Source organism: Scytonema sp. UIC 10036 (assembly GCF_009725235.1).
The window spans coordinates 1-57,671 of the sequence record NZ_WJFC01000039.1; the positions used below are offsets into that span (position 1 = coordinate 1).

Sequence of the window (57,671 nt, forward strand, 5' to 3'; positions counted from 1 at the left end):
TCCAAACAAGGGAGACAAGGAAGACAAGGAGGACAAGGAAGACAAGGAAGAGGTGTTTGTAAATCATTTAGGACTGCTATAGTTGAATGAGAGAAAATAAATCTATATAAGGCTTTTTCAATCCAAAATTCAAAATCTAAAATCCAAAATTTTGTTCAATTTTTCTTCTTTGCTTTCCAGGTTCCTCCATAGACGTAAAAAGGGTTATTTTGACTCACTTGTTCCCAACAATTAGAGCAAACAAAAACCCATTGTCCATCTTCTTCGTACTTGATTCGATAAAGAACCGATGCGGTTAACCCACATCGGCTGCAAAATTTAACCCTAATTCTTGTCATGCGATCGCAGAAGCTTGTGGTTTGGCAAAAATCATCCTTCCTGCAGAAGTTTGCAAAGCACTTGTAACGACGACTCGGATTTCGCCTCCTACATAACCACTCCCTTCTTCAACCACAACCATTGTGCCATCATCAAGATAGCCAATGCCTTGACTTGGTTCTTTCCCCTCTTTCAGTACCTTTATGTCAATATTGTCACCTGGCAAGTAAGTAGGACGAACTGCGTTTACCAAGTCATTAACATTCAGCACCGGAACTTTCTGTACGCTAGCCACTTTTGATAAGTTATAATCATTTGTTAGTAACGTACCGTTAATTTCTTGAGCAAATCGGACTAACTTAGCATCAACAGTTGTAATATCCTCATAGTCAGTGAGGTTAATGACGATCCGCTCTGGGTAAGTTGCTTTGATTCTGTTAAGAATTTCTAGCCCGCGTCTTCCCCTGACTCGCTTTTGGTCTTTACTTGCATCGGCAACTTGCTGCAATTCTTGTAAGACAAACTGGGGTACAAGCAGTTGCCCTTCTAAAAACCCAGTTTCCAGTAGTGATTCAATACGACCGTCTATAATACAGCTAGTATCTAAAACTTTGGTACTGGCAGGTTTGAGAGTCCCTTCCGCGATCATTGTCTCTACGGTATTGGGACTAATCAGGCGCAACAGCCCCCGTCCGTGGGAATCAGCTAAATTCATGCCCGTATATGACAGAACAATACTACCCACAACAGCCACCAAAGGTTTAATAAAGCTAAAATCTGCTGGAATTGGTAGCAAAAACAACGGAGCAAGCATTAAGTTAGCTATCAGTAGCCCAACAACCAAGCCTATAGCACGAGTTAGAATCACATCAAATGGTAATTCCCGGACTTGTGCTTCCAAGCGTCGGTATCCTGTCTGGAACCTTAATCCAACTGCACCGCCAATGATAGCAGTGAAAGCAGCAAAGACCAAGCGTAAAGCTTCTTGGTTGCTAACGTTGGCCAGAGATCCGCTTGGTAAGAGGTCTATACTGTAGTAACCTATGCCCGTTGCTGCCAGGACGAATGAGAAAATAATAATTGCATCAACCATGATTGTGTTGTTTTCCAGAAATTGTGTTAACCAAGCAAATAAGGTATTTTTTATTTCCTCGGTAAGATAGATTTAGACATAAGGATAAACTATGAAGTATAAAGTGAAATCCCTTTATGAATTTATCCAGGAGATTGTCCCCCTTCTGGAATGTGTATAAATTTTTTTCATCCTTTGTCCCTCATTCTTCGTACTTTCTAGGAGTTTTGTCTGACAAGATATGCACTTATTATAACCAAAGAGTTTTATGCTTTATCTTTTTCATCTTTTTGTTGTAAAACGATAAAAAAATCTAACATGACACAGTAATTTTCATTATTTGTAACTCTTCGATTAATAATTTAAATATTTATCAAAATGGTTCATCCAGTCAATATTGTCGGCACTCCTTCCTCCGCTTATGTTCACATCCCCTTCTGCAGGCGACGATGCTTTTACTGCGATTTTCCTGTATCAGTTGTCGGAGATCGCTTGCGGGGTGAAACATCAGGCACTATTTCTCAATACGTTAGCGCCTTGTGTCAAGAAATCACCATGACACCGAATCTCGGTCAACCATTGCAAACAATTTTTTTTGGTGGCGGTACTCCCTCCCTTCTTTCTGTAGAACAGTTACAAACCATATTGACAGCGTTAGATAGGCAGTTTGGCATATCGTCTGAAGCAGAAATTTCCATGGAAATGGACCCAGGCACTTTTGACTTAGCCCATATACAAGGCTACCGTGCAGCAGGCACAAACCGGATCAGTTTGGGCGTGCAAGCTTTTCAGGATGATTTGTTAAAAGTGAGTGGGCGATCGCACACTGTCTCAGACATTTTCGCAGCTGTGGATTTAATTCGACTAGTCGCAGTTCCCGAATTCAGCATAGATTTAATATCGGGATTACCGCATCAAACTTTAGATAGGTGGGAAGAATCTTTAGAAAAAGCGATCTCCCTATCACCTACGCATATATCTATTTATGACTTGACAATTGAGCCACAAACTCCTTTTGGGCGGTATTACAAACCTGGGGATCGCCCTTTACCAACAGATGAAACCACAGTTGAAATGTATAGCTTGGCACAGAAATTTTTAAAAAATGCAGGTTACGAACATTATGAAATTTCTAACTACGCCCAACCGGGACATCAATGCCGCCACAATCGAGTTTACTGGGAGAACCGCCCCTACTACGGCTTTGGCATGGGAGCGGCAAGTTATGTAGGAGGAAAACGCTTCAACCGCCCGCGTACCACTAAGGAATATTACCGATGGGTGGAAAATGGAGCGCTCGTCGATTGTGATGTGACACCAGCAGATGAAGTTTTACTAGAAACTTTAATGTTAGGGCTGCGGTTGGCAGAAGGAGTCAGCTTAGCGGTTTTGGCAGAACAGTTTGGAGAAGACAAGGTAAAAGCGATCGAGCAGTGTTGTGCAACATATTTAAGAAAGGCTGGGTAGAAGTTGTAGGTGGAAGGTTGCGACTAACCGATCCCGAAGGTTTTTTGTTCTCTAATGTGGTGCTAGCAGAGTTGTTAGGGGGTAGGGAGTCGGGGGTAGGGGTAGGGTACCTCGTTCCCAGGCTCCGCCTGGGAATGCCTTCGGTGAGGCTCCGCCTCCTGTTGCTGTATAGCTTGGCTCCGCCTCGCACCCTGTATTCCCAAGCCTTGTCACCGGATCGAGAGACAAGAGCTATGTCACAATGAAAGTGAAACAGTCAAGTCGGAAGGATTGACTCCAAGCAATGGCAGAAGAAACAAATCACAATCAAGCAGGAGAAGTTACTCCCAGCACTGTCGATAAGCAAGCCCCCAGTGTCGCTGAAGAAAACGCTCCCAGCACAGATTCACCTGAAGCGACAAGCATTCCAACTGCCAACGCTCCAGACCCCACAACGGCAAACCCAGAAACTAATCCCAATGCGGCACAAGCCAAAACTGCACCCCCTAAACGGGAAAAGCCAGCAGGTAAAGCCACAGGGGATGGGGACGAAAAACCAGCCGCCGCTGCTAAAGCAGGGTCAAAAAAAGAGAAAGCACCTGGTGTTGAGGATAAGCCATTTGTAGAGTTTATACAGCAAGACTACTTGCCAGCTTTACAAAAAGCGATCGCAAAAGAAGGGGTACAAGATTTACAATTATCTTTTGCCAAGCAGAAGCTTCCCATCGTTGGTTATGAAAAAGCTGAAGACTGTTGGCAAATAGCGGGTAGTTGGCAAAACGGGCTGCGCCAGTTTAACCTGTATTTTCCTGAAGAAGACATTCAAGGGAAAAAAGCATTTTCCTGTAATGAAGGGAAAAAGCCCAGCACTCTTGAGTCATTCCTTATAGATGAGCGCAAAATCACACTAGATCTTTTGGTGTTTGGTATTGTGCAGCGTTTAAACGGTCAAAAGTGGTTGGGAAGAAACTAGCCAAGCTCGTGGAAATGGTAGGTAACGGCTCCTGTAACAGGATCGTTATCTATCGTTACATAACCAGATTTCAGCATTTGCTTGAGTGTTGCTTCCACTTCCGTAAAACTAGCCCCAGTTTCCATGACTCCTTGAGTCACAGTGATTGTGCCACTTCTTTTTTCTGCCACTTTCAGCAGTTGTATCATCAGTTTTTCTTGAGGCGATTTGTAAACCTCAGTTGCTGCAGGAGTTTGATTTAAAGGTACGCCAAAGGGAGACACACCAGCTTTGAGCTTGAGCCTCATTTCTTGTTCATCAACCATATTAGGGATCAAGAATAAATCGACAAACTGCCCAATCCCCAGCAACCCAAAAGTAAACATCCATAGCAAACCCGTCCCTATCTTGCCATTGTACAAGCGGTGCAGCCCACCCGTTACTCCTAAAAAACCAACTATATTTAAAATGTAAGAGACAAGAAGACGATCTTGATGTTCTCTATTAGTATTATTATTCTCTGCATTCATCACGTTCAAACCCCTCTTATTCTCTCTGCACCCTCTGCGCCCTCTGCGCCTCTGCGGTTCATTAAAATTTTTATCATTATCATAAAATTTCCATAAATAATACAAATACGCTTGACACCCTACCTCTAGCATACTTCGGGAAAATAAAATTGTACTTCACCCGATAGGGTTGTTAATTGAAGTATTGTTGCAAGTCTTAACGTTTTAGGCGTCTGTTATTACCCCTAGCCTTGGTAGACTGAACTATACAAATAAAATACTGTCATCTGTCAAAGTTCGTGAACACATACCACATAACTTTGGCAGAAACCACGGAATAATAAGACATTCATGGCAATCAGGACATGGTAGATTCCCTAAAAAAACCAGGCTTTGAAGAAATACGGCCAGGGATTAAAGTCCCAGCCAAGGAAACTCTGCTGACACCCCGATTCTACACAACTGACTTCGATGAGATGGCACTGATGGACATTTCCGTCAACGAAGATGAGTTGCGAGCTATCTTAGAAGAGTTTCGTGCGGACTACAACCGCCATCATTTTGTTCGGGATTCCGAGTTTGAACAATCCTGGGATCGTATTGATGGGGAAACTCGTCGGTTGTTCGTTGAATTTTTGGAGCGTTCCTGTACAGCAGAATTTTCTGGATTTTTGCTTTACAAAGAACTCGGACGTCGTTTAAAGGATAAAAGCCCCGTTTTGGCAGAGTGCTTTAATCTTATGTCGCGGGATGAAGCACGTCACGCAGGCTTCCTCAACAAAGCACTGTCAGATTTTAATCTGTCCCTAGATTTAGGATTTTTAACAAAGAGCCGCAAGTACACTTTCTTTAAACCAAAATTTATCTTCTACGCTACCTATCTTTCAGAAAAGATTGGTTACTGGCGGTACATCACAATTTACCGTCACCTAGAAGCACACCCAGAAGATCGAATTTATCCAATTTTCCGTTGGTTTGAGAACTGGTGTCAGGATGAAAATCGCCACGGTGATTTCTTTGATGCCATTATGAAGTCTCAGCCACAAATGCTGAACGATTGGAAAGCGCGGTTGTGGTGTCGGTTCTTCCTGCTGTCAGTGTTTGCCACTATGTATCTCAATGACGTACAGCGCAAAGATTTTTATGCGTCAATTGGTTTAGATGCACGGGAATATGATAAGTACGTCATTGAAAAAACCAATGAAACAGCAGGGCGTGTCTTCCCCGTCATGCTAGACGTTGAGAAGCCGGAATTCTACGAGCGTTTGGAAGTGTGTGTCAAGAACAACGAGAAGTTGACTGCGATCGCTAACTCCAAAACTGCCAAATTCCTGCAATTCTTCCAGAAGCTACCCTATTACATCTCCAACGCTTGGCAAGTCTTGCGGTTGTACTTCATCAAACCAATTGATGCTGAAGCAACTCGATACGTTGTGCGGTAGATGTAGTCAATAAAATAGAGAGACGTTGTAGTAACGTCTCTCTATTTTATGTGATGCTATCCAATGATTATAGAGAGTTTTTCTGTTTAATTTGAAAACGGAGTCCTATTTTTCTGGTGACGATGCATTTTTCTGGCTTCTGATTTTTCTCTTGCCTTGCTCAAACCAACCGCCACAATATAGGTCATTTCTGCTGCTATTTGATACGCTGAGTGAATATTAGCTTTTTCTTGCTCGCTCATCAGAACCTCGCAAAGAGTACGGAAATCCGGGACGACTAGTCCAGAAACAACGATGACACTTAAAATTTGCAGTCCGAATTCCTTATTAGTCGTTCGTTTGGGTTACAAAATAAGAATATAGTGAAGAGCTAGCGATCGACTTCATCCAATTGGCTCACCCGATCGGGTGATATTGAACACTTATCAAGTATCGGTTACTACTGTAATTCTGTAAGTAGGTAGGGCTAAAGCCCTTAAGGGAAATAGTAGGTTGGGTAAACCCGTGTGCGAAACCCAACAAATGCTGATAAATGTTGGGTTTTGTTCCTCAAACGCCAGTAAAGGTGCGGAGGGAAACCCTCCTATGGCGCATTCGCGCCACGCACACGGTTCAGGGCTGGCTCCCCAACCTACGTAATTTCGTATTTTTATGCAAAACTTACGCAGTATTGGAATCTCGTGATGTTTTTACTTTAAATCATTCGTTAGGCTTTGACAGTAGGATCGTTTTCCTCAGTATTTTTCATTAATTATTAGTGAGTAAGTCGGTTTAAATAATAATTTCTGGTTTGTAGTAGAAACGCATGCGCTAAAGCGCTACTACGAACAAAATACAAACGTATTATATATATAACTCTTGTATTTAAGTCAGTTTTTTAATCAAAAATTGTTTTATTGTTAAGTTTTGTAAAAAAAAAGCGGATTTTACTGAAAATATATGCAACCTACTAAGAGGATTTGTTAAAAGTAACTTTAACTACCAGTAATTAATAAACGTGTAGCAAAATTATTATTCAGTCACTGCTGTTTCTTTGACAAACACAATGTTCAAACAAAGTAAGCATCAACTGTATTTGAGCTTGGTCGCAAAAGTGGGAACAATTGGCTTGTGTACGTACTTATTAGGTACAAATTGTGCTCCTGCTCAAGAACTCAAGCCTGCTCCAGATAACACGTTAGGTGCTGAAAGTTCTACAGTTAGGCAAATCGACTCTCAAACCTATAGAATTGAAGGGGGCGCAACTCGCGGAGCTAATCTATTTCACAGCTTTTCACAATTTCATGTTGGTGAAGGACAACAAGTCTACTTTGCTAACCCATCCGGTATTGAGAACATTTTGAGTCGAGTGACGGGAATTGACCCTTCCAAAATTTTTGGGAAGCTTGGTGTTGAGGGTAATGCTAACTTGTTTCTCATGAACCCCAACGGAATTATTTTTGGTCAAAATGCCAGTTTGGATGTTAGAGGTTCATTTGTAGCAACCACTGCAAATGCCATTAAGTTTGGCGATCGCGGTTTTTGGAGCGCTTCAAATCCCGATACTCCCCCGTTACTCACAGTCAATCCATCAGCTTTTTTATTCAATCAAATAAATCCCGCACCAATAGTCGTCGAGCGCTCGGTCGGACCGACACCAGTCACAAACCTCACTCAACAGGCTTCTGAAGTAAGCCTACCATTTGCAATTCTACCACTATCACCAACAGATCCATTAGATTTTGCTCTAGTAACAATACCATCTGTACTGAAAGAACTCTCACCTGATACAACACCACCCGTTATACCACCAGCTATCGCACCTCCTGTCGCACCACCACCAACCATACCTGAATCGGATTCAACTGGTTTGCGTGTTGGAGATGGTAAGAGTTTGTTATTCGTTGGTGGAAATATCATTCTAGACGGTGGCTCTCTCAGTGCTCCTGGGGGCAGAGTGGAGTTGGGAGGATTGGCAGAAGCAGGGACGGTGGGGTTAAATATGAACGGCGATCTGCTGAGCTTAAGTTTTCCAAAAGGTGTAGCACAAGCTAATGTATTCCTCAGCAATCTCTCTAGTATAGATGTACGTGCCTCCAATGGAGGTAGTATCGCTATCAATGCTCGATCGCTGAAAATATCTGACAGCCGTCTTAATGCTGGTATTGGACAAGGATTGGGGACAAACAACAGCCATGCAGGAGATGTTGTACTCAATGCTACAGATGATATTGAGATATCTAGAAGTTCTATCTCCAATGCGGTGGAATCTGAAGCAGTGGGCAATAGTGGTGGTATTTTTATCAAAGCGAGATCTTTAACTCTGAGCAATGGTACTGAAGTCGTTGCCAGTACATTTGGACAAGGAAATGCAGGAAATATATCTATTTGGGTAGATGACTTTATATCAATTGTTAATCAAACCCCAGAATGGGTCGAGATATTTTCTTCCTATCCTGAAGACGAGACTTCACCATCGACTGAAGCCGCGATCGCAAGACTTGGGGATAGTACAGGTATCTTCAGTACAGTAGAAAAGACCGGTGTTGGTCATGCAGGCGATATTGAAATTTATTCGCGCACTCTTTCTTTGTCTGATGGAGCGGAGATTCAATCCTTAACACGTGGAAATGGGAAAGCAGGAAACATTCGCGTCAATTCTACAGAGTCTGTAAATCTTTTAGGCGTTTCTACAAAAGGGTTCTCCAGTGGGTTCATCAGTTCCACAGAACTTGGTGCAACAGGACTTGGAGGTGATATTACTGTCACGACTGGTGACTTACGCATCTCTAATGGAGCAGTTCTCAGTGCTAGAACGAGGAGTGGCAAAAATGGCGGTAATATCACTGTTAACACCGATACCCTTAAGTTAACAGACGGCGGACAAATTTTAACCAGTAGTTTTAGTAGTGGCAGTGCAGGCAACATAACTCTTAATGCCACCGATAGCGTTTATATTTCTGGAAGCGATCGCACTTTCAAAGCGCGACGCCAAGAATTTGGTGGTGAGACAGTTGATAACGATGGTTCTAACAGTGGTTTGTTTGCCCGTGTTCGAGGTGATGCAACTGCCAATGCAGGCAAAATTGCGGTGAACGCTCGCTTTATCCATCTTGACAATCAAGGCACTATCTCGACAGAAACAACCTCAGGTGAAGGTGGAAATATCATTCTCACAGCCAGAGATATTTTATTACGCAACAGCAGCATAACTGCTACTGCAGGAACTGCTCAAGCTGATGGGAATGGGGGCAACATAGATATTGACACGGAGACATTAGTTTCTTTAGAGAACAGTTATATTACTGCTAATGCAGCTAAAGGAAGGGGAGGTAATATAACAATCGATACTCAGGGACTCTTGCTATCTCCTGGGAGTCACATTACTGCCAGTTCTGAATTTGGTATAGATGGTGTTGTTGAAATTAACACTCCTGAAATTGACCCCAATCGTGGGTTAACCAAATTACCACAAGCACCACCACCGGATACTCAAGTAGCCCAAGCTTGTTTGGATGATGTCGATACGCAGCAGAGTGAATTTATTATGACCGGACGTGGAGGAATTGCACCTAGCCCTTATCAGATGTTGGCATCTGATGATGTGCAGGTAGGGTGGGTGTCACTTTCCAACCAAGAGATAAATGTAGTTTCTAATCAAAAACCAAGAAATACTCATCAATTTAAAATTCAAAGTTCAAAATTCAAAGGTGAAAATGTTTCCCCATCATCCAATCAGATTGTTGAAGCCCAAGGATGGGTTGTGGATAAGAATGGTGAAGTCACTCTCATTGCTCAACCACCCAAGGTAAATCCTCATAGTTCATGGCAAAACACTGCTTTTTGTCACTCTTAGGAGCAGTTTCTTTGCTTCTGTCTTCAGCCCCCACCTTTTTCCGGCGAGGTGGGAATTACCATCTTAAATAGTGTGGGTGTAACAACTCATCTAACCAATTTTCAACTTGTAAGCGCAAGCGGAAGCTTGGTTCTCCCTTATTGGAACCATAAGAAGGTAAGTAAGTTAAAGCACGACGGTAATCAGCGATCGCGCAATTCCAGTCGCCCCAGAGATGATACGTTCTGCCTCTCTCTGCTATGATGTGTCCCTCTAATTCACCAAAAAGTAGAGCCGCCTCAAAATCTTCTACTGCTTCTTCATATTGCCCCAAGTCACGGAAAGTAATACCTCGATTAATCCATGCTCTCACATGACCCGGATTTAAATCCAAAGCGCGATCGTAGTCTTCCAGAGCTTCTTCTAATTTACCACAAGCCGCATAATAATTGGCTCGGTTATTGTAAGCACTTGCCAATTTAGGATTGAGTTCTAGGGCTGTATTGTAATCACAAAGAGCTTTTTCTGTTTCACCACTTTGAAAATAAATTAGTCCTCGGTTGTTGTAATCAACAGCATTGAGGGGATGGCGAGCAATCAATTGATTCAACAACTCAATTGCTGCAATATACTGTCCTTGTTGAGCCATTGTTAGAGCACGAGAGCGCAAATAACCATCTCCTACAGAGGATTCGTCTCTACCGTTAGCCTCTTGCTCTCGTGATGCATTTATATTCAGCGCAAATGGGTGGAGGTGATTTTGCTGGTCACCAGAAGCTAAAAATGAGTGACTGTTCATAGTTTCCTGCCTGAGCCGCTTGCTCTTGTGAGATCAACTTATAGGTTTCATCGTGCTTGTGGTTTTACCCCTGTGTCACTTGTTAAGGTGTCTGTGAGTACTTGGGCGCAAGCACCCAAGCTGGACTTGAGCTGTCCTAACAAGTAAGAATTTATGCTTAGAGGAGCCATATGGCTCTTGGGGTTCTGCACCAAATTGAGGCACCTTACATAATTGATGCTTCAATCTAATAATGGATACTTCATCCCCAAGTTCAATTCCAGATACAGCAGTTATCAATCCCTCAGATTATTCAAGTAGAGGTAGCTGCAACTTGATAAAATGACCAATGGAGTTAGGGGTTAGGGATTAGGGGTTAGTGGTTAGTGGTTAGAAATTATCTACTCCCTACTCCCCACTCCCTACTCCCTAGTTCAGTGCTTTGATAGTACAGAGGTCTGACTTATAAAGAATGAGTAGGATTGCGGAAATTACTAAGACTCATTACTCAGAACTCCGGACTTTCACAGAAATTTGGGTAGTTCCGCACCTAAAAAGCTTGAATTAAACCCTCTTGTAGACTTTGTAAAGTTTTGACAAAATTTGTTATGACAACAGTAATTTCTTATTCCAACGCACCCGACTTAACAGCAGATGACTACATCGTTATCGGTTTAGCAACCTGTTTTGTAAAAGAAGACGGAGAAGTTCATCAAGTCGATATTGTAGAACCAATTCCCTCGGCTTCTCTAGAAACGCTCTTTAAAGGTACTAATACCTCATATAAGCTTGCTTATGCTACCACTTTAGGCAGCTTGGTGGACAGGGACAAGCTCAAAATTCCTTCTGAATTTCCTGAATCTGCCCAACTTGGTCATGATTTTATGGAACGGGCGATCGCAGCTGCTCGTACCTATAAGCGTCGCGAAGTAGCAAAATCTCTGATTCCTCTAGGTACAACCTATACCGATTTCAAATATTCTACTGAACGAAAGAGAGTATTAAATGTGACAAGAAATGTAACTAAAGAAGACAACATCAAACAGCATCCCAACACCCACAAAGTTCTCTAACAGAAGATAGAAATAAGAGGGCAGATGGGACTTATGCACTGTAAAAATTGACCATTATATGGTTTAAAGGATAATGGTCGCCCTAGATTGGTAGTTATCAGTTATCATTATTCACTGTCAACTGATAACTGGTAACTGATAAATGTTAAAACTATATGGTGGCGCAATGAGCCGTGCATCCATTGTTCAGTGGTATCTAGAGGAACTTGAAATCCCCTACGAGTTTGTTAAGCTCGATTTGCAAGCAGGGGAACAACGCAAACCGGAATACTTAACAATTAACCCAGTAGGAAAAGTCCCTGCCATAGTAGATGGTGACTTCACACTATGGGAATCGGGAGCCATTTTGCTTTACCTGCAAGAGAAGTATGGAAAAGTTACACTTTCACTAGAAGAAAACGCCAAAATAGCACAATGGGTATTATTTTCCAATGCCACTTTAGCAACAGGCATTTTTACAGAAGCCAGTCGGGAAAAAGAAACGCCCCGCCTATTAACTCCTCTCAATGAAGTATTTGAACGGCAGCCCTATTTGCTTGGTGATGAATTTACAGTTGCTGATGTTGCCGTAGGCTCGATTCTAGCCTACATTTCCGTTATGTTGAAGCTAGATTTCAGTCCATATCCAGCAGTATTAAATTACATCAAAAAAATCTCTGAGCGTCCAGCATTTCAAAAGAGTATTGGAGCGAGAGGTTAGTTGTTGGTGGTTAGTGGTTAGTTGTTAGTTGTTAGTTGTTGGTTGTTGGTTGTTGGTGTTAGTGCTAATGACTAATGACTAATGACCAATGACCAATGACCAATGACAACTAACAACCAACAACCAACCTACCGATAATTTGTAAATTGCAAAGCAACAGGGAAATCTTCTTGCCGCAACCTTTGGATTACGGCTTGCAAATCATCTTTACTTTTAGCGGTAACACGTACAGCATCTCCTTGAATTGATGCTTGTATTTTTTTGAATTCATCGCGAATAAGCTTGGAAATTTGCTTGGCATTTTCCTGACTGATACCCTTTTTTAGGGTAATTTCTTGACGCACGCGATTACCACTAGCAGAGTCAACTTTGCCAAAATCAAATATTTTTTGCGAGAGATTGCGTTTAGCAACTTTATCCCTCAGTATTCCCTGTACTGCTTCCAATGTAAACTCGCTATCAGTATTAACGGTAATCCTGTCTTCTCCTAATTCAACAGTTGTTTGAGTATCTTTAAGGTCGTAACGACCTTTAATCTCGCGCACAGTTTGATCGACTGCATTGACCAACTCTTGTCGGTCAAAGTCGCTAACAATATCAAAGGAAAAGGTAGAAGCCATAGAAAATTCTTAAATTGCTACTAGTTAATGGTTAGTGTTTAGTCGTTAGTGGTTGGTCGTTAGTTACTCTAATAACAACTAACCACTAACCTACTGACCACTAACCATTATTTGTTAGTTACTTCAATTATACTGAGGGCAATGAGAGTGGCAGAACCAAGAAAGCCAACAGCAAACATCAGGGATCTCAAAATCGGAACATTAAAAATATAAAAAGCTGAGTATAGCAATCTAGCTACAACAAAGGTGACTGCAGCACCTGTAGCTGCGGGAGAATTCACACCTGTTACGTATGCCATTAATGCTGCTGCCGTAAAAATCATAAACGCTTCAAACGAGTTTTGGTGCGCCCAAGTTGCTCGTTGAGCGTAGGGTGGTAGTTTATCAAACATGGCGCGAGGAGCGGATATATCATATCCAACTTGCACGCGACCATAACTTACCACTAAAAATGGCACGTAAATCAGAACGGCAGCAGCCGCAATAGAGTACAAAAAAATAGTCATTTAGTTATCGGTCATGAGTCATTGGTCATTAGCTATGAGTCATGAGTCATTAGTCCAACATAAAGGACAAAAGACAAATGACTCATAACTAATCAAAGTAGAATAGCGTCACCAGTTTTCTTTGCTCTTCTGCTTCCTTACAAGTTTGCAGCAGAGTTCTACTGTCGTGAAATGCAAAGCAGATAAGTTGCTGACAACGGGAGACAATCTCCTTGTTACACAAGTAACTCGCTTCTGCAAGAGACAGATGATTGTTGGTAGGATTTTCAACCAGATGCATCACCTGTTCTAGCTGCTGACGCGATTCTAAGGGTTGGCGTTCTAAGCTTTGAGGTAGAATCACCGTTAGCAAATTGGGGTCAGCCCGCATTGCTCCCTTAATAGCAGCTGAATTAGTACCAGTAGCGCCGGAAGTTATGATCCGATTCCCCGTTAAAACTAAGGCATAGCTCATCATCTCAATAAGATTCTGATGGGTAATCGGGACATGACGAGACCCCAGCAACGCGATTCTTTTGGAACCTGTTTGCTGGATTGTCGCCAGTTCTAGCGCTAATGTATCGACGTTAATAAGGTCTATTGACTGGCTCAAAGATGAACAAATAGTAGATTAAACGACCAAGAATTTTAGCAGACAAGGGATGTTTTCGGATGAATTTCTGGGATAGGGATAGGGTAGGGGTAGGGTTAGGGTTAGGGATTGGGCATAAGTGTGGTACTTCTTGTCTCCCTTGTCCCCCTTGTCTCCAATCCCTACTCCCTACCCCCCTACTGTAGTGCTGCTGCTGGATTGAAATCTAGTAGAGAAAGCAAACGGTCAATGTCAAAATGCTCTGCCATAAAATGGCGAATACACTGAACTTTAATTGGTTCGTGAAGGCGCACATTTCCAAAGGCGCGATTAATAATTTCCACGGTGGTGAGGGTATCCAAGTCAACGGATAAAATTGGGATTTCTAATTCTTCAGCGCGGCTGAGAATGAAGGAGGGAGGTGGTAGCTGCCCGGTGAGAATAAGACAATGGGTGGAAGTTTCTAAAGCAGCTTGTTGAATTTCCACTCGATCGCCTCCTGTAACGACTGCCATATTCCGGCGCATATTAAAATACTTTACGGCGGCATTGACATTCATCGCGCCGATAGCAAGGCTTTCTACCATTAAATCAAGGCGATCGCTACGACACAAAACTTCTGCGTTTAACTGGTTTGCCAGTTCGCCTACACTCACACTGCGTAACAAATCGCTTTTCGGCAACAAACCCAGTACGGGAATCGCTTGTTGTTCTAGAAAAGAGCGCATAGTCGTGTTAGCGGCTGGCAGTTGTTCTGTGGGAATATCGTTAATGACAACACCAATCAAGCGATCGCCCATAAGCTGCTTGGCAGCGATTAATGGCTCAACGGAAAGTAGCGACTTATAACGAGCTACTAACAGGACAGATGCATTTACAACTTCTGCTACTTGTAGCAAGGACAAATTAAACAGAGTCCCTTCTTCCAAATTTCCCGGTCCTTCGAGTAACACCAAGTCGCCGAGTTGCATTTGCGAATATTGCTGTGCCAAAGTTTTTTGATAATCATTTTTATCTAACCCTTGCAGGTACTTTTGCACGGTAATTTCATCTAAGCTCAGCATGGTTGGTGCAATCCGGTTTTCCGGTAAATTAAGGCTAGTTGTAATGAATTGAACATCTTCCTCAACCAAACTGTCCGGGGATTTGTTCCAACAAGTCCCTAATGGTTTACCGTAAGCAATATCAAGCCCTTTTTGCTGAAGTTGATAAGATAAACCGAGAATTGTTGCAGATTTACCGCAGTAAGGCTCTGTAGATCCAATCAACAAATATTTAGTGGACTTTGGCACGTATGCACTCCTAGTTTCAAACGTTAATTAGCTTTCAGCACTCTTGCATATGCGAGTAGCGGGAACTCTACGCAAACAGCAGTCAGCTTAATTTTTGCTAAAAGCAGATGGCTAATTGCTGATGGCTTTTCACAACTTAGCTAGGTCTTTCTAATTTTAGGTCTAAGTTTGCTATCTTTGATAAGTGACACTTTGCTAAAAACCTCGAAAAAAGAAGTGACGGGCTAAAAGTACTTTTTTATATTCTGGCACATTCCCGGAGGAACTGCTTTGAATATAGGGAGCGCAGGTAAGGCTTTCAATCTTCTATACGCAGCAACTTCCGGTAGAAGGTTTGGGAAAAATCTGTCGTGCGGTGGCGTTTATAGTTTTCTAAAAGCTCGATTAAAAAAACAATAAACTCGAAGCTTGCCATCATCACTTCGTAGCTAAGTTCAGCATTACCGTCAAACTGGACTCGACAGCGAGTTAAGTCTGAAGGCAAGGTAGCAACATTCCAAGTTGCAACAAAGGGAATATTGTCACTGCCTTCTATCTTGCGGTAACCTTCCAAAACTCCCTTTTGGTAGAGACCAATCGCAAAAGGCAAGAAATTACGCTTGTTATTACCTTGAATGTAAGGCAGGTACACACTTGCTTGTTGCTGAGCGGCGGGCTGGAGTTGATCGATAGACATACTCTAAATATTCCTAATGTTAAATTGACAATTGGATACATTAACTGCTCTCAATAGTATTCCCAAAAATTAGTGACCAGTCATCACCTAACCAGTGACCGACGTTCTCTCGTTCCCAGGCGGAGCCTGGGAACGAGAGAACGTCGGTGGACAATGCCCAATGCCCATTTTTTGCTAAGAAATGTGACAATGTCAGGTACAATAGGTCTGCACTGGCTTTTATTGAAGCTGGGATACACTCAGGCTTATAAGCTTGTTGTGCGAACCCTATAGCTGTTGAAAAATACCACCAATCTCAAGGTAAGCTCAAAGTACGTAGAGGTTGCACATTCTGGATTTACCTGATTCCCAACTTCTATATGGGTGTAAATAAATACTGTTGCTTAAACTAAGTTACCTATGCCAGCGAATTCCTGGCCCGAAAACGATCCCTATAACGAACTCGATCCGCTTAACTCCTCTGATGATTTGAGCGGAGATTTGAGCTATTCAAACTTCTCCTTACTTACTGACCTATCAGTATCAGAAGAGTCGGCAGAAGAGACATCGCCTTCTATGTCTCTTCCATCAAGGTTTCGAGGTCGCAGACGCAAAGCTGCTCTGGTTTTGACGATAGTCTGGAGTGGTACGATCGCCCTGCATTTAGTTTCTTGGGGTACTTTGTTTGTCTTGGGATTGACGACCATCCTAAGCATTCATACCCTAGTAGCAGTATTTGCTAGACCCAAAAAACGTTTGGAAGAAATGCAAGGGGATTGGCCTGTAGTATCTGTTTTAGTAGCAGCTAAAAATGAAGAAGCGGTCATAGACCGATTAGTCAAAAACCTGTGTAGTTTAGAATACCCAGAAGAACGTTACGAAGTTTGGATTATTGACGATAACAGTACTGACAAAACACCTGACGTACTGGCAGCTTTAGCTCAAGAGTACGACCAACTTAAGGTTCTGCGGCGAGAACCAGATGCAGGTGGAGGTAAATCAGGAGCATTAAATCAGGTTTTACCTCTGACTAAGGGAGAAATTGTGGCGGTGTTTGATGCGGATGCCCAAGTGTCGTCAGACTTACTGGTGCGCGTCATACCTTTATTTGAAAAAGAAAATTTAGGTGCCGTACAGGTCAGAAAAGTTATTGCCAATGCCACAGAGAATTTCTGGACAAAAGGTCAAGCAGCAGAAATGGCACTTGATGCTCACATGCAACAGCAAAGAATTGCTACAGGTGGTATTGGCGAACTGCGCGGAAACGGTCAATTTGTAAGGCGAGAAGCCCTACTGCGTTGTGGTGGTTGGAATGAGGAAACAATCACCGATGATTTAGATTTGACGTTTCGCTTGCATCTTGATGACTGGGATATTGAATGTGTTTTTAACCCAACGGTAGAAGAAGAAGGTGTCACAAATGCGGTCGCACTTTGGCATCAGCGCAATCGGTGGGCAGAAGGTGGATACCAACGGTATTTGGATTACTGGGATCTCATTCTCAGAAACCGTATGGGAACACGTAAAACCTGGGATTTACTGATGTATATGATACTACAGTACATATTACCTACAGCAGCAGTACCAGATATATTGATGGCAATAGTACGTCATCGACCACCAATTTTAAGTCCTGTAACTGGCTTAACAGTAACGATGTCAATAACAGGGATGTTCGTGGGTTTAAGGCGCATACGTAAAGACAAGGAATTTAAAATTTCTACAACTCTTCTACTAATGCTTGAGACCCTACGCGGCACACTGTATATGTTCCATTGGATAGTGGTCATGAGTAGTGCCACTGCCCGCATGTCAGTACGGCCAAAGCGTTTGAAATGGGTGAAAACGGTACATCAAGGGAAGAGTTAGTGGTTAGTTGTTGGTTGTTAGTAGTTAGTAGTTAGTTGCAACCACCAACCACTAACCACCAACCACCAACCACTAACCACTAACCACTAACCACCAACCACCAACCACTCACTAAAAAATGAAAATAACAGACTTAATAGATTGGTTTGAAGAATGGGCAAATCCAGCTTGGCAAGAAAGTTGGGATAATTGTGGTTGGCAAGTTGAGCCTGGGGTGTTGCAGGAAAGCGCACGCGTTCTTGTGTGTTTAACGCCTACTTTAGCAGTCATGCAAGAAGCACTAGCGTTACGCAATGCGGGTATCCCTGTGAATCTGATTTTTTCTCACCATCCCTTGATTTTTAATCCACCTAAGTCCCTACGCACTGGCGATGCTGTCAGTGAAATGATACGGTTAGCATTTACTCATAATATCGGTATCTATAGCGCTCACACCAACTTCGACCAGGTTGAGGATGGGACGGCTGATGTTTTGGCTCAAATTTTAGACCTTCAGCAAGTCTCTCCTGTAGTTCCCACCCAATCCAGTTTGGGATATGGACGCGCAGGCAATCTTAACCCATCCCTCACTTTAAAGAATTTATTGACAACAATCCAATCTAAACTCACACCACCTCATCTATTAATCTCACCCACAGAAGATCTAGAGCAGGAGATTTCAAGAGTCGCTGTTTTAGGTGGTTCGGGTGCTAGTTTTATTTCAGCAGTTCTTAAAACAGGTGCTCAAGCTTACTTAACTTCTGATTGTAAGTTTCATCAATTCCAAGAAAGTCGCGATCGCAATCTCATTTTAATTGATGCTGGACATTACGCAACAGAACGCCCCGCGTGCGATCGCTTAGTCCAAAAGTTACAATTCTTAAACTTAGACTGGGTGCAGTTAAGCCATAAAGATGAGGATTTCCGATTATTTCTGTGATACATACCATATACCAATTTAATATGAAGTTGCACATTATTTTTACCCCTCCTAACCTCCCCTTATAAAGGGGAGGAAAATAAATTTCCTGTTTCCCCCCTGCGCCAGAGCAGCCTCAACCTAACGTTTTAAGGTGGATGTGGTAGTAGGTTGGGTAAACCCGTGTGGAAACCCGATATTTACAGACATTTGTTGTGGCACTCTAGTGACATAAAAACAGCTTTTAACAGTAAAAGCTCATATGGAGTAGTATAAATAAATAATTAAAAAAACAGAAATATTACGGTGTACAAGGGTAGGGTTGGTATTGTTTGTTTATAGCAATCGCAATAAAATGTGGTATTATGAGTATAAAGAAAATATGAAGTTAGTGTGACTAAAGTCACAAAAAAAACTTATAAAAAATCACCAAGATATGTAGATCTGCATCAAACCGAAGGAAATTGAAAAAAGCCACACTGGAGGCAAGAACTCACCAACATCTACTCCAAATCACATGATCCGCACACTCGTTGAATCTGCTTTCCAGACCGGATGCCTCAGCGTTGAATCTGAAGGTCTTCTTTACCAGGTGCTAACAACAAGAAGTTATCAATCAAAAGATTTGATAGCCCTATCAGCCTTGTATGACGCAATTCGCGTTGGTCGGATTAAACGAGAATCATCTTCAAACAAAGCTATGCCGTTAGAGTTTCTCTTGTATAATGCAATCGGCTAACATTGCCTGAAAGATGAGTTGGTGCAGAATTGTTGAGAATAGGAAACATAATTAGATTGGGAAGCAAGTAAAAAAAAAGAACTCTTCAAGGTGTTGTTTCTAAAAAGGCGTGAAGGTCACGAGAGAATAAGCTAAGATCAAGTGTATAGGGGTAAAAGTAAAGCAAAGTCCCTAGAGTTACTAAGGATGCCAATGACTACAAGTAGGCAACTAAAGCAACCGCAATTACCTTTTGTTGTGGAGTATATTTTATTACATAATGGTAAACAGGGCTCGCCGGAGTCTTTTAACCTGTTCGAGGTATATCCGGAATTATGCGACTTCACTTGAAGTAAGCATTCTTTGAATCACCCCGACCAGGATTGAGTTTAGCTGGTACAGTCACAGCAAACTTTATGACCCAGAAAGCCCACATAGCTAAAAAACTACAAATCATTCTTTGGCTGGGGTCAGGACAGGCACCTCAATTGGGAACGTTGTACGAACCTAAACAAGGTGTCACATACTCGGGAAAACCCAAATGTTGACAGATTTAACTAGATTTAAAAAGGCAGAAGCAATAGATGCTACACCGCAAGATTTATCAGCTTTGTTGCGATGGGCGGGAGGTATGCGTGTTCTTGCGGGACCAGCAACGCTGGATTGAACGCGCCCGTATCATCGATATTGAGGGAGATTTAGTCACTCTTCGTTACGAAACAGAAGAAGAAGACGAGATCTGCTCTTGGGAAGAAATGGTTCGCCTTGAAAGCATTGGTGCTGTAACTCAAAAACTAGCATCAGTTCCCCGTGGCAATGTCGAACCTCTTCTAACAGAAGATTGTCCAGAAGCAGAACGCATCCGCAATCGCTTTACTGATTCAAATCCAGAATAGCTAATGGCTAATAGCTAATGGCTAATGGTTAATGGGTTCTTAACAATTAGCAATTAGCAATTAGCAATTAGCAATTAACTATCATTATTTCTTTCAAAGGCAGGGCAGTAACCTTCAAGAGTTACCTTGAAGTTGTATAACGGGGACGAGGGGTTCCAACACCTCTGTCCCCTTTGATGTCGGCACGTACCGCAGCAGTTTACATCAGACCATGCAGGACGATCGCTGTTTTGATTGAGAAGTTCTCTTTGTGTTAGCCCTCGCAACACAAGTTCTTCTCCTTGCCAACGGGCTTCGATTAAACCCGTATCGGCAAATTGTCGCCAACGGGGATCGGCGGCGATCGCATCGGGAAGGGTTATGGTAACTACAGATGCTAATTCGGATAGTTCGCCTTCATAATTGGTTTCTGGCGGTGCTGGCTGTAAAAAAGTTTCGCCAATCGGTAGTTCTACTAAAATCCTGGCGTTCGGCGAATGGAGATGGTATCGATTTTGCAACTCTTCTAAACTGGTCAAATCGGCTAGGTATGCTGAGGAACCGTGGATAAAAATAACGTGCTGGGGTCGCAAATTGTGAATGAGTTGGGTAGTTCCCGGACCGTCACTGTGTTGGGCAAGGAGGTAAGTTTCTATATTGGTGATTTCGGCGAATCTGTTATCGATTTTTATATTTGTTTTTTCAGGAAATAAAGTTAACCAAGGACCAGTTCCAGGAAGGCAGTATTCATTTAAATCGGCATCAGCGTCAGTCAGGATAATACAGGGCGAGTGACTGATATGAGAACGCTGTTCTAAGTGCAAGCGCCGCACGCGAGGACGTATTCGTTCATCCCAAAAGAGGGGTTGATGGCGAGCAAAGTTTTGGACTGAGGTGGGAAAATGGGGTAGAAGTTCCAGGTAAGCATCACATCCAAGCGCAACAGTTCCATCAACCCAAATATCTAAATCCCGTCCTGTAAAATGGTGATGGCTCCGTAAAAGCATGAGTAATTCTTGACCTAAGCCCAAAGTAGATGTAGGTAAAATCACGGAATGACGATCTGCGATCGCTCGATTGATTCTTTCCGCTAGCTGGTTCTCTTGACTGCGGCGGTGAGGATGGCGGGAGGTACCGTAACTTCCCTCAACAATCAGAACATCCAATTCTAAGCCCCGCAATTCCTCCAAACGCAAACCTTCCACCAATCGGGAGTTAGATAGGAAAAAATCTCCCGTGTACAGTAGTTTGTAGGAGCGCTCTGCACTCGTGTACGTAAGCAAAATTGCTACAGCCCCAGGAAGATGACCGGCGGGAAACAATTCTGCGACCAAACCATCTTTAAATTCCACTGGTGAGCGTAGGGGTAATGCCTGACAAAAAGATGGGGTATCCTCAAAATCTTGATCTAGCCAACTTAGGGGTAGTAATTTACTGGTGACTTCGCTAGCGTATATCGGTAAAAGTGGAAATGCTTTATGAAGTGCCAACAACCCTCTAGTATGATCTGGATGGGCGTGACTGACGAGAACTAAATCTGCTGGTAGAGGCGTACTACCCCGACGTGCTGACTTTTTCAACGATTTTGCTAGGGGAGAGATATCCGTCAAGCCACAATCTAGCAGAATGCGGTGGGGTCCCATTCGCACCAACAAGCAAACCCCTTCATTATCATGATGGACGCCATAAGATAAACATTCTAACTCACTAGCAGTACCCTTTGTATCAACCCCAGAGGATAGTGATAGGCGATCGCTCATTTTTGCCTCCCCTCTAATTTCATGTTTTTAGCCAATCGCCAAAAGCCAACTTTGTAGGGGAAGACACTTGCATACTTTAATAACCAGAGTTTGGTAGAGTATTCGTCCGAGACAGAAACTGTGGAAGGTAAACCCATCCACAGAGAGTCCCTTGCAAGCTCAGTTAGACATCCCCATTCCATTGAAATCATGGCTTTTACTCGCCTATAGAGTCTATACCAAACTTGCCCTGGGTTCAAAAAAAGTCGGTAATGAAACTTAATCAAATTTTAAGCTTATGACGGTGGGCGATAAGCTGCGCTTAACGGCTTAAGCCGTATCGCATCAAGACGATTCAAGGATTAATGAGCAGAACCATTGCCATGATAGTTATCTGAGTCATAGAATCCGTTCTTCGTGCCAAAAATCAAGCACGAAATTGTGAAAACGACTGTTAAAGCAACTAAAATCAGCTTGACATCCATATGTTTGTTAACCTCTACTCTAAAGACTTTCTGATTTTAATAGTAGCGATTCCCGCTTTTAGAGAAATCCCCTGAAAGTCTTTACTATGTTAGGGAAAATTCAGCAATAAGTAAATCTACTCCCCAGCTTGTTCCCAGGCTCTGTCTGGGAATGCCTGACACGAGGTTCCGCCTCCCGTACACAATATACCATGCAAAGCCATCGCACTCATTTGGAAGCCAGACCCCTTGCATCTGACAACTGGGTTAAATTTGGTAATACATCAGGTTACAGTTGATATTACTAATGTAGTTGAAATTACTCACAATACAAATTTTCATAAGCAAGATAATCTTGAATGCTTTGCATCATACTATCTACTTTTTTTTCTCCGTACCAATAGATTAGTAAAGATAGTCCAAATGCAACAGTGATAATAAGTGCTGTCTTACTCGTTTGACTTTCGGCTTTTTCTAGAACTGCTGCTAAAACAAGTAAGACAAAAGATAAAAAGAATATCAAGCTAAAGATTGTAGCCATATGCTCACCCTGTAAGCTTCAAAACTATGGGAAAATTATTCTAAGGTAAGCTACTAAAGCTATTTTTAGGTAAATAGACTAATTCCACAGACATAATTGTGATGGAGGTGTCATGCGAGGAGCGCTGTAGCGATAGAAACCACTCACATTTAATGAGGCTTTGGGGAACAAAACCCAATGAATAGTACCGTCTATACCTTCTTCAGTACGAATAATGTTTCCTTTGCCAAGTGTTAAGCGCTCCTCGGAGTCCCATTCAATTTTGGACTTTGATATGTTGGAAGCGGGATTAACAGCCCATAATATTTCTAAAGCTTCGCCTTGAATTAAGCTGTCGTTAACTTCACCCCTAATGCAAACAAAACGATCTGAGTGGGGATAACCATAGTATCCACTAACGCGATCGCCAGCTTTACTAAAGTTAAAACACACTCCTGCTCCATCTTGCCAATCTCTAGGAGCGGGTTGGCTGCAAAACTGGTATTTGCCGTTTGCTAGAGTGGCAATTCTGGTTTTATCTGGAGCATTTTTGTGGATTGATAAAATTGCTGATGGGGCTGTAACATCTATCAACGTAGCTATGAACAGGGCTGCAATCACCACACTCAACCTCAAAAGATTCTGTTTTCGCACCCTCTGATTTTTCGTATTTTTATTCTCCCTCAAAACTGGGAGTGCAAGATATTCGGTACAGTAAAGGTAATGTTTTTTAGAATTTTTCTTATACGAATAGTTAACTATGTCAGGAGAAAAATCCGCGTCACAGGGGAGAACAACACGACTGCAACCCGGTATGTTATGGAAACGTGTCAAAGAACAGACTGAGGACGCTCTTGCAAAGCAATCGTTGCTATCAATTCCTACAGAGTTTGAATTTGTTGAACAGGATGGCGTTCGCTTCCTAGTTCGGGTCTTATCTAATCTAGCTCGTAAGGATGCAGCTAAAAAAGAGCAACTCAAACAAATAACTCGTCCTGGGAAAGAATTTAATCCTTTTCTTCCTTATGAAGAGGATTTGTTTGTAGCCAATCTTTCAGAAACTCATGTATGTATTTTGAACAAATATAATGTAGTTGATTATCACTTACTGATTATTACTCGTGCTTTTGAAGAACAAGAAAGTTTACTGACACTGGAAGATTTTGCTGCCGTGCAGGCTTGCTTGGATGAAATTGATGGTTTGGTATTTTACAACGGTGGTAAAGTTGCTGGCGCGAGTCAGAGACACAAGCACTTGCAATTAGTTCCACTTCCATTTATCCCAAGTGGTTCTCAGATACCAATAGAACCTCTATTAGCATCTGCTCAGTTTCATAGCTCCATAGCGACCATACCGCAACTGCCTTTTATAAATGCATATGCACGGTTAGATGTCAAGGATATACAGTCACCATTAGCAACTGCCGCAGTAACCTTCGAGTGCTACCGTACCCTTCTCAAAAATCTAGGTATAGAAAACGCTCCAGGAAGCCAAAACAAGCAATCTGCTCCTTACAATCTGCTAGCTACGCGACAATGGATGTTAATTGTGCCGCGATCGCAAGAGAGTTTTGAGTCTATCTCCGTCAACTCTTTAGGATTTGCCGGTTCTTTGTTTGTGAAAAACGAGCAACAGATGCAACTTCTCAAAGACATTGGACCAATGACTCTTCTGAAGAATGTTGCTCTAAACCAGTAACAACTAACAACTAACCACTAACCACTAACCACTAACAACTAACAACTAACAACTAACCACTAACCTTCCCCCGTTTAACTTTTGACTTTGTTTGGTGATTGGCGGCTTGAGTTAACAAAGATTCTGCAAAAGCGATCGCTTCTTGTGCGGACTTCCCACCTGCAAGTTGTGCGAGTTCTTCTCGCCGCTTGCTCAAGTTGTCCAATGCGGTGACTCGTACAACAGTGCGCTGTTCTGAGTGTCCGTTGGTTGCTTTTTGACCTTTATCTGTATTAATCACTTGTTTGGCTACTCGAAAATGCCGATCTGCCATTGCGGCTACAAGAGGCTGGTGTGTGACACACAAAACTTGATGGAATTGACCGAGTTGGTGTAACTTTTCCGCAATAGCTTGGGCTACCCTTCCGGAAACTCCAACATCAATTTCATCAAACACTAATGTTGCTACCGCATCAGCCTGGGAAAAACAAGCTTTCAGTGCTAGCAAAAAGCGACTCATTTCACCACCAGAGGCAATTTCTGTTAAAGGTTGTAGCGGTTCTCCTGGGTTGGGGCTAAATAAAAAGGTAATTTTATCTGCTCCTGCTACTGTTGGCGGAACCGGAACAATTTCCACTTGGAACTTTACCTTATCCATTGCCAAAGGCTTTAATTCCCTTATAAGTTCTGCTTGTAGCGCATCTGCCACAGTCCGCCTCAATTGAGTTAATTCCTGACAAGCTTCAGTGAGTTTTGACAGGCATTCTGTTTCTTGCTTTTCAAGACTTTCTATAGATTGTTCGCTATTATTAAGCTGAGATAATTCTTCATGAATGCGTTGGTAAAAAGCGATGGCTTCTGCTAGCGTGGGACCGTACTTTCGGCAAACTTGCTTTAACTCTCGAATTCGCTCTTCTACTTCTTCCAAGCGTTGGGGGTCGGCTTCTAATCCTTCCCCATAGGCATTTACTTGCCGTGCAACTTCTGCTAAAGTCGCTTGAGCATCTCTAACCATGTCTAAGAGTGGTTGCAGTTGAGTATCATATTCAACCATGTTGGTTAATATCATCTCACTGTCTCCCAAAAGGTCTCCTGCTGCCGGGGCTTCATTATCATTTTGGTACAAAGCTTGATAGACTTTGTAACTCATTTGCTGCAGTTCAACTACATGGCTGAGGCGTTCCCGCTCTTGTAAAAGCTTATCGAATTCGTCAGGATCGCTTAAGTTTGCTGCTTTTAATTCTTGTATTTGATACGTTAACAAGTCTAACTGTTGTAACCGTTCTCGTTCTGATGTCCGGCGTTTTTCCAGTATTAGGTGCGCTTGTTGATATGCACCGAAAGCAGCTGCAACAACTTGGCGCTGCTGTATTAAGGAGTTACCGCCATAAACATCCAACCAATCCCGAACTTGAGCAGATTGTCCTACTTGTACAGTTTGACCTTGAGCCGTGATTTCCACAAGGCGAGCGCGCAGCCCTGTCATGACTTGCCGATTCACCAACACTCCATTAACCCGCGAACGACTGCGGATATTACTGGTGGTTTCAGTAATTTCTCGACTAAGAATGATGGAGTGTTCGTCAATTAAATCTATTTCCTGTTCGCTCAGCCAAGCGGCTAATGCAGAGTTAGCGGTAAAAGTCGCTTCTACCATTGACCGATTTGTGCCAGTACGAATGACACGGCTGGAGACTTTGCCACCGAGGACGGCATCAATCGCATCTAGGATGATGGATTTGCCTGCGCCAGTTTCACCTGTCAACACGTTGAGTCCTGCGCCAAATTCCAATTCCAGTTGGTCAATGAGAGCAAAGTTTTCTATTCGCAGAGAGAGCAACATCTAGTTAAATTCTCCGTGAGGACAGACGCCGGATATTTCCAATTCAAGAGACACTGAGAATGACCTGTAAGCGATCGGCTATACCCAATACCATTGAATAAAAACCCCTTGAGTGTACCTAACCTAGTTTAATTTGACTTTCACAAAGATTGGTGGTTGAAGATAGACTTTTTTTATCAGTGACCAGTGACCAGTAGCCAGTGACCAGTAACTGGTAAATGAAAACTGACTTATTGCGTAACATATTGTTACAATAATTAACAAATTAATTCCATGCAGTGGTAACCTCATGAATGCCAAGACAGTTTCCTACAATTCCCAACCAAACAAAGACCCTTCTAAAACTATTTCGGTGATAGAAGTGTCTGTTAACGACAACCATGCAGGCAAAATTAGCCAAAATGAATATTCTGCTACACAACCAGGTTTGAAAAATGCTGCGGTAGCTAGAGGAGACAGCTTACCGTATAGAAGCGATCGCGTGCTTTTAGGTAGGAAACGTGAATCTAAACAAATACGTTACGATGCTAGGGAGATTGCCCTAAACTATGAGCAAACACCCTTACAAGTTTTGCGTCGTGTATTTGCAGTTTTAGTACCAACTGTGTCATTTGTTTTTGGATTGTGGTGGGATAGCAAACGAGGAGTTGTTGTCAAAAATGACCGAAGACAAGCAATTAAGTTGCGAAAACTGCTGACAAAGCTAGGGCCAGCATACATTAAAATTGGACAGGCTTTATCCACCAGACCAGATTTAGTGCCTGCTGTATATTTAGAAGAACTTGCTCAATTACAAGATAAGCTACCACCTTTTCCCAATGAAATAGCTTATCAATTTATTGAAGAAGAACTCGGTTTACCGCCAGCAGAAATTTATCCCGTTCTTTCAAAAGATCCCATAGCAGCAGCTTCTTTAGGTCAAGTTTATAAAGGTAGACTCAATACGGGTGAAGAGGTTGCTGTTAAAGTTCAACGTCCAGACTTACGAGAAAACATAACTATTGACTTATATATTCTACGAAAACTTGCTGTATGGGCGCAGAAAAAAGTTAAACGGGTACGGAGCGATCTTGCAGGTATTCTTGATGAATTAGGCACTCGCATTTTTGAGGAGATGGACTACATTCATGAAGGAGAAAATGCGGAGAGGTTTTTTGAACTCTACGGTCATCTAAAAGACGTTTATGTTCCCAAGATATATTGGGAGTACACAAATCGTCGTGTTTTAACCATGGAGTGGATTAATGGTGTTAAATTAACTCAAACAGAAGAAATCCGCTCGCTAGGAATCGACGCTCGTTATTTAATAGAAGTAGGCGTACAATGTTCTTTGCGCCAGTTACTCGAACATGGATTTTTCCACGCCGATCCGCATCCTGGAAATTTACTAGCAACTCTAGATGGCAAATTGGCTTATCTAGATTTTGGGATGATGAGTGAAATTCAGCCCAAGCAACGCTATGGTTTGCTAGAAGCGATCGTTCACGTTGTCAATCGCGATTTTGAAGCGTTGGCACAAGATTACGTCAAGTTAGATTTTTTGTCACCGGATACAGATTTAACACCAATTGTTCCAGCTTTTGCAAAAGTGTTTGCTGAAGCTCAAGGTGCTAGTGTAGCTCAGTTAAACATTAAGAGTATCACCGATGACCTTTCAAATTTGATGTATGAATATCCCTTCCGCGTCCCACCATACTATGCTTTAATTATTCGTTCTTTGGTGACTTTAGAAGGAATTGCTATCTATATAGATCCTAACTTCAAAGTTCTGAGTGAAGCATATCCCTATGTTGCTAAACGTTTATTAACAGATCCAGCGCCTGAATTAAGAGCATCTTTGCGAGATTTGTTATTTAAAGAAGGTAGATTTCGTTGGAATCGTTTAGAAAATTTATTACGCAATGCTCGCAATAATGAGGATTATGATTTCAACTTAGTTCTCAATCAGGGAATAGACTTTTTATCTTCCGAACGGGGAGCTTTTATTCGCGATAAGTTAGTTGATGAAATTCTCAAAGGGGTGAATGCAGCAACTACAAATGTTTTGCATAACTTTACATATTTACTGCGAGAAAGAGTTGGAATTGCAGCAATTAATGAAACCCCTAGTGCGACAATCGAGCAACAACAAACCTTGGATCATATCAAACGGATCTTAAATATTCTGCAAGAAACTCGCGGATTTGATGCCACACAACTTGCACCCCAACTTGCTGAGTTGCTATTTAATCCCGGAGTGCAGCGTTTGGGACAACAAATAGCCAACCAGATAGCACAAAAAGCGATCGCACGACTCATTCGGCAATTGTTAGCATCGGAAGTACCAACAGAAGTTGATACTCGTGAAGATACTGTTGTGATTCAACCAAATCGATTGTCTTTACCACCTGCTAACTAAAACATTAAAATGGTGCGTTACGCGGAAGCTAACGCACCCTGATGGCAAAGGAATGGAAGCTGAAATTATGCCGGATAAATCCGCAGACGCCGATTTGGTTCTTCGCCAAAACTGTCGGACTTGAGGCGATAGTGTTCTACTAACTCATGTTGCATTTTGCGTACTGAGGCAGAACGGGGTAACAATTCGACTGGTTGCCCTTTGGGGATCACAATTTGTTCGACAGCAAGTCTTGCTTCCTCTAGGGCGTCAATCTCATCATCACTGGCGCTGTGCAGAAAGAGTTGCATTTCTCTTTCGTCGCCAATTTCGGGATCGTCAAGATTGAGCAAGCGTCGCAAACCTCTGGTAATCTGCGGCATGGTGCTGGCTTTAATCATGTGGATTGGGACTTGGCGGGCTTTCGCCAATTGCCTCAATTTGGCATGATTTTTGACGTGCGATCGCAATGCCAATATCGCATCAGCACTATCGATATCTTTTGTCAAGACTATGGGCAAAGAAAGAACCTGAATGACCTGATCTAATTGGCTGCGGCTGACACCATAGGGATATATGTGCAGTGGCAAATCCTCGCCATTAGGTCCCGGATATCTATATTCAGTATCCAAGCCATCAAATTCACTTAAAGATTCATCCAACAAACGGTCAAACTCGCTTTTCCCCGACCCGTTTTGTGTTTCACTTCCTATTGAAGGTAGGGGTAGCATTTGACCGGTTGTACGCCAACCGTTGGAATGTCTGGCTGAAGTTGCAAAACTGTCCTCGCTAACTGTTGCGTGCGTGCGACTCGAAAGGGGAATGACTTGGCGGGAAACCACCACCTTGCCCTTCTCATCAACAGTTCTGACTTGCGGGTTGGGTTGACGTCCTCGAAGAAGAGTATCTACTGTATCCGATACACTTTCGTGTACCACCCAGCGCTCTCGTTCCAACATTTCTACAGCAATTTCAAAAGTCGGAGGGGCTTTTCGTTCCAAAACAGTTTTTTGAGTCCCCCGCCGCCTAGCTTCATCGTCTCCCAGCGTCACAGCCTGGATACCACCCACTAAATCTGAAAGCGTTGGGTTTTTTATCAAATTTTCAATCTGGTTGCCATGGGCGGTTCCCACCAATTGAACACCTCGTTCGGCTATGGTACGGGCGGCTAGGGCTTCCAATTCTGTACCAATTTCATCAATCACGATGACTTCTGGCATATGGTTCTCCACCGCTTCAATCATCACTTGATGTTGTAGTTCTGGATGAGCCACTTGCATCCGTCGCGATCGCCCAATGGCGGGGTGAGCAACGTCACCATCACCTGCTATTTCATTAGAGGTATCGATAATCACTACTCGTTTGTTCAGTTCATCAGCCAGAACGCGGGCAATTTCCCGCAAGGCTGTTGTTTTGCCCACACCTGGGCGTCCTAGCATGAGAATCGATTTTCCAGTTTCTACTAAATCGCGAATCATGCCAATTGTACCGAATATCGCCCGACCAACTCGACAGGTTAGACCTATAATCTTTCCACTGCGGTTGCGGATGGCACTGATCCGATGCAGGGTTTGCTCAATTCCTGCCCGATTATCTCCACCAAAAGTTCCCACTCTTTGAATACAATCATCTATCTGCTCTTGAGTAACGGGGACTTCACTCAGATACTCAGCTGCTGACGGAAACCGAGCTTCTGGGCGACGACCTAAATCCAAGACTACTTCAACTAAGCTATCTCGTTGTGGATGCTTTTCTAGAGTTTGCCGCAGGTCTTGGGGCAATATATCTAATAATTTTTGGAGATCGTCTGTAATCGTCATGCTTTCTATGGTGACGTTTTTTAGAGATAGCGAGGACATTTCCATACTGGAGTTTTCCATCTTGAAAAATGTCCCAAAGGCGGTTTTCAGGACTGACAGCCCTTATTGCCGCGACTTGAGCTGGGAAACGAGGGAATCTGCAAGCTTAACTGCTTGCCAGAGCAATGAAGGTTCTTCTTCTAGGCGCATGCTTATTTTGACATTGGCTTGATTCACCTCCCTCTGTTCTAACTCTTCTAAAATCGGTGACAGCAAAACTCGGGCGTAGCTACCGTATGCGATTCCGGCAATTTTGGATTTTGGATTTTGGATTTTGGATTTTGGATTTTGGATTTTGGATTTTGGATTACAGTCTTCTAATCCAAAATCTAAAATCGGCAATCTAAAATCGTTCAAAAGCCCCATTGCCCGTAACTTAGCAACGGTGTAGCTGTTGGTTCCTCCTGCCAACTGCACATATCCCGGTAATTTTGCTGCCAAAACTTTTTGCCCTAACTTGACGGCTGCTAATGTCGTACCATCGCCAATGTCTCCACTCATGGGACGACCATCTGTTTGCCAAACTAGGACGCAAGGTAGGGGGCTAATGACCTCATAGAGAGTGTGAAGATAGTCAATCAAACCGTTCCCATCGGGACAGCTAATTGCTACTAACTTCAACCGCTCAACCCACGGTGCTATGGCTTGCCACAATCTTTTGAATTCTGCCAAACGCCCAACATTTGTATGAATTTCTACGGCATCTACCCCAGTTGACAATATCAATGGCGCGATCGCTCCCGGTGTTGATACATATGACTTTGTATAAATTATATCATATGGACATATAGGAATGCAACGACCGCAGCCGTAGCACTTTTGAGATAAGACTCCCGAAAAGTTGCTATTTACGCCATCGAAAACAATTGCTTGGGCCGGACAAATTTTTTCACAGGGGCGAGTACAGTTTGTGGGGCATTGCGTGACATTAAATTCGGCTTTCCGAAAATGCGGGTCTTCGCCATCATTAAGGCTGACCATCAAGAGCGGTTTTTTTTCATACCGGCCAAATCCTTGCTGTCCGACTGACCTACCCAACTCTGATGCAATTTGCAGCCCCTCCTTAGCTGCAGCAATCACAGACGGATCGGCGGCAACATCTATGCAGTCAGCCCCTGCCAATGTGTAGGCTAATGTTAAGCTTCTGACTGCTGGCAGATGTTGGAAGCTGGCTCCGCATATGAGCTTGAACCAGTGACCTTCCTCAAGCGAACGTAAAGGGTCTAACAAATGAGTCACAATTCTATTATGCAATGCAATAGAAAAATGTAGAACATTAATTCAAAAACTTATGACCTGCTAAAGAATAAGTTGCTAAGCAAGAGACAGCATTCAGGGCAATTCAGTTTTATGATGAAGATTCTTATCTTTCTCTTCATACTTAGCAATAGTACTTTTCAAGCCACAAGTCCTTAGTTTTCGGTGTGCGATGCTGTTTCTGGTTGCTCAATTGGTATTTCAATGATAAACTCTGCTCCTTTCCCAACCGAGGAGTGACAGTGGATGTTTCCTTGATGTTTGTTTACCACAATTTGATGGCTAATAGATAATCCCAGTCCACTCCCTTTTCCCACAGGCTTTGTTGTAAAGAACGGATCGAATAAGTGCGTTCGCACTGACTCATCCATCCCAGGACCATTATCAGCAATGCTAACTCTAACTGTGTTGTTGCTTGTCAGTTGAGTTTGAATGTGAATTGTAGGGCAGTGGGAAACGGGCAATGGGCTATGGGCATCGGAAGTTATTTCCATGCCCCATGCCCCATGCCCCATGCCCCGATCTAAAGCATCAATCGCATTACTTATGATGTGCATAAACACCTGATTGAGATCGCTAGGATAACAATTCACTAAAGGCAAACTACTGTATTCTCTTGTAACATTAATACCGGGACGATGCTCTGTTTCTTTCAGTCGATGCTGTAACATGATAATGGTACTGTCTATACCTTCATGGATATTGACTGGCTTCATCTCAGCTTCATCAAGTCTGGAAAAGTTTTGTAGCGCCAGTACTATTTGACGGATGCGATCGGCACCCCTATACAGAGCACCCATCAACTTTTGCACATCATTCATCAAGAAATTTAAGTCTATATCCTGAACTGTTTGCTGAATTTTTGGTGTATGATTTGGATACTCTTCATGATAAACTTCCACCACATTAATTAATTGTTGCACGTACTGCCTAACATACTCAATATTTCCATAAATTAAACTGATGGGATTGTTAACTTCGTGGGCAATTCCAGCAACCATCTGTCCCAATGCTGCCATTTTCTCATTTTGGATCTGCTGAACTTGAGCAACTTTTAATTCGTCAAGGGTTTTTTGTAACAATAAATTTTGTTCTTTCAGTTTATGCTGGAGAAAACGTAAATTGATTTGATTTTCAATCCGCAATAACACTTCTGCTCCATGGAAAGGTTTAGTGATGTAGTCTACACCTCCAACGTCAAAAGCTTTTACCTTATCCAATACATCATCCAAAGCACTAATGAAAATCACTGGAATATCATACGTTCTTTCATCAACTTTGAGTTGCTTGCAAACTTCATAACCATCCATTCCGGGCATATTAATATCAAGCAGAATAACATCCGGCAAAACCATCTGACAGGCAGTTAATGCCATTTTACCATTCAAAGCTTTACGAACTTCATAACCTTGTGCTGTTAGCATTGCAGATAACAGACGTAGGTTATCCGGTGTATCATCAACAACTAAAATATTGGCTTTGTATTCTTGATTTAAATGCATTTTTTAAAATTAGACTTTTAACGATTGGAGGAGCTAAAACTGTTTTCCACGCAACTAGCTTGAAACAGGGAGTAGGGAATAGGGAGTAGGGAGTGGCAAATACGTAATTTTACCTTATAGTTCCTCCTTTTTACTACTCTTCACTCAAAGAACCTTCCTCCTCAAAGATATACTGTTTATTCCAACATTTAATTTCTCCTGCGATCGAAAGATTTCCGGAGCAATTTTTCCGGGCAACAGGTACACAAGCACAATATCCGTTACGTCCCTGTAGTTTCGCTTGGTAAAGGGCCTTATCACTAGCGGCAATAAGGGTTTCCGGTAAAGACGGATTCACGGGAACTTTAGTTGCTATACCCATACTTAAGGTAATATAATTTTTCACAAAAGACGAAGAATGTGGAATTTTTAGTTCTTTTACCCGTAGCCTAACATTTTCCGCCACGCGTACTGCTCCATGAAAATTTGTATTGGGTAAAACAACAGCAAACTCTTCTCCTCCATAACGAGCTACCAAATCAGCAGGACGCCTGACTGCATAGTGAATAGCCCGAGCCACTTTCCTCAAACAATCATCACCTGCTACGTGACCGTAAGTATCGTTGTAAGATTTAAAACAGTCTATATCGCACAAAATAAAAGAAAGGGGTAGCTGCTCTCGTGCTGATCTCTGCCATTCTCGTTGCAAGTAATCGTCTAGAAAACGGCGGTTGGAAACTTGTGTTAAACTGTCTACCCAAACCAACTCTCGCAGTTTGTCGTTAGCTGTTTGTAAGGCAGATTCAACTTGAACGCGTTTTTCTATTTCTGATAACAACAAAGCATTTTGCTCTGAAAGCTTTTGGTTGGTTTCTCGAAGTTCCCTCTGTAATCTTTGAATAGTCAGTTGATTGTGTACCCGTGCAATGACCTCTTCAAACTGAAATGGTTTGGTAATGTAGTCTGCACCACCAACTTTAATTCCTTTAACTTTATCTAAGACATCATCTAAAATACTGATAAAAATCACAGGTATATTGCAGTTGAGTGGATCGGCTTTTAATCTTTCGCACACCTCATAGCCATCCATTTCAGGCATATTAATATCTAGCAAAATAAGATCTGGTGGCAAGGTCTTGACGGCAGTTAAAGCCATTTGACCGTTCAGGGCTTTACGAACATGATACCCCTCTTTTGCTAAAATAGTCGATAATACGCGCAAGTTATCAAGCTGGTCATCAACTATTAGAATACTGCCATAATTAGATGTTGATGGATCTTGATTCATATGTTGTCCTTTTATTTACCATTGAGGTACTGCGGCAATCAGATCTAGAGCTAACTCTGGGTCTACTGCTTTAGAAAATAGATAACCTTGAGCAAGATCGCAGTTCATGCTTCGTAGCTGGGCTAATTGTTCGGGAGTTTCTACACCTTCTGCGATCGCATTCATTCCCATAGAATGGGCAATACCAATCGTTGCGGGTACAAGTCCCATGTTCTGTTGATTCTCCTGCATTCGGCGGACAAAGGATTTGTCAATCTTAAGGGCATGAAAAGGAAAGCTGTGTAAATAACTCAATGAGGAGTACCCAGTCCCAAAATCATCCATAATTAACCTAATCTTCCTGTCTTTTAACTGCTGAAGAATTATTTTTAGTGTCTCAGTATTTTCCATGATGACACTTTCTGTAATTTCTAGCTGCAAACAGGCAGGATTGACTTGAGTTTCATCAAGAATTTTGTCAACCGCTGTTACAATATCAAGATGGGAAAACAAACCTGCTGACAAATTCACGCTCATTGTGAGAGAAGTCTCTGTTTTCGGGTGATTTTGCCAAATGCGTAATTGATAGCAAGCCGATTGTAAAACCCAAGTGTCAATAGCCCCAATCAAACCCGTCTCTTCTGCTATGGGTACAAACACAGTAGGAGGAATTAGCCCACGAACGGGATGCTGCCAGCGTACAAGGGCTTCAAACCCAGAAATTCTACCGGTTTTTAGGGAAACGATAGGTTGATATTGAACAAAAAACTCTTTTCGTTCTACTCCTATTCTCAGATCGTGTTCGAGTTGCAAAAGCTGCATTGCTTCTTGATGCATTGCGGGATCAAAAACGTGATATCTCCCTTTTCCTAAAGCCTTTGCACGATACATTGCCGTATCAGCATCCCTTAACAGATATTCTGGCTGTTCGTAGTGGCTCTCTCCCCAAATAATACCAATACTGGCATTAATAAAGACTTCATGTCTGGATAACTGAAAAGCCACTGATAATTGCTGTAAAACAGCATTAGCAGCATTAATAGCCATGCGAATATCTGTTATCTTTTCTAAAAGAATCGCAAACTCATCACCACCAAATCGTGCTAATGTATCTTTGGGATTGAGGGATGCTTGCAAGCGACGGGCGATCGCAATTAGCAATTCATCCCCGACAAAATGACCGAGAGAATCATTGACAATTTTAAAGCGATCGCAATCCAAAAAAAGTACGGCAAACCCATAATCAGACTCAAGTTTTGCACGTTGAAGTGCTTTCTCTAACTTTTTAATAAACAGAGTGCGATTGGGTAACTTAGTCAAAGGATCGTGCAATGCCATCTCCAGGAGTTTGCTTTGCAGGTGTTTGCGTCTCTTCATTTCCTGCTGTAGCTTGTTTACAGATGTTTCCAGCTCGCTTGTGCGCTCTTTAACTTTGTGTTCCAACTTGGTATTCAGGTTCAAAATTTCTTGTTGCGCCGTTCTCAAAGCCAGTTGACTTTGTACCCGCACAACAAGTTCTTCCAATTCAAAGGGTTTGGTAATATAGTCCACACCACCAACACCAAAAGCTTTTACTTTATCAAACACATCCCCCAAAGCACTCATAAAAATCACTGGAATATCAGCAGTGATGTCTAAAGTTTTCAATCTCTGACAAACTTCATATCCATCCACCTCTGGCATCATAATGTCGAGTAAAATTAAATCGGGTAACACAGTTTTACAAGCCATTAAAGCCATTTGCCAGTTCAGTGCTTTGCGAACACTATATCCTTGCTTGGTAAGAATTGATGACAAAACACGCAGGTTATCTGCTGTATCATCAATAATTAAGATATCTTTTTGATTGGTAACCTTATTCAAAACTAATTTTTCGTAACTCATGGGATTTTCACTCTAGCCTGTTACTTAATTCTCTCAAGTCATCATAATTTACCCAATCCCAGAAAACCCCGAAGTCGATATGAAGAGAACAAGAAAGACAAAGGTAGCTACATCATAAAAAAACCCAAGCTTGAAAACAGAAGCTTGGGTAAAATTTTGAACTGTTAGTTGGGGGGCAATTTTCAGATTATGTAGTCTGGGTAATACTGCAAGAGCTGAGAATTTTAGCTTTGTTGGGTTGAGCACGAGCGAAACCCAACAAATGCTCTAGATGTTGGGTTTCGTTCCTCAACCCAACCTACGTGTTTTGGAATTTATGTCTTAACCAAGTAGTATTGGTAGTCTGGGGAATGTACTGGCTAGGAGGCCAATAACACAAGTAACACAAGTAACACAAGAGTGTAATGTGGTTCTATACCTTAAAAGCTGTCAGGCGTTCTACCATTAACCACTAACCTCTAACCACTAACAACTAATTGTTATATAACTCTTTTTTATCTATTCCCCCAATTTGATTGAGAGGCCAGAAGCGAAGTACCGCACGACCAATAATATTTTCACGGGGAACAACACCCCAGCAACGACTATCGTAACTGCTGTTACGGTTATCTCCTAATACTAAGTATGAATCATTTGGTATCGTAACGGGTTGGGATAAGAAAGGAGGTTGTTGACCGGATGTACAAACGTCAACAACAGTACGCTGACCATCTGTCACGTACTGTTGCTCTGGTAAAGGCTTACCATTGATATACACTTTACCGCTCTTGAGTTCTACCTTTTCTCCAGGTAGGGCAATTACACGCTTGATAAAAGCGTCTTGATATTGTTCTTTTTGCAGTTCTTTTGTAGGAGAAAATACTACAATATCGCCTCGCTTCGGCTCAGAAAATTTGTAGCCTAATTTATCCACAATAATTTTGTCTGCTTCCCACTGATTTGGGGAACCGTGTAAAGTCGGTTCCATAGAACCAGAGGGAATCCAACGAGCTTCAGCAACAAAGGTACGAATTCCCAAGGCGAGAACAACGCTTAAAACTATTGTCCTACCTAGTTCTGCGATCCAAGAATTATTGGGCTGTTGATGGCTAGAGTTGTTATCAGACACTTGATTTTGCATGAAAGTACTAGAGTGATAGCTTATAAAAAGCAGAGGAGCTATTGATCCGAGCTGGGATGTTGTATTGGTTTATCTTAACTTTACAAAAAGGGAGAGGGTAGAAAGAAACAAATTCATACACTAACTCATAGTTTAAGAAATATTAACTTTTTTGTAACGAAGAACACAATACTCCCGCTCGTAGTTCAACCAAGTTTAACCTATATGGATGGTGATCTGTCACGCTTAGCTCTCGTTATAACCCAGCTGACCGCTTCTAGAAAGTTACAAACCCATGCCATTGACCGCAAGTAGTTTGCTAATTCGTCGTGCTCGCATCGTTCTACCTACTGGTGAATTGCTAGTGGGTGATGTGTTGACGAGCGATCGCACAATAGTTGAGGTGGCTCCAGAGATTACAAAGGCAACCCCTACCAGAGAAATTGACGCAGAAGGGTTAACTTTGTTGCCAGGAGTCATCGATCCACAAGTACATTTTCGGGAACCGGGACTTGAATATAAGGAAGACTTATTTACAGCAAGTTGTGCTTGTGCTAAAGGGGGAGTGACTTCATTTTTAGAAATGCCAAATACACGCCCGCCAACAATTAGCCAGTATGCACTAGATGACAAGTTACAGCGAGCATCCCAAAAGAGCCTGGTGAATTATGGATTTTTTATAGGAGCAACAGCAGACAATCTTCCAGATTTACTATTAGCAAAGCCGACACCAGGAATCAAAATTTTCATGGGGTCGATGCACGGTTCATTACTGGTTGACCAAGACGCTGCACTAGAGGCAATTTTTGCCAAAGGAGACCGATTAATTGCTGTTCATGCAGAAGACCAAGCCAGAATACAACAGCGAAGAGCAGAATTTGCTGGTATTCATGACCCCGCAATTCATTCTCAAATCCAAGATAACCAAGCAGCATTACTAGCAACCCAGCAAGCATTAAAGCTTTCTAAAAAATATCAACGTCGCCTGCATATTCTGCATATGTCAACAGCAGAAGAAGCAGAGTTGTTGCGTCAAGACAAACCCAGTTGGGTAACAGCAGAAGTCACGCCGCAGCACTTATTGTTGAATACAGATGCTTACGCCAAGGTAGGAACAAGAGCACAAATGAACCCGCCTTTGCGATCGCATCACGATAACGAAGTTCTTTGGCAAGCCTTACGCGATGGTATTATCGATTTCATTGCCACAGACCACGCGCCACATACTTTAGAAGAAAAAGCGCAAGAATACCCGAAGACTCCCTCTGGAATGCCCGGAGTAGAAACCTCCCTTCCTTTAATGCTAACAGCCGCAGTAGACGGGAAATGTACTGTTGCCCAAGTGGCAAACTGGATGTCTCAAGCTGTAGCTAAAGCATATTCTATTCCCAACAAAGGAGTGATCGCACCCGGTTACGACGCCGATTTAGTCCTAGTAGATTTAAACACATACCATCCAGTACGCCCAGAAGAACTATTAACTAAGTGCGGTTGGAGTCCCTTTGAAGGTTGGAATCTAACAGGATGGCCCGTTGTGACAATTGTAGGTGGTCAAACTGTTTATGAAAAAGGCAAGTTGTACACAGAAGTCCGAGGTCAAGCATTAACGTTTAATCAATAGTTATTTGTTAGTGGTTAGTGGTTAGTGGTTAGTGGTTAGTGGTCATTGGTCATTGGTTACTGGTCACTGGTCACTGACCTATCAGTAAATCCTTTAATAAACTGTTCGCAGTTAACATTTTCTGATACGTAAGTGTATTTTATACAGACTTCATGAAATCTTGATAAAAAACTACTGAGTCTTTGTTTACATAAGTAGAGGAACCAGTCAGTAACATGACTGGTGAAATATCTACCTACGGAGAATATTTGTAAACAATACTTGGTAAAAACAATGACAATGCTAGCTAATTACGACGAACGTGGAAGTGGCAGAATTGACCAGCATACATATGCAGGCAATAGTATGACGGAAAACCAGCGCCTTGCTTGGATTTTCATACCCACAGCTAAAAAGGCTGGCGTTGCTTGGTTTGAGTCTTTCTCTGGATATTAAGTAAGAGTTAGGTACAACAACATAGTTAACTTGTAACTCGAGGTCTTTAGTAAAATACTCGCTAAATTCCATCGCGAATTACAAATTAGCTCCCAATAGTTCCTTCGACACAATACAATTGTGTGTTGCGATCGCGGCTTGACGACTGCCGTCATTTTCATAAGTCAGATTAACTATTATATAACTATCTGGCTTATATGGCAATCGTTCAGCCCACTCAATTGCCACAATTCCTGGTGTGACCTCAACACCTTCCCAATAAGTTTCCAGATTTAAAGCAGCCACTTCCTTTGGTTCTAAACGATATAGATCGAGGTGATACAGAGGGATACGTCCTTCCGTGTATTCATTAATCAGGGTGAAAGTAGGGCTAACAATAGGTTCGGGAATACCCAAACCTTCACCTAGACCTTGTACTAGGGTTGTTTTACCTGCACCTAAATCACCCTGTAGTAAAATAATGCTTCCAGCATCTAAAGATTGACCGAGTGCAATACCGAGTTTGCGTGTTGCCGTAGTATTTGACAAAGAAATTTTCATAAATGGCTAATGGCTAATGGCTAATGGCTAATGGCTAATGGCTAATGGCTAATGGCTTCTAAACAATTAGCAATTAGCAATTAGCAATTAGCAACTATCCAATACCTATTTCCCTTGATGTGCTCCACTGTACCAACGCCATAACACTTTTGCCAGTCGTTGGGGATTGTGGCGCACGCAACCTGTTTCATCTTCATGCATGACATTTGCCAGAACTATTCGCCGCCCTAACATTGTGACTTCTTCTCGGTCAAGAAAAACGGGATGGGAGTTTTGTTGGGCATAACGGACAAGTGCGCGAGGAGTGGGAGATTTTTTATGTACGAGTACGGCGTTAAATAGGGGTTTTCCACATGCAGCATCAATGGCTCGAATGTGATCGGCAACAGTGTAATCTTGAGTTTCCCCCGGTTGAGTCATGATGTTACAAACATAAATACGGGGTGCTTCAGAAGCTGCGATCGCATCAGCAATTTCTGGGACTAGCAGATTGGGAATTACGCTAGTGAAAAGACTGCCGGGACCCATAATAATATAGTCAGCTTCTTTGATTGCCTTAATAGCGGCTGGTAAAGCTGGGGGATGGGCGGGGGTACAGCCAATTTTGACAATATGACCTCCGGCGGCGGTGATATTAGATTCACCCTCAATTCGACGACCATCAGACAATTCTGCCCAAAGGCGAACATCACTGAGAGTTGCTGGCAAAACTTGTCCTCGGATAGCTAAGACTTTAGAACTAGCTGCGATCGCCCGTTCGAGATCGCCAGTAATATCACTGAGTGCTGTTAAGAACAGATTCCCAAAACTGTGACCTGTCAATCCATCCCCTGCTTTAAAACGATATTGAAACAGTTCAGTTAACAACTTTTCTTCATCAGCGAGTGCAGCCAAGCAGTTACGAATATCACCTGGTGGTAGAACACCAATTTCCCGACGCAACCGCCCCGAAGAACCGCCATCGTCTGCAACAGTCACAATAGCGGTGATGTTAGCGCTGTAAACCTTAAGTCCTCGAAGTAATGTAGAAAGACCGGTACCACCGCCAATTGTGACAATTTTTGGGCCTCGGTACAATCGACGATGTGCCAGCAAGACATCAATAAGTTCTTCATCGCCTTCTGGTCTGAGGACTTCAGTAATTGAACCTACTGTCCGGCTTTGTCCCCATAAAAGCAAGAGCAAGCCGCACAACAAAACCAAAGGACCGCTGATGTAGTACGGTACAATATTGGTGATTGCTCCCAGAAAGCTCCGAATCAACTCAATTGCCCAAAAAATTGGCGTTAGTCTAACCCAAATAGCAAGACCCAAACTTGCTAGCAGTACGCCCCCAACGCTGATGAGCAACCATCGTTTGATCGATAATCCAGGGGACAACCACTTGAACCACTGATTAACCCGATGGGAAGTGCGACGGCGCGACTGCTTTTGCAGGGCGTTGAGGGCTTGTCTGAGAAAACCAATTGACATACCACAAAAAGGAGCAGTGCTACTAACAACAATGAATAACAGAAAATGTACACCACCTGGTTTTTTCCCGAATGTGGAATTGTGACATTTTGCCATCCCATTAGACCAAAACAGAGTAGTCAAAGTTGCCAGTGTGCCGACTTATTTTCCTCTGGTTATAGAGAAACAACAAGTGAATGGAACAGCGAATTTTAGGGCTAGATCCCGGACTGGCAAGTTTGGGATTCGGCGCGATTATATGCCAAAAAAATCAAACTAAGGGGCAACAAGAATCAGTAAATTTACTAGATTTTGGTGTTATCAGTACCCCAGCGAGTATGGAGTTAGGACAACGACTATGTATGATATACGACGATCTGCACACCCTGATTGGGGAATATAAACCAGAATTAGTGGCTATTGAGAAGTTCTTCTTCTATCGTATGGCAAATACGATCCTCGTGGCACAAGCACGGGGTGTTGTGTTGTTAGTTCTTGCACAGCATAAGTTACCGATTGTGGAGTTTACACCCGCTCAAATTAAACAAGCGCTTACTGGGTATGGGAATGCAGAGAAACAAGAGGTTCAAGCAGCCGTGGCGCACGAGTTGAACTTGGATTATGTTCCCCGCCCCGATGATGCTGCAGATGCGTTGGCTGTGGCGTTGACTGGGTGGTTTCAGATTTAGATTGAGTGATTAGAAATCACGGCTATACAAACGAAGTCCGCCTGCGCGGACTAAATTATCAAGAGGGCTGCGAACCTCATGCTCGTTTAACAATTTTATAAACTCTTTGAAATCCTGGTTCAGCATGATACTTCCATTGATGAAATTCGCGACGGATGGTTTCTAAAGCAGCAAGCCTCACAGCGTAGGGTTGGCTTCGCCAATAAGCCACGTCTGACGTTGAAGATTTTAAGTTGGTTTTATTGACAACGATTGAACGCTTTTCAAATCTAGTAGGTTCCGAAGTAACCATGTGATAGTTGATAGTCTGCTACACATATCTTTTACTTTTGAAATGCACGAAATTTAGTCTTAACCCAAGTTAAGAGTTATCGTAATCCGAGTGCATATCAATCCAGAAATTAGTACACTCGCCCATGTTCTGTTTGATAAACTCAGTATTTGACAAGTAAACCAAATCTATATAAGGCTGTTTTATAATAATACTAAATCAATTTTTCTGGTTCTTCAGTACTTGTTATGCAAAACTAACAAGTACTGAAGAGGGAACAGGGAACAGGGAACAGGGAACAGTGAAGAAAGGAAAAAGGGAAAAAGGGAGGAGAGAGCATTATTCTAGCTTCTTAATAAGAGCAATAATCATGCGACTTTCTTCTCGTAGCAAAAAAATAATCGGTTCTATCTCTTCATGTTTAGATAGTCCGACCCGGTGAGATAGAATAACGTGTGTTTCTAATTCATTAACCGAGCCTTGAGCAATATTAAGAAATCTAATGTATTCAGTTGTTGACCTTCTTCCATATCCTTCGGCTATATTAGCTGGAATAGATACAGCGGATTTCCTAATTTGTTGTACCATGCCATATAACTCGTCTTTAGGGAAAGATTTAGTCAAAAAATAGCATTTTTCGGCTATATCCATACCTTTTTGCCAAATTTTTAAATCTTGAAAATCATGGATTTCAGACATTGACAACTCTCTATTGTTCAAAAACTAATGAAAACTAAACTAACAATTAAACGACCAATTTAATAAGCACCGAACCCGGAAGTTATCAAAGTTTCTAAATCCAGTCCTCTGCACGTTTAATTAGCTTAAGTTTGTTATTAATGCCTTCAACAGCACCACTAGTCGTCCTGTTATCAAAGTAGGCAATTATTTCATCAAACCAGCGAAGGATTGTATTATAACTATTAGGAAAATGTTTTTTTGCCTTTGATAACCACATCCCTAGTTTAAATAATCCGTCATACCAATTATTTGTCGTTTCAAAAATTTGTCGAATTTCCTCTTTTAATTCATGCATGATTTTTAGACTAGGAGACACTTGTTTTACTTCAATTAATTTATCTTGTTGGACTTGACTTAGCTCTTTTTCATTTTTAAGTAAGACATATTTACTTTTTATAAGTCCTTGTAGTATTTTTTCACTGTCTACTTTATCTTGGGGATATTTGGCTTGTTTAATAACTGACTCTATCTGATTCTTTTCTTTCTTCCTTTGTGTATCTATTTCCTTATTTATCTGTATCATTACATGAAATCTATCAGCTACTAATTGCGCGTTAGGCATTAATTCTTTCACTAAGTTTTTGTATCCTTGCCATAAATCTATACTCACTTCTTCAATTTTATCTAAAACCTCCGAACCCCACTCAATTAAGATTTTTTTCACGACTTCTTGTGTCCGTCCACGTAACATCGCTATGAGTTTAGATGTATCCAAATCTATTAAAACCGCACAGTAATTTCCATGACCTTTCACCAGAGCTATTTCATCGATTCCAAGTCTTTTTAACCCTAAAGGTTTTGATGAAGATATTTCAGTAGATGCATCTTTCAGCATTCTTTCTATTTCTTCTGTCGTCACAATCCCTTTAGATGCGACACTGTGTATGTCATTTTCTAAAACGTCTTGTATTATTTTCTGGGCTAATCTTTTTGTATAAGTTCTTTTTCGATTCACGAAATTTAAGTCTTCACTAAAAGGTTTTTTACATGAATCACATTTGAATTGTCTTCTGTTTATTTCTAAAAAGACTGGTTTTTCTCCAAAGGGCAAGTCTTTCACTATGTATCGATGATTTTGATGTAATCTATGACTTGAGTTTCCACAACGTGGACAAATACTATATGATGACGTTGGTTCCGTCTGGAGTATCAGTCCAATCCCATCATGAAGCCGATGCGATATGACTTTTACCCCTTCTATACCCAGAATCTCTGTCAGAGCTTTAATGCCTTTTTTCCTTACCATGACCATCACACTTCCAACAGTATCATCAGACAAAGCAAGCAGAAAACTTCGTTCCTTTCCTCACTGTTCCCTGTTCCCTGTTCCCTGTTCCCTCTTCAGTACTTGTTATTTTAGCATAACAAGTACTGAAGAACCAGAAATATACTCTATCGGTAATTTATCTCCCTTAAAACCGGATGGTTCTTCATCAAGATGACGTTGGATTGTTGGGAGTTTTGACACGGCTCTCCATTGCATTTGGGTGATAGGATACTTGCCCATAAAGAAAGGAGTAACAGTGACTATATGTTGGGGACGTTCATCTTCTTGGGATGCTTCTTCATCTTGTGATGCTCCCATTTGAAACTTACCCTCTGGGATGGAAACCATCTCTAGAACAACACCACCACCCAAATTTTCTATAAAATACTCAGCCTGTTTACGGGAACGCTTATTTTCTCTTCCATCTACATCTACAGTCACCACTTCAAACTCAAAAGTTGCGAGCGCTGGTTTAGCTGTAGATGGAAGTAGTTGCGTTTCTGAATTGGGTGTCGTGACAACGTTTTTATCTGTAGTCTGAGATGATAAATTAGACGGGAGAAATATTTGAGAATTTTGCTGAGGTAATTTTTCTATACCAATAGTGCGAACTAACTCCGGTAATAGTTCTCGAAAAACAGCCTTAATTGTTTCAGCATCTGCACCTTGGTACAGATCGCCAAAGTGAACTTCGCCCCCAGTTATTTGTCCAATATTAGTGTTGAACTTGCCATCCTGAGAAACGTATTGCAAGGTACTACCGCTAATTTTCAGCGATCGCCTGAGCAGGGTAATTTCCTCTTCATCTCGAATACCTGCAAGAATGCGGTCAAGAATTGCAACTAATTCATCAGGGGTGGTAGTCATATCTCACCCATTTTTTGCTTGTTATATTTTAAGAGATGTTCTGTGTGGTGGAAACTTAAAAGATGCTTTAAAAGCCGATTACCCACTTTCTCAACAGTTATTATCACACCATTCATCTCTATCTCTGTCAGCAAATGCCTAAACCTGATGAATTGATTGTAATTTTTGATCGTATCCTCACAGGTAATTACTCCCAAGAGGATGCAGCGACACTACGACAGTGGCTTAGAGTTAGTAGTCTGCAATTTGTTTCTCAGGATGGCAAATTTAACACCATTATTGGACAAGTGCAGGGAGGGGATATTCACATTGGCGCTCGCCACTACCAAGGAACCGATGCCGAGTCTATCCGAGCCATACTGCAAGAGGTACTCTCTCCGCAAACCTGCCCAATAGAAATTGACTGGCATAATATCAGTCGAGTGATAATGAAAGAGCAGCTGGAGCTGGATCTTACCACCAACATACTAACCCGTGACGGAGGCATCACCTACAGTACGAAGCAAGTGTATGTGCCCCTAGGACTGGTGGAGCGGAAAAAGCAGACCAGGCGAGGGGAGGATGTTTTGCCAGACCAAGGTTCAGCCTTGTATGAAGAGATAGAAATTACTAAATGTTTTGAACACAAGCAGTTTCTCGACCAAGTCCTGGGGCAAGGGAAAAGCCCTAAAAGTTGGGGTAAGCGTATTGCCATCATTGGTGAACCGGGAGCAGGAAAGACGACACTGTTACAGCAGATTGCCCAATGGGTGACCCAGCAGATAGAGGGAGCAATTGCCATTTGGGTGTCGCTAGCAGATTTGCGGGGACAAGAACTAGAGCCGTATTTGTTAGAACGATGGCTGCAAAAGGTTGCCCGACAGTTGGGACAAGCGGAAGCCTCTGGACGAGTTCAGGATGCCTTCGTTTCCCAGTTTCAGCAGAAGCGAGTGTGGCTGTTGCTGGATGGGGCGGATGAAATGCAGGTGTCATCCGGCAATCCCTTGGGAGAGATTTCGCGGCAGCTTAGGATGGGAGGCTTACTCTCACAGGCGCGAATTGTACTTACCAGTCGGTTGAATCTGTGGGATAGCAATCGCAATGCACTACATACGTTTGATACCTATCGCACGCTCGAGTTTTGCTATCCACAACAAGTAGAGCAGTTTATTGGGCAGTGGTTTAGTTTAATACCAGAGCCGCAGATAGAACAGGGGAGGCGATTATGTGCAGCACTCAAGGCACCAGGAAAGGGGCGGATTCGGGATTTGGTGAAGAACCCACTGCGACTGAGCCTGCTGTGTTTTAACTGGTATTTAAGGGAAGGGAAGTTACCAGAAACTAAGACAGAACTTTATCATCAGTTTGTTGAGGATTTTTATGATTGGAAGCGGGAGCAGTTTCATACAAAGCCCGAACAGAGCAGACAATTAAACACAAAGTTGGGAGAGTTGGCACGGGAGGCAATTGATAGGGAATCAATACGCTTTCGGTTACGGCATGACTTTGTTTGTGAGTTTTTGGGTACTCCAGATGAGCCAGAATCATTCTTTCAGTTGGCGTTGGAGTTAGGATGGCTGAATAAAGTTGGAGTTGATGTCGAGAATCCCCGAAAGCCAGTTTATGCGTTCTTGCATCCCACTTTTCAGGAATATTTTGCGGCATTAGCAATTGATGATTGGCACTTTTTACTCAATCATTTTCCAAAAAATCCCGCTCACCCTGATGCCAGTTATCGAATTTTTGAACCGTATTGGAAAGAAGTTTTTTTGCTTTGGATAGGACAAAAAAATATTAATGAAAATCAAAAAAAATCCTTGATTGAAGCTTTAGTTGATTTTGACGATATGTGTGAAAACTTTTATGGATATCGCGCCTATTTTCTAGCATCTGTTGGTATTACAGAATTTAAGAAATCTAATAAAGCTGATGAAATTATCAATAAGGTAATTCAATTAACTCTAGAGGAATCTTCAGTGATTTCACAAGAGGCGAAAATAGCACTGTTAGAAACAGATCGTGAACGGGTAGTCAATGCTTTTTCTTGTCTGCTAGATAATGTTGTTCTACCCCAGGTTAAGCGTAAAGTGGCTATGGAGTTAGGCAGAGTTGAGCCAGGTCATCCCAAAGCAGTTGCAACTTTGTCTTCTCTTTTAGATGAAAATGACCTACATTATTTTGAACGTAGCGATCTCGCTCAAGATTTAGGTGAAGTTGATCCAGGAAATCCGAAAGCAATTGCAGCTTTAATTCAAATGTTATATATCGAGCAGGATGAGGATTGGTGGACATGTAATGGTAGAGGTGAAGTTGGTGATGGCAGCCAAGTAGATTTTGCATTTTCTATCATGTTCGCTGCGGCTGGCTTGGAAAGAATTGGCAATGATAATAAGCAGGTTATTAAGGCTCTACTTGATGTTTTGACAAAAAGCAAAATTTTAGATATTAATTATCGAGTCATCCAGAGCCTTGGAAAATTAGATTTATCACTTGCTTTAATGATATTAAATCCAGCATTGGCACAGAGCAAAAGTGAACAAGATGATTTAAGGATTTCTGAAGTATTAGGAAAAATCGATCCTGATAGTTGGAAAGTGATTAGAGTACTTCTAAGATTGTTGCTAAGTGAGGATGAGGACATAAGAATAGAGGCTCTCAGGAGCCTAGGGGAAGTTGGTAGAAATATGCCAGAAGCAGTTGCCTGCCATAAAGCTATTGCTACTGTAATTAGTCTGTTTGAGAGTGAGAAGTGGAAATATTTTCACAATGAGATTGCACTATGTCTGGGGAAAATTGGTAATGGTCCGGTTGTAATTAAAACTTTGGCATCCTTGTTAAAGGACAGTCAAGATGAACTAACACGTTTTCAAGCAGCAGTTGCTTTAAAGCAAGTTGATTCCGAACATGAGGAGGCTACAAATTTTTTGATTGACTTAATTTTTAGTTATAAAAATCAAAATTTTTCTGGGGAGCTTCAAATGGTTGTTGAAAGCCTAAAACAAACTCGCCAAAGTGCAAAACTTGCGAAAATAGTTACTAATTTACACAAACTTATAGATAGCAATTCTGGTAGAGAAAACTCAGAAATTTACGCGGTGTGCTTTGAGATTATTTGGTACTGTGCTCAAAAATTATCCTATCCAGTATTTTATCGAGCTTGGAACTATTAACTTATACCTTACTAGAAGAAAAAGGGGCATGGATACCATACAAAATCATCCTTGCTCACCCGATTTTATTTGCTCATTGGTAGATAGCATTTGGCACGTTACATATAATTACCAATTGCGCTCTCTGAGTTTTTCCTCACCCTCCTCACGTTCAATAGCTTCTTGAAGTGATTGAATTATCACCTCACGCAACTGAGATAAAAGATGAAAGCGGTGAGCATCATCTACAACAATGACATACTGATGATTGTGCTCTAGTGATGCCAATTCTGGTTCTATCGACTCGGCTTCATTGCGAATGAACCACAACGATCGCCCTGGAGGAATAATTTCTGGTAATGACAATAACAGACGTGTTTTGCCTAGACCTCCAGAGCCATGTAAAATTATGACCCGATAGGTTCCACTTAGAAAATTTTTCAATTCTTGGCAAAGAACTTCCCGTCCAATTAACAGCCCTTGGTGATTTGTTAGAGCAACTTGCTCTACTCTGGCAGCAAATTCATTATGTGTGAGCAAGCTACGTATGCGGCGAGCATCAAGAACTTCCTGAAATACCCGTCGTATCGTTTCGGCACGTGCGCCTTTGTAGATGCGATCGCCAATTTGAATGTTTTGCCCCTGTCCAATATTGACACTATATTTACCCAACTGCATTAGGTATTGGTTCTTGCCTATTGCTAAAATTTGGCGCAGCAGTAGCAAGTCAGCTTCAGTGTGTTTCCCAGCAACAATGCGATCGACAATGGCAAGCGGTTCATCAATTGCGTGCCCAGTTGCCACTTTAAAGCGATTTAATAAACGAAGCAAAGGTTTGAGCATCTGTCAATTTTTGGCTAAATATGCTCAGCATTATAACTGTTGTCAAAAGATAGCAATTTCCGAATGGCTTGATAGCTTGTTTCATCGCTAACCTGACAGTCACAATAGCTCAATAGCTAATGAGTACTTATACTTGTGTGACAGTTAATAACTTTATTGTTTGTAACTACACTTGTACCATAGTTAATATGCTTCTTGGGTTAGTCCAACGGAACCAAAACCAAATGCCGTGAGAACATCCATTAGCTGTTTAGCATTATTCAGTTCCATTTCAACCCAAATGTCTAAATCCTTAGTGTAGCGTGGATGTCCGTGTAAGGCAACGGCATATCCACCAATCACCAAGTAGCGAACCTCATGCTCGTTTAACAATTTTATAAACTCTTTGAAATCCTGGTTCAGCATGGTACTTCCATTGATGAAATTCGCGACGAATAGTTTCTAAAGCAGCAAGCCTAACAGTGTAGGGCTGACTTCGCCAATAAGCCGCGTCCGACGTTGAAGAGTTTAAGTTGGTTTTATTGACAACGATTGCACGTTTTTCAAACATAGTGATTTCCGATGTAGTCATTTAACAGTTGGCAGTCTTATACTCTATATCTTTTACTTTTGAAATGGATGAAATTCAGTCTTCAATAGCTTTCAGACGCCGCCAACTTCCCAGTCATTATCAATAATTATAACAGCACGATGATGTGTTTTTTGATAAATACGGAGAAATTCACGAGCGCGGGTGAAAACTCCGGGAGCGTTACTGCTTTCATCTACTATTAAATCTTCATTAGAGTCAAATTTAAACTGGCCGATTCCTAAACTTAAATGAAACTTTTCTCTCGTCAATGCAATTAAGCAGCATTTAGAGGATGTTTTAAAAGTGGTTGGCTGTGATTTATTACCCCCTTAGTCCCCCTTATAAAGGGGGGAAATAAGAAAAATCTAGTTCCCTCCCCTTTACAAGGGGAGGGTTAGGGTGGGGTAATAAATATTTGATACATCAATCTGACTTTTAAAACATCCTCTTATAACTTCATCGTCTGAAGCTTTAACTTGAGGTAGTAAAGAAGGGGTGGGTTACATCATACGTTCAGCACAACTTGAGTTACCATTCACAAGATTTATCCCAAATTTTCAAACCTTTTAGTACCATCTTCTTCGATATATAGAACACGATTTAACATATCACGTCCAACTTTCAATTCATCATTTATTGCATTTACGGCTTCTTGTACAACAGTAATTTGCTCGTTTCGAGATAAATCTCCCTGGCAAATAAATACAATGCCAGCATGGATTTCGGTAGTACGAGCAAACTTTTCAAAATCACGAACATTTGCTGTTATGATTATACGCTCTTCATTAAAAGCGTATTCTAAAACTTGATAGTCTTTTGCACCAAGCAAACCCCGATCTCTAACAGCAATTGCATCAATAAAATGTTCGGTACACAAATAACGTGCAACAGCTGGTGAAAGATCCTCATCAATTAGGAATTTAATTCTTTTTAGGTCGTCCAACACTTGGGTAAGCTTTCACGTAGATTTGAGCAAATTTTATATCTTCTGCAGTCAAATAAGGATAATCTTCACGAATAACTTCCAATGATTCGCCTCTATCAAGCATGGAACCAATACGACGAACCGTAAGCCGAGAATTCGGAAACACTATTTCTCCGCTCATTATGTTCGGATCGGAAACTAAGTTTTCTTTCCATGCATTAAACTGTTTGATAAAATCTAACATTTCTTTTGCAATGAGATCGACTTCTAGTTTGATAAATCTTGCTACTTCAATGGTTGGTAACTTTTGCTCCAAAGCTTTAACTAAGCTTTGATAAAGAAATGAGCGAGAATCAACAGTAATAAAGTCGATCTCTTTAGTTATACGTAGATACACTAAGGCTGCAAAATTTAGTCTTGGAGGATGCGATTCAGGAATAATTTTATGTTCTACTTCCTTATAAATTTTCTTTGTTGGAAGTTCTAGAAATGCAGCAGCTTCAGTAGGAGTAAAAGTTTCTATATACACAAGTATTACCTCCAAGCCTTAAACTATACAACCACTTAGAATAATCTGCCTACAGTTTTTTACTTTTGAAACTGTTTTTGACAGAGATTTTGATTATACAAATGTATTTTTATAAACTATTCTCTTTCTAGGAAATAGTTTAGCATATTTTCAAAAATTTTGACAACGGTGGTTAGGCGGAAGTTGTCTTGCATACGGAAATTGTGCTGGCTAGTATCAAGGGAATAGTTTTGAAATAAAACCTGGCTAAAGGCGTTATCTTCATCGCCCGTAAAAGATTGATTGTAGTTTATTTATTTGGGAGTCCCTAACACCATTTATAAAAACATGATTGATGAAGGCGATCGCTATCTATTGCCCCAGTAAGTTGGTAATTTTCATCCTTGTTGCTCCTCAATAGGAAACCACTGCTGCATTGTATTACAAAGCTTCTGAAAAGCTGGATCTTGACACCCTTTCACAGAAATTCGATTAGTGATTTGACGATAAATTGCTGAAGAACGGGGAATTTTTGAAATCTTCAAAGTCTCTTCAACGGCTTTTTTAGGATCGTTAGGTTTAGCTGATGAAGATTGCCAGAGACCTTTTTTTTCTAACCATTGCCGTAGGGGAACATCTTGTTTATATTTAAATGCTGTCGCTACAATAGGAGAATTTTGCAATATCCAGGCTTCTAGTTCTGGACTGATAACAATAACCGCAAAATTATTGTCCTTCCATCCACTCTTAAGCATATTACGGCTGATGCGATCTTCAATACCTTTGACATCTGGTGAACCTTCCCAGTCATTATCAAGAACTATAACAGCATGATGATGTGTTCTCTGATAAAGACGGAGAAATTCATGAGCACGGGTGAAAACTCCTGGATCGCTACCACTTTCGTCTACTATTAAATCTTCACTGGGGTCGAATTGAAATTGGCGAATTCCTAAACTTAAATGAAACTTTTCTCTCGTTAAAAAACCTAGAAATGTAGCCTCCATATTTTTGTCAGCTAGTAGGAAGATACAATCTCTCATCCAAGTACTCCCGCAGCAAACAGGGAACCAAGGTCAATGCTCCCCTGCCAGTCTTGAAAACGCGGATGCTTATCCCCTGGTATTGCTGTTGCACCATTTTCCTGACTTTCTTTCATTACAATGACTGATTTTAGATCGGTATGTGCTAAAACTACCGGAGAATAAGTAGACATAAAAATTTGAGAATCATACAAAGAACTTAAAGATTGTAGGACTATCTCTATTAATCTAGGATGGATACCGTGAACTGGCTCTTCTACAAGAATTACACCTGGTATTTGAGGTAAATAAGGTAGAATTGTCAATGCCAAAATATTTAGCGTTCCATAGGAGAGTTCAGAAGATGTAACAATATGTTCTCCAGAATATTTTAATTGTAGATAAGCGTAGTTATTTTCCTCCGATTGCACAGCTTGAATTGTCTGCAAATTAGGAAAACCCATTTTAATATGTTCGACCCAATAATCAAATAAATTTGGTTGCTCTTTTTGCAAATTTAGAACTAACCAAGGTAAATTTGCAGCATCATAACGCAAAGTTTTTTGTTGACTTGGTGGAAAAGCTTTTCTTAACATTGATTTGCTTGGCTCATAGCACATTATCTCTTTTTCTAAAAAATTTTTCAACCAAAGTGTAGCTGGATTAGGAAAATCTTGTGGAAAATTTGCTAAAACTAATTCTTGCGGTTCTAGTTCAAATTCGATGCGATCGCCAATGTTATTTTCTGGTATGACAATCGCTTGATTTCCGAAGTCTCGCTTAACAATCGCTTGCTTATGAAAAAATTCTTTTATTCCTGCTTTTCCATCTACTCCTGACTCAAAATTTTTATAATTAATAATATATAAATATTCATGATTGACATGAATCTCCAGAGCGCTAACTATTTTCAAGTTAATCTCATAACGCACAGACTGAGGATGTAAATTCCTAGTTGTTACGGCACTGAGCGCTTCAGGTTTCAGTAACTGACTAATAACCTCTTGTGGTAAATGAGCTTCTATAGCAAAACCAAAATTATCGCCTTGTTGCTTGTAAAGCAAATGCCGCAATCTTTCCACTCTGCGACCTCCTGGAATAGACGGAGATTCCAAAAATGCAGGTACTAATCCCTTTGATAAAATTTCGCTAAGTAATAGAGGTATGTCAATCAGCGTACTTTTACCTGTTCCATTTAGACCAACTAATACATTATATTGACCTACCTGAATATCAAGTTTGTCAAAGCAACGATATTTATATGCTTCTATTCGAGAAATCATGTGTTATGTACAACTTGAGTTATCGTTGAATTATACTCATTACTGTTTGGAGCGGAAACTAAATTTTCTTTCCAAACGTTAAAACCTAGGACTTACGTATTGACAGGAAACGTCAGATATGTATTAGCTATTTGTAGCGCCTCAACGTTTGATTTGTTAATGAACGCGAACCATCATCACCTAGCGTAGGGGCGCAAGGCATTGCGCCCCTACAAGTCTGAAAGGTTAACATGGGTATTACCCAAAAAGTGGCAACAACATTGCGAGCAATTTAATAAAATGTCAAAATGACACGCACTATTCCTACAAAAGAATCTCTCACCGTAGAATTTAAAAGCGATCGCTCGCGCCTTTCCGACCGAGAACTCATTGAAACAGTTGTATGTCTTGCCAACACTGATGGTGGAGAACTTTACCTTGGTGTTGAAGATGATGGTCGAGTGACTGGTTTGCACCCCCAACATCAAAATCTCTCTACTTTATCTGCTATGATTGCCAACCGCACCAACCCACCAATTAGCGTGCGCGTTACAGCAATTCAGGAAGAAGGGAAAACTATTGCTCTGATAGAAGTACCCAAATCCACTCGCTTGGTAGCAACTTCCGATGGTTTATTACAACGCCGTCGCCTTCAAGCTGATGGTACTCCTCAATGCATACCCTTCTATCCTTACGAATTTTCTAGCCGTCAATCCGATTTAGGTGTTCTCGATTATTCATCATTACCAGTAGCAGGGTCTACTGTAGCTGACTTAGATCCCCTAGAACGGGAACGGTTGCGCCAACTGATAGAACGATATGGAGGCGATCGCAAACTTTTATCGTTGAGCGATGAAGAACTAGATGGTGCTTTGGGGTTTGTGCGTTCTCGTGATGGCGATCGCATTCCCACAATTACAGGATTATTAATCTTGGGTCGAGAAGCAGCAATCCGCGAACATATACCGACTCATGAAGTAGCATTTCAACTATTAGAAGGTACGCAAGTGCGAGTCAACGATTTTTACCGTACCCCTATGTTGAAATTGTTTGAGCGAGTTATTGAGCAATTTGAAGTGCGTGTCGAAGAAGACGAAATGCAGGTAGGTTTATTTCGCGTACCCGTTCCTAATTACGACCGACGAACATTTCGTGAAGCGTTTGTCAATGCTCTTATTCATAGGGATTATACCCGATTGGGAGCCGTTCATGTTCGTTGGGAAGACTATGGTATTGTTATCAGCAACCCTGGGGGATTTGTTGAAGGTGTCACTTTAGATAACTTGTTGGTTGTAGAACCTAGACCAAGAAACCCCTTCTTAGCTGATGCTATCAAACGCATTGGACTTGCTGAACGCACGGGGCGGGGTGTAGATTTAATCTACCAGGGCTTACTGCGCTACGGGCGACCTGCGCCTGACTACCGACGCAGCGATGCCTACTCAGTCATTGTCAGACTTCCTGGTGGAGAAGCTGACTTACCTCTTTTACGGGTTGTTATTGAAGAAGAAAATCGCAGACAAAGCCAACTCCCAGTTGAATCTCTCATCGCCTTGGCTCAATTGCGTCATGAAAGACGTATAGATACCACCATTCTTGCCCAAGCTATTCAAAGAGACGAAGCGATCGCTCGTAGTGTTTTAGAAAGATTAGTAGAAGCGGGTTTAGTAGAAGCGCATGGAGTCAAAAAAGGACGTACCTACACTTTAAGCTCTCAAGTATACCGAGAATTGGGACAGTCAGCCGATTATGTTCGACAAGCGGGCTTTGATTCCATACAGCAAGAGCAAATGGTTCTCAGTTACGTGAAAACTCACGGTAGAATCACTCGACAAGAAGCAATAGAACTGTGTCGTATTAGTCAAGATCGAGCAACGCGCTTGCTGCGGAAGTTAACAGACGCTCAGCAATTAAAATTAGTTGGTCAACGCCGGGGCGCATATTACGTCATTCCATAGCTGAAAAATACGCGCCGCGCTTTTCTAAATACGCGCCGCGCTTTTTTTAGTCTGTTCTGGGTAAGAAAACTCATGTGGTGGCGATCGCGCGCAAGATGACCTTTTCCTCAAACATCTCCTCAGCCTTTAACAATGTCTCATACCAATTTGAACAAAGAATGCGACAGATAGTTGACCCAAATCCAGTCTAGACATGACTTTCCCAATCCAAAATCTAAAATCCAAAATGGTATTACATACGATCCCCCCATCTCCCCTTAACAAGGGGGGCTTAGGGGGGATCGCATTTGTCTCAAAGAGTTAAGGAATTGGTATAAGAACAAGCAAAGCTCTACCTATGGGATCTATCTATCGGACAGTAAAACAAGTTTATCTAACCTTATTTTTCTGACTTTGGCTAGAAGAAATGATTGCAGAAAATGTTTATTCTAGCTATAGAATTGTCCAATTAATCAACACTTGTCTGCTTAATCTATGGCTCATAAGTAGAAAATTTGAAGAAATTAAAGAACCTGCAAAAGGATTTCTTTATTTTTTTAAATTTTTTGCCTAACAAATGTAAAATTTCATTTTTTGAAAAAATATTAATTGAACCATGAATCTAGGTAACAAAAGTCCGTCTAACGTGGATGTAAGTAACAAAAGTCAGGTTAACACAAAAGCTATGTCTAGCACTAAGGATCTCTTTGAAAACATTTGGAATGCCAAGGTAGTCATAGCTACAGCAGTATTAGCCATGTTTGTTCGATTTGGATATGGTACTGATGCAGCTTCACCTCCGGGGATTGCGAGTACTTATGATATAACCACCAACACGGATGATTATATCGGTAAAACCGTGACGATTATCAGCAAGCCTTTTAAAAAAGTGGGTTCAAGCTCTTTTACAGTCAGTGATAGCAGATTTATGAGCGGTGAGCCTTTTGTTGTCGTAAACACTACGGGCGTACCTTTTGATTTACCCAAAAATAAAGATGTAAAAGTTCAAGTTACTGGTCAAGTTCGTAATTTAGACATTCCCCAAATCGAGCGTGACTATAATTTGGATTTGCAGGATGAATACTTTAAAGATTATGTCAATAAACCTGTAATTATTGCTCAAAACATAATACAAGCACCCACACCAGGTCAAATCACGAGCAATGCCAAAAGATTCTATGGTGGAACGCTTGCGGTTAGGGGGGAAGTCGATAACATTCAAAGCCCGGTTTTATTTACTATGGATGAAAATTATTTATTAGGTGCACAGGATTTGCTAGTTTTTCTCAAGCCTGCGCCAAAAGAGGAGATTCGGAAGGGTCAGACTGTGATGGTTATGGGAGAACTGCGTCCGTTTAATGTGAATGAGATTGAGCAAGCGTATAACGTTAGGTGGGATGAAAGAGTGAAAGCCCAGTTAGAGGCTGATTATAGAAATAAGCCTGTATTTATTGCTAGCGCTATCTATCCTTAAAGTCAGTGAGCAGTGACCATTGGTAGAGAACTGGGCGACTAGTGACTTATAAAATTATTGGTTCGTAGTTGCGCTTCAGCGCGCTAAAGCGCAACTACGAACCTTATGTAAGTGTTTAGCCGAACTTGATGTAACTCCTTAAAGATACGCGCAATACGGTTGAGTTAGAGCTAAAAACCTGATTTTGTGTAGGTTGGAGAGCCACAAAAAGTGCTCTGGTTGACACCAGTAGAGTGAAGTGGGGTTTGAGGAACGAAATCCAATATTCTCGCGGCGTTTGTTGGGTTTCGTTCCTCAACCCAACCTACTAGGGTAGACAATGTTGTAATATTTTTTAATAACAATGAATCAAGAAAAAGTCATTATTGTGGAGCAGACTCTTGGTGAGTCACCTCAAGAGTCTGCGTCAAAAACAGAGTTGGTGATTCCCAGTGAAAGTGTCTTTCTAATTCCTCTATTCTTTTTACTCGTTTTTTCAATCGCTTTTTTAAAGCAAACTAATTTCACACAGGCTTTATATCAAAGAATAGTTAGTTCAAAAC

General features: G+C 41.6%; 52 protein-coding genes and 2 pseudogenes (1 of these 54 running past the window's edge). 20 read left to right on the forward strand and 34 right to left on the reverse strand.

Annotated elements, in window-relative coordinates; all coding sequences use genetic code 11:
- Positions 1 to 334: 334 nt before the first annotated feature.
- Positions 335 to 1,411: a PIN/TRAM domain-containing protein gene (locus F7734_RS19350; RefSeq protein ID WP_155746204.1), complete on the reverse strand. Its 1,077-nt coding sequence runs from the start codon at positions 1,409 to 1,411 to the stop codon at positions 335 to 337.
- Between the two features lie 357 nt (positions 1,412 to 1,768).
- Here F7734_RS19350 and hemW point away from each other — a divergent pair.
- A pseudogene (hemW, locus tag F7734_RS19355) lies at positions 1,769 to 2,931 on the forward strand (radical SAM family heme chaperone HemW); the annotation flags it as partial.
- Positions 2,932 to 3,140: 209 nt separating this feature from the next.
- Positions 3,141 to 3,809: a DUF2996 domain-containing protein gene (locus F7734_RS19360; RefSeq protein WP_155746205.1), complete on the forward strand. Its 669-nt coding sequence runs from the start codon at positions 3,141 to 3,143 to the stop codon at positions 3,807 to 3,809.
- On the opposite strand, the gene F7734_RS19365 is transcribed toward F7734_RS19360, so the two are convergent.
- Positions 3,806 to 4,318, reverse strand: a complete 513-nt coding sequence (locus F7734_RS19365) for a TM2 domain-containing protein (protein WP_155746262.1) — start codon at positions 4,316 to 4,318, stop codon at positions 3,806 to 3,808. The genes F7734_RS19360 and F7734_RS19365 overlap by 4 nt on opposite strands.
- A 344-nt stretch (positions 4,319 to 4,662) precedes the next feature.
- Between F7734_RS19365 and acsF the strand changes: the two genes are divergently transcribed.
- Entirely contained in the window at positions 4,663 to 5,739 is a 1,077-nt protein-coding gene (gene acsF, locus F7734_RS19370) for a magnesium-protoporphyrin IX monomethyl ester (oxidative) cyclase (protein WP_155746206.1), read from the forward strand.
- Positions 5,740 to 5,825: 86 nt separating this feature from the next.
- On the opposite strand, the gene F7734_RS60785 is transcribed toward acsF, so the two are convergent.
- The gene (locus F7734_RS60785; RefSeq protein WP_166482004.1) at positions 5,826 to 5,981 is read right to left on the reverse strand and encodes a hypothetical protein; all 156 of its coding nucleotides are present in this window, start codon (positions 5,979 to 5,981) and stop codon (positions 5,826 to 5,828) included.
- Between the two features lie 803 nt (positions 5,982 to 6,784).
- Here F7734_RS60785 and F7734_RS19375 point away from each other — a divergent pair.
- On the forward strand, positions 6,785 to 9,574 hold the full coding sequence (locus F7734_RS19375) for an S-layer family protein (protein WP_155746207.1): 2,790 nt from the start codon (positions 6,785 to 6,787) through the stop codon (positions 9,572 to 9,574).
- A 55-nt stretch (positions 9,575 to 9,629) separates the two neighbouring features.
- Here F7734_RS19375 and F7734_RS19380 read toward each other — a convergent pair whose 3' ends face one another.
- Positions 9,630 to 10,352 carry a tetratricopeptide repeat protein gene (locus F7734_RS19380; RefSeq protein WP_155746208.1) on the reverse strand — a complete coding sequence of 241 codons (723 nt, stop codon included), beginning with the start codon at positions 10,350 to 10,352 and terminating at the stop codon, positions 9,630 to 9,632.
- Between the two features lie 587 nt (positions 10,353 to 10,939).
- Here F7734_RS19380 and F7734_RS19385 point away from each other — a divergent pair.
- On the forward strand, positions 10,940 to 11,404 hold the full coding sequence (locus tag F7734_RS19385) for a hypothetical protein (RefSeq protein ID WP_155746209.1): 465 nt from the start codon (positions 10,940 to 10,942) through the stop codon (positions 11,402 to 11,404).
- A 142-nt stretch (positions 11,405 to 11,546) separates the two neighbouring features.
- The gene (locus tag F7734_RS19390; protein ID WP_155746210.1) at positions 11,547 to 12,104 is read left to right on the forward strand and encodes a glutathione S-transferase family protein; all 558 of its coding nucleotides are present in this window, start codon (positions 11,547 to 11,549) and stop codon (positions 12,102 to 12,104) included.
- 128 nt (positions 12,105 to 12,232) lie between these two features.
- Here F7734_RS19390 and F7734_RS19395 read toward each other — a convergent pair whose 3' ends face one another.
- The 5 genes from F7734_RS19395 to ebsA all read right to left on the reverse strand — a co-directional run bounded on the left by F7734_RS19395 (position 12,233) and on the right by ebsA (position 15,769).
- Entirely contained in the window at positions 12,233 to 12,724 is a 492-nt protein-coding gene (locus F7734_RS19395) for a YajQ family cyclic di-GMP-binding protein (protein ID WP_155746211.1), read from the reverse strand.
- 107 nt (positions 12,725 to 12,831) lie between these two features.
- Positions 12,832 to 13,230 carry an MAPEG family protein gene (locus F7734_RS19400; RefSeq protein WP_155746212.1) on the reverse strand — a complete coding sequence of 133 codons (399 nt, stop codon included), beginning with the start codon at positions 13,228 to 13,230 and terminating at the stop codon, positions 12,832 to 12,834.
- A gap of 88 nt (positions 13,231 to 13,318) precedes the next feature.
- Positions 13,319 to 13,822, reverse strand: coding sequence for a hypothetical protein (locus F7734_RS19405; protein ID WP_038081576.1), 504 nt, complete (start codon positions 13,820 to 13,822; stop codon positions 13,319 to 13,321).
- Between the two features lie 176 nt (positions 13,823 to 13,998).
- A complete protein-coding gene (locus tag F7734_RS19410) occupies positions 13,999 to 15,093 on the reverse strand; it encodes a phosphotransacetylase family protein (RefSeq protein ID WP_166482005.1) in 1,095 nt (364 codons plus the stop codon).
- A 298-nt stretch (positions 15,094 to 15,391) separates the two neighbouring features.
- Positions 15,392 to 15,769: a type IV pilus biogenesis protein EbsA gene (ebsA, locus tag F7734_RS19415; protein WP_155746213.1), complete on the reverse strand. Its 378-nt coding sequence runs from the start codon at positions 15,767 to 15,769 to the stop codon at positions 15,392 to 15,394.
- Between the two features lie 399 nt (positions 15,770 to 16,168).
- Here ebsA and F7734_RS19420 point away from each other — a divergent pair, with 399 nt between their 5' ends.
- The 5 genes from F7734_RS19420 (at position 16,169) to F7734_RS19435 (ending at position 20,129) form a co-directional block, all read left to right on the forward strand.
- Entirely contained in the window at positions 16,169 to 17,617 is a 1,449-nt protein-coding gene (locus F7734_RS19420; protein ID WP_155746214.1) for a glycosyltransferase family 2 protein, read from the forward strand.
- Positions 17,618 to 17,735: 118 nt separating this feature from the next.
- Positions 17,736 to 18,536, forward strand: coding sequence for a Nif3-like dinuclear metal center hexameric protein (locus F7734_RS19425; RefSeq protein WP_155746215.1), 801 nt, complete (start codon positions 17,736 to 17,738; stop codon positions 18,534 to 18,536).
- A 496-nt stretch (positions 18,537 to 19,032) separates the two neighbouring features.
- Positions 19,033 to 19,254, forward strand: coding sequence for a hypothetical protein (locus F7734_RS19430; protein WP_155746216.1), 222 nt, complete (start codon positions 19,033 to 19,035; stop codon positions 19,252 to 19,254).
- 520 nt (positions 19,255 to 19,774) lie between these two features.
- Complete coding sequence (locus tag F7734_RS65395; RefSeq protein ID WP_272900155.1) at positions 19,775 to 19,900, forward strand: hypothetical protein; 126 nt, start codon at positions 19,775 to 19,777, stop codon at positions 19,898 to 19,900.
- The gene (locus tag F7734_RS19435; protein ID WP_347566237.1) at positions 19,869 to 20,129 is read left to right on the forward strand and encodes a DUF6679 family protein; all 261 of its coding nucleotides are present in this window, start codon (positions 19,869 to 19,871) and stop codon (positions 20,127 to 20,129) included. The genes F7734_RS65395 and F7734_RS19435 overlap by 32 nt, the downstream gene beginning before the upstream one ends.
- Before the next feature lie 74 nt (positions 20,130 to 20,203).
- Here the strand turns inward: F7734_RS19435 and F7734_RS19440 are convergent, their stop codons facing one another.
- From F7734_RS19440 to F7734_RS19450, 4 genes are all read right to left on the reverse strand, one after another.
- A complete protein-coding gene (locus tag F7734_RS19440; protein WP_155746218.1) occupies positions 20,204 to 21,868 on the reverse strand; it encodes an MBL fold metallo-hydrolase in 1,665 nt (554 codons plus the stop codon).
- A 341-nt stretch (positions 21,869 to 22,209) separates the two neighbouring features.
- On the reverse strand, positions 22,210 to 22,332 hold the full coding sequence (locus F7734_RS65400) for a hypothetical protein (protein WP_279239738.1): 123 nt from the start codon (positions 22,330 to 22,332) through the stop codon (positions 22,210 to 22,212).
- Positions 22,333 to 22,630: 298 nt separating this feature from the next.
- Positions 22,631 to 22,852, reverse strand: a complete 222-nt coding sequence (locus F7734_RS19445; RefSeq protein WP_155746219.1) for a hypothetical protein — start codon at positions 22,850 to 22,852, stop codon at positions 22,631 to 22,633.
- Between the two features lie 78 nt (positions 22,853 to 22,930).
- Entirely contained in the window at positions 22,931 to 23,485 is a 555-nt protein-coding gene (locus F7734_RS19450; protein ID WP_166482006.1) for a hypothetical protein, read from the reverse strand.
- 106 nt (positions 23,486 to 23,591) lie between these two features.
- Here F7734_RS19450 and F7734_RS19455 point away from each other — a divergent pair, with 106 nt between their 5' ends.
- A complete protein-coding gene (locus tag F7734_RS19455; protein WP_155746221.1) occupies positions 23,592 to 24,530 on the forward strand; it encodes a phosphorylase in 939 nt (312 codons plus the stop codon).
- Positions 24,531 to 24,582: 52 nt separating this feature from the next.
- Here F7734_RS19455 and recN read toward each other — a convergent pair whose 3' ends face one another.
- Complete coding sequence (gene recN / locus F7734_RS19460; RefSeq protein ID WP_155746222.1) at positions 24,583 to 26,352, reverse strand: DNA repair protein RecN; 1,770 nt, start codon at positions 26,350 to 26,352, stop codon at positions 24,583 to 24,585.
- A 289-nt stretch (positions 26,353 to 26,641) separates the two neighbouring features.
- Between recN and F7734_RS19465 the strand changes: the two genes are divergently transcribed.
- Positions 26,642 to 28,750: an AarF/ABC1/UbiB kinase family protein gene (locus F7734_RS19465; RefSeq protein WP_155746223.1), complete on the forward strand. Its 2,109-nt coding sequence runs from the start codon at positions 26,642 to 26,644 to the stop codon at positions 28,748 to 28,750.
- 65 nt (positions 28,751 to 28,815) lie between these two features.
- On the opposite strand, the gene F7734_RS19470 is transcribed toward F7734_RS19465, so the two are convergent.
- The 6 genes from F7734_RS19470 to lepB all read right to left on the reverse strand — a co-directional run bounded on the left by F7734_RS19470 (position 28,816) and on the right by lepB (position 37,597).
- Positions 28,816 to 30,549, reverse strand: coding sequence for a R3H domain-containing nucleic acid-binding protein (locus F7734_RS19470; RefSeq protein ID WP_155746264.1), 1,734 nt, complete (start codon positions 30,547 to 30,549; stop codon positions 28,816 to 28,818).
- Positions 30,550 to 30,651: 102 nt separating this feature from the next.
- Entirely contained in the window at positions 30,652 to 31,827 is a 1,176-nt protein-coding gene (locus F7734_RS19475) for a circadian clock protein LdpA (protein WP_166482007.1), read from the reverse strand.
- A 173-nt stretch (positions 31,828 to 32,000) separates the two neighbouring features.
- Positions 32,001 to 33,347, reverse strand: a complete 1,347-nt coding sequence (locus F7734_RS19480) for a response regulator (RefSeq protein ID WP_155746225.1) — start codon at positions 33,345 to 33,347, stop codon at positions 32,001 to 32,003.
- Positions 33,348 to 33,480: 133 nt separating this feature from the next.
- On the reverse strand, positions 33,481 to 34,614 hold the full coding sequence (locus tag F7734_RS19485; RefSeq protein ID WP_155746226.1) for a PleD family two-component system response regulator: 1,134 nt from the start codon (positions 34,612 to 34,614) through the stop codon (positions 33,481 to 33,483).
- A gap of 15 nt (positions 34,615 to 34,629) precedes the next feature.
- Positions 34,630 to 36,477, reverse strand: coding sequence for an EAL domain-containing response regulator (locus F7734_RS19490; protein ID WP_155746227.1), 1,848 nt, complete (start codon positions 36,475 to 36,477; stop codon positions 34,630 to 34,632).
- 472 nt (positions 36,478 to 36,949) lie between these two features.
- Entirely contained in the window at positions 36,950 to 37,597 is a 648-nt protein-coding gene (gene lepB, locus F7734_RS19495) for a signal peptidase I (RefSeq protein ID WP_155746228.1), read from the reverse strand.
- A gap of 274 nt (positions 37,598 to 37,871) precedes the next feature.
- On the opposite strand from lepB, the gene F7734_RS19500 reads away from it, so the two are divergent.
- Both F7734_RS19500 and F7734_RS19505 read left to right on the forward strand, forming a co-directional pair.
- Entirely contained in the window at positions 37,872 to 39,197 is a 1,326-nt protein-coding gene (locus F7734_RS19500; protein ID WP_155746229.1) for a dihydroorotase, read from the forward strand.
- 273 nt (positions 39,198 to 39,470) lie between these two features.
- Positions 39,471 to 39,632: a hypothetical protein gene (locus tag F7734_RS19505; RefSeq protein WP_155746230.1), complete on the forward strand. Its 162-nt coding sequence runs from the start codon at positions 39,471 to 39,473 to the stop codon at positions 39,630 to 39,632.
- Positions 39,633 to 39,710: 78 nt separating this feature from the next.
- Here F7734_RS19505 and tsaE read toward each other — a convergent pair whose 3' ends face one another.
- Both tsaE and F7734_RS19515 read right to left on the reverse strand, forming a co-directional pair.
- The gene (gene tsaE / locus F7734_RS19510; protein WP_155746231.1) at positions 39,711 to 40,172 is read right to left on the reverse strand and encodes a tRNA (adenosine(37)-N6)-threonylcarbamoyltransferase complex ATPase subunit type 1 TsaE; all 462 of its coding nucleotides are present in this window, start codon (positions 40,170 to 40,172) and stop codon (positions 39,711 to 39,713) included.
- Between the two features lie 105 nt (positions 40,173 to 40,277).
- On the reverse strand, positions 40,278 to 41,645 hold the full coding sequence (locus F7734_RS19515) for a gluconeogenesis factor YvcK family protein (RefSeq protein ID WP_155746265.1): 1,368 nt from the start codon (positions 41,643 to 41,645) through the stop codon (positions 40,278 to 40,280).
- Between the two features lie 176 nt (positions 41,646 to 41,821).
- On the opposite strand from F7734_RS19515, the gene ruvC reads away from it, so the two are divergent.
- Positions 41,822 to 42,313, forward strand: coding sequence for a crossover junction endodeoxyribonuclease RuvC (ruvC, locus tag F7734_RS19520; protein WP_155746232.1), 492 nt, complete (start codon positions 41,822 to 41,824; stop codon positions 42,311 to 42,313).
- Positions 42,314 to 42,389: 76 nt separating this feature from the next.
- On the opposite strand, the gene F7734_RS19525 is transcribed toward ruvC, so the two are convergent.
- The 4 genes and pseudogenes from F7734_RS19525 to F7734_RS19535 form a co-directional block, all read right to left on the reverse strand.
- Positions 42,390 to 42,605, reverse strand: a complete 216-nt coding sequence (locus F7734_RS19525; protein WP_155746233.1) for a toxin secretion, membrane fusion protein — start codon at positions 42,603 to 42,605, stop codon at positions 42,390 to 42,392.
- A 318-nt stretch (positions 42,606 to 42,923) separates the two neighbouring features.
- Entirely contained in the window at positions 42,924 to 43,283 is a 360-nt protein-coding gene (locus F7734_RS62115) for a four helix bundle protein (protein ID WP_207714148.1), read from the reverse strand.
- A gap of 39 nt (positions 43,284 to 43,322) precedes the next feature.
- Positions 43,323 to 44,553, reverse strand: a pseudogene (locus F7734_RS19530) (ISL3 family transposase).
- 123 nt (positions 44,554 to 44,676) lie between these two features.
- The gene (locus F7734_RS19535; protein ID WP_155746234.1) at positions 44,677 to 45,459 is read right to left on the reverse strand and encodes an SUMF1/EgtB/PvdO family nonheme iron enzyme; all 783 of its coding nucleotides are present in this window, start codon (positions 45,457 to 45,459) and stop codon (positions 44,677 to 44,679) included.
- Positions 45,460 to 45,593: 134 nt separating this feature from the next.
- Between F7734_RS19535 and F7734_RS19540 the strand changes: the two genes are divergently transcribed.
- Complete coding sequence (locus tag F7734_RS19540) at positions 45,594 to 48,608, forward strand: HEAT repeat domain-containing protein (protein WP_155746235.1); 3,015 nt, start codon at positions 45,594 to 45,596, stop codon at positions 48,606 to 48,608.
- 108 nt (positions 48,609 to 48,716) lie between these two features.
- On the opposite strand, the gene F7734_RS19545 is transcribed toward F7734_RS19540, so the two are convergent.
- From F7734_RS19545 to F7734_RS19580, 8 genes are all read right to left on the reverse strand, one after another.
- On the reverse strand, positions 48,717 to 49,430 hold the full coding sequence (locus F7734_RS19545) for a hypothetical protein (RefSeq protein WP_155746236.1): 714 nt from the start codon (positions 49,428 to 49,430) through the stop codon (positions 48,717 to 48,719).
- A 183-nt stretch (positions 49,431 to 49,613) separates the two neighbouring features.
- Positions 49,614 to 49,835: a hypothetical protein gene (locus F7734_RS19550; RefSeq protein WP_166482008.1), complete on the reverse strand. Its 222-nt coding sequence runs from the start codon at positions 49,833 to 49,835 to the stop codon at positions 49,614 to 49,616.
- The gene (locus tag F7734_RS19555; RefSeq protein ID WP_155746238.1) at positions 49,786 to 49,980 is read right to left on the reverse strand and encodes a hypothetical protein; all 195 of its coding nucleotides are present in this window, start codon (positions 49,978 to 49,980) and stop codon (positions 49,786 to 49,788) included. The genes F7734_RS19550 and F7734_RS19555 overlap by 50 nt, the downstream gene beginning before the upstream one ends.
- A 92-nt stretch (positions 49,981 to 50,072) precedes the next feature.
- Positions 50,073 to 50,270, reverse strand: a complete 198-nt coding sequence (locus F7734_RS19560; RefSeq protein ID WP_155746239.1) for a hypothetical protein — start codon at positions 50,268 to 50,270, stop codon at positions 50,073 to 50,075.
- 275 nt (positions 50,271 to 50,545) lie between these two features.
- Positions 50,546 to 50,947, reverse strand: a complete 402-nt coding sequence (locus F7734_RS19565; RefSeq protein ID WP_347566238.1) for a DUF5615 family PIN-like protein — start codon at positions 50,945 to 50,947, stop codon at positions 50,546 to 50,548.
- Complete coding sequence (locus tag F7734_RS19570) at positions 50,922 to 51,455, reverse strand: DUF433 domain-containing protein (RefSeq protein WP_166482009.1); 534 nt, start codon at positions 51,453 to 51,455, stop codon at positions 50,922 to 50,924. Before F7734_RS19570 ends, F7734_RS19565 begins: the two co-directional genes overlap by 26 nt.
- 377 nt (positions 51,456 to 51,832) lie before the next feature.
- A complete protein-coding gene (locus F7734_RS19575) occupies positions 51,833 to 52,477 on the reverse strand; it encodes a hypothetical protein (RefSeq protein ID WP_155746242.1) in 645 nt (214 codons plus the stop codon).
- The gene (locus F7734_RS19580; RefSeq protein WP_155746243.1) at positions 52,474 to 53,739 is read right to left on the reverse strand and encodes an ATP-binding protein; all 1,266 of its coding nucleotides are present in this window, start codon (positions 53,737 to 53,739) and stop codon (positions 52,474 to 52,476) included. The genes F7734_RS19575 and F7734_RS19580 overlap by 4 nt, the downstream gene beginning before the upstream one ends.
- A gap of 287 nt (positions 53,740 to 54,026) precedes the next feature.
- Here F7734_RS19580 and F7734_RS19585 point away from each other — a divergent pair, with 287 nt between their 5' ends.
- The 3 genes from F7734_RS19585 to F7734_RS19595 form a co-directional block, all read left to right on the forward strand.
- Complete coding sequence (locus F7734_RS19585) at positions 54,027 to 55,676, forward strand: RNA-binding domain-containing protein (protein ID WP_155746244.1); 1,650 nt, start codon at positions 54,027 to 54,029, stop codon at positions 55,674 to 55,676.
- Between the two features lie 595 nt (positions 55,677 to 56,271).
- Entirely contained in the window at positions 56,272 to 57,129 is an 858-nt protein-coding gene (locus tag F7734_RS19590) for a hypothetical protein (protein WP_243146971.1), read from the forward strand.
- A 343-nt stretch (positions 57,130 to 57,472) separates the two neighbouring features.
- Positions 57,473 to 57,671, forward strand: the 5' portion of a protein-coding gene (locus tag F7734_RS19595) for a hypothetical protein (protein ID WP_155746245.1). The gene runs 140 nt beyond the window's last position; 199 of the gene's 339 nt are visible here — the first part of the coding sequence; its start codon is at positions 57,473 to 57,475; the stop codon falls past the right edge of the window.

Coding starts and splice junctions, on each gene's coding strand:
- F7734_RS19480 (WP_155746225.1), bottom strand. CDS start 33,347: ATGCATTTAAATCAAGAATACAAAGCCAATATTTTAGTTGTTGATGAT.
- F7734_RS65395 (WP_272900155.1), top strand. CDS start 19,775: ATGTTGACAGATTTAACTAGATTTAAAAAGGCAGAAGCAATAGATGCT.
- F7734_RS19505 (WP_155746230.1), top strand. CDS start 39,471: ATGACAATGCTAGCTAATTACGACGAACGTGGAAGTGGCAGAATTGAC.
- acsF (WP_155746206.1), top strand. CDS start 4,663: ATGGTAGATTCCCTAAAAAAACCAGGCTTTGAAGAAATACGGCCAGGG.
- F7734_RS19485 (WP_155746226.1), bottom strand. CDS start 34,614: ATGAATCAAGATCCATCAACATCTAATTATGGCAGTATTCTAATAGTT.
- F7734_RS19575 (WP_155746242.1), bottom strand. CDS start 52,477: ATGAGAGATTGTATCTTCCTACTAGCTGACAAAAATATGGAGGCTACA.
- F7734_RS19585 (WP_155746244.1), top strand. CDS start 54,027: ATGACACGCACTATTCCTACAAAAGAATCTCTCACCGTAGAATTTAAA.
- F7734_RS19375 (WP_155746207.1), top strand. CDS start 6,785: ATGTTCAAACAAAGTAAGCATCAACTGTATTTGAGCTTGGTCGCAAAA.
- F7734_RS60785 (WP_166482004.1), bottom strand. CDS start 5,981: ATGAGCGAGCAAGAAAAAGCTAATATTCACTCAGCGTATCAAATAGCA.
- F7734_RS19440 (WP_155746218.1), bottom strand. CDS start 21,868: ATGAGCGATCGCCTATCACTATCCTCTGGGGTTGATACAAAGGGTACT.
- F7734_RS19420 (WP_155746214.1), top strand. CDS start 16,169: ATGCCAGCGAATTCCTGGCCCGAAAACGATCCCTATAACGAACTCGAT.
- F7734_RS19500 (WP_155746229.1), top strand. CDS start 37,872: ATGCCATTGACCGCAAGTAGTTTGCTAATTCGTCGTGCTCGCATCGTT.
- F7734_RS19365 (WP_155746262.1), bottom strand. CDS start 4,318: ATGAATGCAGAGAATAATAATACTAATAGAGAACATCAAGATCGTCTT.
- F7734_RS19490 (WP_155746227.1), bottom strand. CDS start 36,477: ATGAGTTACGAAAAATTAGTTTTGAATAAGGTTACCAATCAAAAAGAT.
- F7734_RS19580 (WP_155746243.1), bottom strand. CDS start 53,739: ATGATTTCTCGAATAGAAGCATATAAATATCGTTGCTTTGACAAACTT.
- F7734_RS19590 (WP_243146971.1), top strand. CDS start 56,272: ATGAATCTAGGTAACAAAAGTCCGTCTAACGTGGATGTAAGTAACAAA.
- F7734_RS19515 (WP_155746265.1), bottom strand. CDS start 41,645: ATGTCAATTGGTTTTCTCAGACAAGCCCTCAACGCCCTGCAAAAGCAG.
- F7734_RS19455 (WP_155746221.1), top strand. CDS start 23,592: ATGTCAGGAGAAAAATCCGCGTCACAGGGGAGAACAACACGACTGCAA.
- F7734_RS19540 (WP_155746235.1), top strand. CDS start 45,594: ATGCCTAAACCTGATGAATTGATTGTAATTTTTGATCGTATCCTCACA.
- tsaE (WP_155746231.1), bottom strand. CDS start 40,172: ATGAAAATTTCTTTGTCAAATACTACGGCAACACGCAAACTCGGTATT.
- F7734_RS19535 (WP_155746234.1), bottom strand. CDS start 45,459: ATGACTACCACCCCTGATGAATTAGTTGCAATTCTTGACCGCATTCTT.
- F7734_RS19395 (WP_155746211.1), bottom strand. CDS start 12,724: ATGGCTTCTACCTTTTCCTTTGATATTGTTAGCGACTTTGACCGACAA.
- recN (WP_155746222.1), bottom strand. CDS start 26,352: ATGTTGCTCTCTCTGCGAATAGAAAACTTTGCTCTCATTGACCAACTG.
- F7734_RS19445 (WP_155746219.1), bottom strand. CDS start 22,852: ATGGCTACAATCTTTAGCTTGATATTCTTTTTATCTTTTGTCTTACTT.
- F7734_RS19400 (WP_155746212.1), bottom strand. CDS start 13,230: ATGACTATTTTTTTGTACTCTATTGCGGCTGCTGCCGTTCTGATTTAC.
- lepB (WP_155746228.1), bottom strand. CDS start 37,597: ATGCAAAATCAAGTGTCTGATAACAACTCTAGCCATCAACAGCCCAAT.
- F7734_RS19555 (WP_155746238.1), bottom strand. CDS start 49,980: ATGTTTGAAAAACGTGCAATCGTTGTCAATAAAACCAACTTAAACTCT.
- F7734_RS19425 (WP_155746215.1), top strand. CDS start 17,736: ATGAAAATAACAGACTTAATAGATTGGTTTGAAGAATGGGCAAATCCA.
- F7734_RS19360 (WP_155746205.1), top strand. CDS start 3,141: ATGGCAGAAGAAACAAATCACAATCAAGCAGGAGAAGTTACTCCCAGC.
- F7734_RS19380 (WP_155746208.1), bottom strand. CDS start 10,352: ATGAACAGTCACTCATTTTTAGCTTCTGGTGACCAGCAAAATCACCTC.
- F7734_RS19525 (WP_155746233.1), bottom strand. CDS start 42,605: ATGGTTACTTCGGAACCTACTAGATTTGAAAAGCGTTCAATCGTTGTC.
- ruvC (WP_155746232.1), top strand. CDS start 41,822: ATGGAACAGCGAATTTTAGGGCTAGATCCCGGACTGGCAAGTTTGGGA.
- F7734_RS19545 (WP_155746236.1), bottom strand. CDS start 49,430: ATGCTCAAACCTTTGCTTCGTTTATTAAATCGCTTTAAAGTGGCAACT.
- F7734_RS19430 (WP_155746216.1), top strand. CDS start 19,033: ATGATCCGCACACTCGTTGAATCTGCTTTCCAGACCGGATGCCTCAGC.
- F7734_RS19390 (WP_155746210.1), top strand. CDS start 11,547: ATGTTAAAACTATATGGTGGCGCAATGAGCCGTGCATCCATTGTTCAG.
- F7734_RS65400 (WP_279239738.1), bottom strand. CDS start 22,332: ATGGATGTCAAGCTGATTTTAGTTGCTTTAACAGTCGTTTTCACAATT.
- F7734_RS19470 (WP_155746264.1), bottom strand. CDS start 30,549: ATGACGATTACAGACGATCTCCAAAAATTATTAGATATATTGCCCCAA.
- F7734_RS62115 (WP_207714148.1), bottom strand. CDS start 43,283: ATGTCTGAAATCCATGATTTTCAAGATTTAAAAATTTGGCAAAAAGGT.
- F7734_RS19385 (WP_155746209.1), top strand. CDS start 10,940: ATGACAACAGTAATTTCTTATTCCAACGCACCCGACTTAACAGCAGAT.
- F7734_RS19350 (WP_155746204.1), bottom strand. CDS start 1,411: ATGGTTGATGCAATTATTATTTTCTCATTCGTCCTGGCAGCAACGGGC.
- F7734_RS19465 (WP_155746223.1), top strand. CDS start 26,642: ATGAATGCCAAGACAGTTTCCTACAATTCCCAACCAAACAAAGACCCT.
- ebsA (WP_155746213.1), bottom strand. CDS start 15,769: ATGTCTATCGATCAACTCCAGCCCGCCGCTCAGCAACAAGCAAGTGTG.
- F7734_RS19550 (WP_166482008.1), bottom strand. CDS start 49,835: ATGCTGAACCAGGATTTCAAAGAGTTTATAAAATTGTTAAACGAGCAT.